Below are 56,769 nucleotides of genomic sequence, written 5' to 3'. Positions count from 1 at the left end.
CGCAGGGGTATGCTCTTGAGATTGTGTCAGGTGATACGCAGCCTTCTGTGGCAGAGTGTGCCGAAGCACTTGGAATTGAGAATTGGCAAGCCGCGATGACGCCTTCTGCGAAAATCGCCCGTCTGGAAGCCCTGCAGGCCGATGGCCGGAAAGTGCTGATGGTCGGTGACGGATTGAACGATGCGCCAGCGCTCGCCGGAGCGCATGTGTCGTTGTCTCCTGTCTCCGCTGTTCATCTTAGTCAGGCGGCAGCTGACGCCGTCTTTCTCGGCAAAAAACTTCAGCCAGTTTTTGATGCACTACGGCTGTCCATACGGGCGCGGCGCGCAATTGAACAAAACCTCTGGATTTCGACCGTTTATAATATCATTGCAGTGCCGATCGCAGTTGCCGGATACGTGACGCCCTTGATGGCGGCCGTCGCCATGTCCGCTTCGTCATTGGCGGTTACGGCCAATGCGCTGCGATTGAAATGGGGCAACCGGGTTGCAACTGATGTTGAGGCTACGGCCGCCTTCGGCCCGGCAGCAAGCACCAAGGGAGAGTGAAATGGATGTCTTGATTTTTCTAATCCCGATTGCCCTCGTACTCGGTGGCGTGGGCCTCGTAGCCTTTCTCTGGTCCTTAAAGACCGGGCAATATGATGATCTGGAAGGGGCGAAATGGCGCATTCTGGATGACGATGATCTCCCCGAACGCAAAAACACCCAGTGACCTGTGCAAGGGAGCTCCCGTACCGGCTATGTCAGGAAAGGATGTTCGATAGGACCATGCCGGTCGCAACGATCAGCAGCCCTATCCCTGAAAGCAGAAGCATGTTCGGGCGATACGCCCCGCTCACGTTTGATTGTAAATGATGCTCTTTGGAGCTAGGTGCGCTGTCCGGAGCGTTGTTTTCATCTTCGGTCATATATCGAACGATCACCCATAAGCCTGTTTGTCAATTTCCAGCGGGAAGACAGCCCATATTTTTGGGACCAGTCATCTGGAGAATGGCGCTGCAGTTTGAAAGTCCTGTTAATCGGATGGCCGCAAAAGTCTTAATTCTTCGCAACATTACTAAAACGTAAGGGCAGGGATTACGAATTAACCAGTTCTCCAATAAAATGGCTTAGCTTTACAACTTGAGAGCATGTTCAATGCCGGAACGCGACTAACGCATTGTTCAGAAATTCATGTCAGAGAAGACATGAACTTAGGAGGATTGGGTGAGCCTGGATCTGGCCTCGTTGACGTTTTTGCTGGTGGAAGACAGCGCGTATATGCGGACCATTCTGCGCACGATGCTGCAGGGGTTCGGAGCGCGGCGGATTGTCGAAGCCGAAGATGGCGCATCCGGGTTGGAGGCGATGGACCGTGCTAACCCGGATATCTTGATCCTTGATTGGGTCATGCCGATTCTTGACGGCGCGGACATGGTTCGGATGATCCGCAGCCCAAACAATCCTTTTGCCTACATTCCGATTATCATGGTGACCGCTCATACGGAGCGCAGCCGTATTGTCGAAGCGCGGCGGCTTGGTGTTCACGAACTGCTTTCCAAACCGATTTCCGCCAAGGCGCTTTATCAGCGGGTGTCGAGTGTGATCGTTCAGCCACGGGACTTTATCAAGACCGCGACCTATTTTGGTCCGGCCCCGCGCGAGATCCGCAATCGTCAGAAAATCTGGCAAGGTGGTCCTGGGGAACAGTCTGGTGGCGACCAAGGAAATGGCGGTGACGGCGCAGTCACAGCTATCGGTTAGGTCTGCTCAGACGCCCCTAAGCGGCTGACTGTTTCGGGTCTGCAGTATTCTCTGCGCCCAATCCATCTGTCTGGCTTAGTGAAGCGCTAGCGTCAGAGAATTGCGCCAGTAGATCCAAATCAACAGTGTAATTGTCGAGCAGGAATTGCGAAAGAACATCTATAGGGAGATGTTGATACCCTTCAACAGCTTCATTGAGGGCTTCTAGTGTATCTAGTCTTTCACGAATTTTTATCATGACATCCCAAGTCAATCACGAATCATGACCTTTGTTATGATGTAGGGTTAATAATAGGTAATTGTCTGGAGGGCAACAGCTGTCCGGAAAATAAGCTGTAATTGAAAACCAATTATATTTTGTTCACACCAATGCGCACTTGTTGCTAAACAAAACGCACCTTAGGTCTACAGGTGACAATAAAGGATCTCGCAATGGCTGCCGTCGTTTACGTTTTGAATGGCCCCAACCTCAATCTTCTGGGCAAGCGGCAGCCAGAGATTTACGGGGCGCAAACCCTGGCCGATGTTGAAGAGTTGTGCCGGTCCACCGCGGCGCGCTTGGGCATGATCGCCGATTGCCGGCAAAGCAACGCGGAACATGAACTGATTGATTGGATTCAGGAGGCACGGGATACAGCCGCCGCGATCGTTATCAATCCTGCGGCTTACTCGCACACGTCTGTCGCCATTCTTGATGCTCTGAACGCTTGTGAGTTTCCGGTTATCGAGGTGCATATCTCCAACATTCACAAGCGTGAAGAATTCCGTCATCACTCCTACGTTTCAAGCCGCGCAGATGCAGTTATCGCCGGATGTGGTGTCCAAGGCTATGAGTTGGCGCTCACCCACGCCGCAGCTTTAGTTACCGCTGACTAAATTCACGGCTTAAAAACGATGAATTGGAACAACTAGGCGCCGCTTCCTTTCAGGAATTCGCGGGCGATCGTGCGAACCACGATTTTAGCATCGAGCCACAAACTCACGTTCTCAATATATGCCAGATCATATTCGAGCCGCAGGCGGGCCGATTCAGCGTCGGAAGCATCCCCGCGGTATCCGTTAACCTGAGCAAGTCCGGTAATGCCCGGTAAAACCTGAAGCCGGTCATAGTAGCGGTAGTCGAGGCACTCATAGGGAACACCGCCTGCCTGCATTCCAGGCACATAAGGCCGTGGTCCAACCAAGGACATGTGCCCCTGCAGGACGTTCCAAAGCTGGGGGAGTTCATCGAAGCTGCTTTGGCGCAAGAAGCGCCCAACCCATGTGACACGCTGATCCCCGACAATTGTATGCTGCAAGCCTGTGTGGTCACATTGATCTACAAACATCGTCCGGTACTTCAGGATCGAGAACGGCTGTCCGTTGATCCCAAGTCGAGTCTGACGGAAAAATACGGGCCCGCGGCTTGTCAATTTGATTGTGAGGGCAATTCCAGCCAGAAGTGGAAACAGGAGTATCAGTCCAGCGACTGCTCCGACGATGTCGAAGCCCCGTTTCAATGCACACTGCAATGGCCGTGCTTCATATACTGGCCGCTTCACTTCGGCGTACGGTGACACTGCTTTTCGCAGCTGACGGGCGGTCAATATCCGTTTTGCCGTTCCACCGCGGATTTTCTGCACCCGGTGTGATCTGGTGCCTCTGAACAAGCCCGTAGACGCCGTTGCGAAGGAAAAGCGGTGATGCTTTCGAGCCTTCTTACCATCGTCTGTAAGCGTCTCATCCGCCATTCGTTTTCAACACCCACTATGCCAATGAATCTGACTTGCCAAGCGGACCATAAATCAGAACATTTTCAGGTTCCAATTAAATATTAGTAAAGCGTTAACGTTGTGATCCAAATCACGAAGTGTATGAGATAAAATACCTATTTGCGTTTTTCGAAAAAGCGACGTCCCTATTTTTCCTTGCGCGGGCCTCCTGGCAGAGGGACGTGCAAGCCTGGAAATGCCGCGAAAGACACCGTAAACCCCGAGGTTTGCAACCTCTCTACAACCATTTATCAGTACGTGCGGCCAACGCTCGTATAGTCGAAACCAGCTTCTGCCATGTATGCAGGTGTGTAGATGTTCCGAAGGTCTGCAACCTTTGGGGTTTTGACCAGCGATTTCACGCGCTCCAGATCCAGCGCCCGGAATTGGTCCCACTCGGTCACGATCACGATCGCATCAGCACCTTCGATCGCGTGGTAAGGACCGTCACAGAACATGACGTCCTGCATAAGTTTGGCGGCCTCTTCCATGCTCGCCGGGTCAAAGGCGCGAATCTTGGCACCGGCTGCTTGCAGTTTTTGAACGATGTCGATACTGGGCGCTTCGCGCATGTCATCGGTGTTCGGTTTGAAGGCGAGGCCGAGTAGGGCGATTGTTTTGCCGTTGACATCCCCACCCATGAAATCAATGACCTTGTCGGCCATCTTCTTCTTCCGCGCTGCGTTCACCTCGATCACCGAGTCGACGATTTTCAGCCCGGATTCCGCGTTGGCTGCGATCTTGGACAGTGCAAGCGTATCTTTCGGGAAGCAGGAGCCGCCGTAGCCAGGCCCCGCGTGCAAGAACTTGGAGCCAATCCGGTTGTCCAGACCAATGCCGCGGGAGACTTCCTGAACATTGCCGCCGACCTTCTCGCAAAGGTCCGCAATTTCGTTGATGAAGGTGATCTTCACGGCAAGGAAGGCGTTGGCAGCATATTTGATGAGTTCAGACGTGCGGCGCTTGGTGACCAGGATCGGCGTCTCATTGAGATAGAGCGGCCGGTAGAGCTCCCGCATGACATCCACAGCCTTGGCGCTGTCTGTGCCGACTACAACACGGTCTGGACGTTTGAAATCTTCGATCGCAGCACCTTCCCGCAAGAACTCCGGGTTTGAGACGACTGCAAAGTCCGCATCGGGACGGGTCTTGCGGATAATCGCTTCCACTTCGTCCCCTGTGCCGACCGGAACGGTTGATTTCGTCACCACTACCGTGAACCCGTCAATGAGCGTGGCGATTTCTTCGGCTGCTGCATACACATATGTCAGGTCCGCATGTCCGTCGCCCCGGCGGGTCGGGGTTCCAACCGCGATGAAGACAGCGTCAGCGCCTTTGACAGCTTCTTCTGCATCGGTCGAAAAGAAAAGCCGCTCTTCCGAAACGTTCTTGGCGACCAGTTCTTGCAGGCCAGGCTCATAGATCGGGATCTCACCCTTGTTCAGGGCATCGATCTTGGCAGCATCCTTGTCAATGCAGGTTACAATGTGGCCGAAGTCGGCAAAACAGGTTCCAGATACCAGACCGACATACCCGGTCCCAATCATCGCAACGCGCATCGTCTATCCCAGTTTTTCCAGACAGGATCGTTTATCCCGTCAAAGGCGCGGCTGGGGCACGCAATACCCTTAGCCGAAGAAGAAAACTCAGCGCGTTGGTACCGGCTTTCTGACAGGTGTCAATCCACTAAGGGCTGCACTGGAACCAATTGCGCCAAGTTGCGGCCCTTATGCCGCAGTTTTCGGCACACTATTATGACGGCAATATTTCTTGCCTTGGTTTTCCAGGCAAGTTTGGACCATCAGACCGTCAGAAAGCGCCTGACGTCCGTCTCAGACATGTCGTCGCCACGTCCGGATAAAACCACTTCGCCGCGGTCCATCACCGCGTAATCATCTGCAAGATCCCGGGCGAACTCGAAATACTGTTCAACCAGGACAATTGCCATTGTTCCTTGATCCCTAAGCCATGAGATGGCCCGGCCAATGTCCTTTATGATCGATGGCTGAATTCCTTCGGTCGGTTCATCAAGAACCAGCAGTTTTGGGCGAGTCACTAAGGCTCTGGCGATCGCAAGCTGCTGCTGTTGCCCGCCGGATAGATCGCCGCCACGGCGATGCAGCATGTCTTTCAACACTGGAAAAAGCTCAAAGATCGTATCTGGGATAAACCGTTCCTTGCGCGGGATCGGCGCATAACCGGTTTCCAAGTTCTCTTTGACGGACAAAAGCGGAAACACTTCGCGCCCTTGTGGAACAATGGCGATGCCCTTCTTGGCCCTTGCATGCGGCGGCAGGTTGGAAATGTCCTCTCCGTTCCAAATGATATGCCCGGAACTAATGGGCTGCTGGCCAGCGACTGCGCGCAACGTCGACGTCTTGCCAACCCCGTTACGGCCCATAAGGCAGGTCACCTTGCCAGTTTCAGCACTCAAAGAGACACCTTTCAGTGCTTGAGCGGCGCCATAGTGGAGATTTATGTTTTCGACTTTGAGCATGTCTCACCGCCCCAGATAGACTTCAACAACCCGCTCGTCGGCGGAGACGTGATCAAGAGAGCCCTCGGCCAGAACAGATCCTTCGTGCAGGACCGTGACTTTCACACCGAGGGAGCGGACGAAATCCATGTCGTGTTCGACAACAACGACGGAGTGGTCCTTGGCGATCTCTTTCAACAGTTCAGCTGTTTCCGCCGTTTCCGCGTCGGTCATACCGGCGGCCGGTTCATCCACGAGCAAGAGCTTTGGATCCTGGGCGAGCAGCATCCCGATTTCCAGCCATTGTTTTTGGCCGTGGGAGAGATTTGCTGCCAGCTCATCGCGTTTTTCGCCAAGCCGGATCAGCTCAAGCAGCTCCTCAATCCGCTTTTTTTCAGCGCCTGTAACGACGTGAAACAGGGTTGCGAACGGTCCCCGGGGTGCTTTGAGCGACAATTCGAGATTGTCCCAGACCGTGTGACTTTCAAACACGGTCGGCTTTTGAAACTTGCGGCCAATGCCAAGCTCGGCGATGGAGGCTTCGTCTTCTCCAGTTAGGTCGATGACCCCATTAAAGAAAACCTCTCCCGTATCAGGCCGGGTCTTGCCGGTGATGATGTCCATCATCGTGGTTTTGCCGGCACCATTCGGGCCGATGATTGCCCGCATTTCGCCTGGATCGATTGTGAGCGACAGATCGTTGATTGCCTTGAAGCCGTCGAAGGAGACTGAGACACCGTCCAGATAAAGCTGGCTTGTTGATCTGGCCATGAGTTACTCCGCGGGCTGAGGTTCTGATGAGAGGGGTTTGCCTTTTCCTGGCCCGGCAAGATTGGCGGGCGCAGCCGGGCTTTGAGGCGGTGCTGTCGGCGGCGTACCAGACCCGCTTTCCGCGCTTGCCGACACTTTGCGCTGCTTCAGTGCCGTCCACCCTTGTGAGACTGTCCCGACAATTCCTTTGGGCAGGAACAGGGTAACCACCACGAACAGGCCGCCGAGAGCGAAAAGCCAGATGTCCGGGAGGACGGCGGTGAACCACGTCTTGGCGAAGTTCACAAGAACTGCTCCGAGGACGGCGCCGACCAGTGTCCCACGCCCGCCAACTGCGACCCAGATCACCACTTCAATGGAATTGGCTGGCGCGAACTCGCCCGGGTTGATGATGCCAACTTGAGGAACATAAAGTGCACCTGCAATCCCGGCCATCATCGCTGATATGGTCCAGACAAAGAGCTTATAGTGTTCGACCCTGTAGCCGAGGAACCGTGTCCGGCTTTCCGCATCGCGCACGGCGACCAGCACCTTGCCCAGTTTGGACCGCGTGATCGCCCGGCAGATGATGTAACAAAGGCCGAGGGCAATCCCGGAGGCTGCGAAGAGCGCCGCCCGTGTCGTGTCCGCCTGGATGTCGAACCCAAGGATGTCTTTGAAATCGGTTAGGCCGTTGTTGCCGCCGAACCCCATGTCATTGCGGAAGAAGGCCAGCAACAGCGCGTAGGTAAGGGCCTGCGTGATGATGGAGAGGTAAACGCCAGTAACGCGCGAGCGGAAAGCGAACCAGCCGAACACGAAGGCTAGAGCGCCTGGAACCAACACCACCATCAGTGCCGCAAACCAGAACATGTCAAAGCCGTACCAGAACCACGGTAGGGCATCCCAGTTCAAAAATACCATGAAGTCGGGAAGGATCGGGTCGCCATAAACACCCCGGCTGCCGATCTGGCGCATCAGGTACATGCCCATTGCATAACCGCCGAGCGCAAAGAAGGCGGCATGGCCGAGCGACAAGATTCCGCAGAAGCCCCAGACGAGATCGACAGACAGGGCCAACAGCGCGTAGGTCAGGTACTTGCCCATCAGCGCAACCGCATAGGTCGGAACATGGAAAGGGGAATCTTCCGGGACCAGGAGATTGCCGGCCGGGACCAGCAAGATTACAGCGGTGAGCAGCGCTAGGAAGATACCCGCACGGGCGTCCATGGCGCGGAAAAGAAAGGACGTCATCATGCTTCAACTGCCCGGCCCTTGAGGGCAAACAGACCCCGTGGACGCTTTTGAATGAATAGAATGATGAAGACGAGCACCAGGATCTTCGCGAGAACCGCTCCTGCGTAAGGCTCGAGGAACTTGTTGACCACGCCAAGGGTCATGGCGCCAACCAGCGTGCCCCAAAGGTTTCCGACCCCGCCAAAGACGACGACCATGAAGCTGTCGATGATGTAGCCTTGTCCAAGGTTCGGGGAAACGTTGTCGATCTGGGAGAGAGCTACGCCAGCAATCCCCGCGATCCCTGAACCGAGGCCAAAGGTCAGAGCGTCGATCCAGGGCGTGCGGATCCCCATGGACGCGGCCATACGCCGGTTCTGGGTAACAGCACGTGTATAGAGACCAAAGGGGGTTTTCTTCAGAACCAGGATCAGCCCGGCGAAGACCAGCAGGGCAAACAGGATGATCCACATCCGATTGTAGGTGACCGTCATCTGACCGATCTCGAAGGCGCCGGACATCCAGTCAGGATTGCCGACTTCGCGGTTTGTCGGGCCAAAAATCGACCGGACGGCTTGTTGGAGGATGAGCGAAATGCCCCAGGTGGCGAGAAGAGTTTCCAAGGGGCGGCCATAGAGCCAGCGGATGACGCCGCGCTCAATCCCAATGCCGATGAGGCCAGAGGTCGCAAAAGCAAGCGGAAGAGCAATGAACAGGGAATAGTCGAAAAGGCCCGGCGCGGAGGTGCGGATCAGCTCCTGCACCACAAAGGTCACATAGGCCCCGATCATGACCATTTCACCGTGGGCCATGTTAATGACACCCATGACGCCGAAGGTGATGGCAAGGCCAATTGCGGCAAGCAGCAAAACAGAGCCGAGCGACAGGCCGTACCAGATGTTCTGAGCGGCGTCCCAGGTGGCGATGGACTTCTCGATCTTGGCAACTGCGTTTGCGGCAGCTTCTTGAACCGCGCCCGTGGAGGCGGATTGAGTAGCAATCAGAAGGGAGAGCGCATCCCGGTTGCCCATGTCGGACAACGTTTGAACTGCCCCAAGCTTTTCACTCTCATCCAGATCGGAATTCAGGACGGCCGCCGCGCGCGCCTGCTCCATGACTGTGCGGACGTTGTCGTCGGTTTCGGCGGCGAGCGCTTCATCCAGCGCTTCAATCTTCTCCGGATCTTGGGCTTTGAAAATCGCTTCGGCGGCTGTCATGCGGACAGCCGGATCGGGTGCCTGCAGGGTCAGTGATCCAAGTGCAGCTCGTATGACGCGGCGGAGCCGGTTATTGACCTTGATCTTTTTGACCTCTCGGCGTCCCGCCGTACCAGCGTCCTCTCCTGTGAGCGGGTCGGTGAGATTGTAGGATTTCCCCTCCCTTTGAGCGATGAAGACCATTCCGTCGGATTTGCGGAAGTAAAGATCGCCCGCGCTGAGCGCTTCAAGGGCTGGCGCAACAGCCGGATCGCCGGTTGCCTTGAGCGCTTCAACCTGGCGCTGGGTTTCGTCGAATTTGCCTTTGGCAAGTTCATTGACCAGCGGCCGGAACGCTTCGCTGCTGACTTGTGCGGAAACTGATCCGATTGACAGCACTGCAAGGCATAGGAGAACGAGGAATGATTTCAAAAAGGACATTGGTCCACCGCGGTTGGAAGATATCCGCCAATCATCCTGCGGATCCGCTGTCACGGCGTCTCGAAGGATGAAGTTCCTTTAGAGGGGGCAACAGGGGATCACCTGTTCTTGGCGACTGGGAAGAAAACGGGACGGGCCCCCATCAACGCCCGTCCCGCATATTCCAGCTCTTAACTTAGGAGCCGGATCCACCGCATTTGCCGGTTACGGTGTTGAAGTTGCCGCAGGACAGCGGAGCGCGCCAATCCGCGATCAGGTCCTTGGAGCCTTCCAGATAATCCGACCAGGCATCGCCGACAACGAGGCCGGAGGTTTCCCAAACGGTTTCAAATTGGCCGTCGTCCTGGATCTCACCAATCAGCACCGGCTTGGTGATGTGGTGGTTCGGCATCATGGCAGAGTAGCCGCCGGTCAGGTTCGGAACGGACACGCCAACGATCGCGTCAATGACAGCGTCCGGATCTGTGGTGCCGGCCTTGTTGACAGCCTCAACCCACATGTTGAAGCCAATGTAATGGGCTTCCATCGGGTCGTTGGTCACACGCTCTTCGTCACCGACAAAGGCTTGCCAGGTTTCGATGAACTCTGCGTTTGCATCAGTGTCGGCGGACTGGAAGTAGTTCCAGGCTGCCAAGTGGCCGACGAGCGGGGCGGTGTCGAGGCCGGCGAGTTCTTCTTCACCTACGGAGAAGGCAACAACCGGGATGTCTTCAGCTTTGATACCGGCGTTGCCGAGTTCTTTGTAGAACGGAACGTTGGCATCACCGTTGATGGTGGAGACCACGGCGGTCTTTTTGCCAGCTGACCCGAAGGCTTTGATGTCCGACACGATCGTCTGCCAATCGGAATGACCGAACGGCGTGTAGTTGATCATGATGTCTTCTTCGGCAACACCCTTGGACTTGAGGTATGCTTCAAGGATCTTGTTGGTCGTACGCGGATAGACGTAGTCGGTACCTGCCAGAACCCAGCGCTCGACGCCTTCTTCGTTCATCAGGTAATCAACAGCCGGAATGGCTTGCTGGTTCGGCGCAGCACCGGTGTAGAAGACGTTGCGCTGGGATTCTTCGCCTTCGTATTGAACCGGGTAGAACAGAAGAGAATTCAGCTCTTCAAAGACCGGAAGAACGGATTTGCGGGAGACGGACGTCCAGCAGCCAAAGACCGCATCAACACCGTTCACTTCGATGAGCTCACGCGCCTTTTCGGCAAACAGCGGCCAGTCGGAAGCCGGGTCTACGACAACGGCTTCGAGTTTCTTGCCGAGAAGGCCACCCTTCTTGTTCTGCTCTTCGATGAGCATCAGCATGGCGTCTTTCAACGTGGTTTCGGAAATCGCCATCGTGCCGGAGAGCGAGTGCAGAATACCAACCTTGATGGTTTCCTCAGCTGCGGCACCGCCGATCATGGTGGACGCCATCAGGCCGCCCAGCATCAGTTGCTTGAATGTCTTGGTCATTGACTTTCCCCTCTTGAGTGACGTCACCAGCCCCCATGCCGGTGCGAGGCGGCTGGAAGGAGTGCCGCTGTCGGAGAAAGATCGTGCGGTGGTTTGCTGCGGTGCGGTATACGTCAATTGACGTAAGTTGCCGGTCGCTGTCGTCTAAGATTCTGAATTTATGAGTGAAATTTTGCGAGTTGTCGCGTGGACTGCTCAGGCAGGGAAGGTAACCCGACAAAATCACTTCTATCACCCTATCTGCAGATTGGCGGTGGCTGCTTCCTCTCAAAGGGCTGGCGCAAAACTTGCTCTGCTTCATCAAAACGAAAAAATGCGGAGCGCAAGTGGGGAATGGAGGCTCGGATCTGCCTGCAGAAAGGGCGACTGCCTATTATTGAGGCGGCTCAGTGACGGCGCGCCAACGCATCGTGCCGATCCGGCGCCAGTATAACAAATGGGTCAACAATCAGACCCTTGAGGATTATGCGCTCCGGTTCACCGCTAAGGGCGCACGGAAATTCTCATCTCGTGCCATCTCCCAAACGGCCATTGGGGCCATCTCTTTCCTTGCTCTGGAAGCGATCGGTGGAGCGATCACGCTCTCCCACGGCACGGCGAATGCCTTTATCGCTATTTTCGTCGGAAGCCTGGTCCTTTTGATCGTCGGCCTGCCGATAAGCCGGTATGCGGTCCGTTATGGCGTGGACATAGATCTTCTGACCCGCGGGGCAGGGTTTGGCTATATCGGATCAACAATTACATCGCTGATCTACGCCAGTTTCACCTTTATTCTCTTCGCGATCGAAGCCTCGATCATGTCGGGAGCCTTGGAGTTTGCCTTCGGAATTCCGCTTTGGCTCGGCTACATCATCAGCGCGGTTGCGGTCATTCCGCTTGTCACCCATGGAATCACCTGGATCAGCCGGTTTCAGTTGGCGACCCAGCCCTTCTGGATCATCCTGAACATTCTGCCCTTCGTCTTCATTCTGTTCACGGACTGGCAGGCGCTGGGCACCTGGCTGAGTTTTTCCGGCATTGATCCGGCAACTGGTGCGCCAAAAGCCGCACAAAGCGGCTGGGACAGCATCAGTCTGATCAGCTTTGGCGCAGCATCCGCCGTGATCCTCGCTTTAATGGCACAGATCGGAGAGCAGGTTGATTTTCTGCGGTTTTTGCCGGCCACTGACCATGGCAGGAAACGTCACAGGCTGGCAGTATTCCTCGCTGGGCCCGGTTGGGTCATTCTCGGTGCACCGAAGATGATCGCCGGGTCGTTCCTCGCGGTTCTTGTCTTGTCCCACGGTGTTCCGGTCGAGCATGCGGACGACCCATCGAGAATGTACACCGTGGCGTTCGGATATATGATTCCGAACGAAACCGTTGTGCTGTTGTTGATGGCGGCCTTTGTTGTTGTAGCGCAGCTCAAAATCAACGTGATGAATGCCTATGCAGGCTCGCTTGCCTGGTCGAACTTCTTCTCCCGTCTGACCCATTCGCATCCGGGCCGGGTTGTTTGGCTGGTGTTCAATGTGGTTATCGCGCTTCTTTTGATGGAGCTGGGCATCTACCGGATGCTGGAGGAAACGCTTGGCGTTTTCTCAATCATCGCAATGGCCTGGCTTTCAGCCATCTCGGCTGATCTCTTCATCAACAAACCTCTCGGTCTTTCCCCGCCCGGGATCGAATTCAAGCGAGCGCATCTTTATGACATCAACCCTGTCGGCACCGGTGCGATGCTGCTTGCCGCGGGTTTGGCGCTCGCCGCCCAGTTCGGCTATTTCGGTGAGGTGGCTGCAGCTCTCTCGACCTTCCTTGCCATGGTTATTGCGTTTGTTGCCGCGCCTCTCATCGCCTGGGCGACCAAGGGCCAATACTACCTTGCGCGCAAGCCGCGCAAAAGTTGGCAGGCGCGAGATCACATAGCCTGTTCCATTTGCGAGAATCCTTTTGAGCCGGAAGATATGGCGTACTGTCCCGCCTATCAGGCACCGATCTGCTCCCTGTGTTGCTCGCTGGATGCCAGATGTCATGATTCCTGCAAACCCAAGGCGCGCCTGAATTATCAGCTCGGGTCGGTGGCCGGTGCAGTGCTGCCTGTGCCGGTCATGGAGATGTTTCAGACACGGCTTGGCCGGTATGCCCTGACGGCCGTCTTCGGTATCGCTGCAATTGGAGCTGTGCTCTGGATCATCTATGCCCAAGCCGTCAGCCGCCTTGGAGATCCAACCGGGATTTTGGGCGAAATCGTCGCCTTGATCTTCTTCGTCTTCGCAATCGCGGCTGGTATCGCGTCCTGGTTCCTGGTGCTTGCGCATGACACCCGCCATGTGGCTGAAGAAGAATCCGCTCGCCAGAACGCTCTGTTGCAGAAGGAAATTGACGCTCACAGTGTCACCGATGCCGCGCTTCAAAAGGCCAAGGAAGACGCGGAAGCTGCCAATCTTGCGAAAAGCCGCTATGTGGTCGGCCTCAGCCATGAGCTGCGAACGCCTCTCAACGCAGTTCTCGGTTATGCGCAGGTTTTGGAACGGGATGAAGCGCTGCCGACAGCCCGCAAACCGGCGGTGACGACCATTCGGCGAAGCGCCGAGCACTTGTCCGGCTTGATAGACGGATTGCTGGATATTTCACGGATTGAGGCCGGCCGATTGCAGGTCTATTCGAATGAGATCAATTGCCACGAGTTCCTTGATCAAATCGTTGACATGTTCCGAATGCAGGCGAAAGCAAAGGGACTGGACTTTCATTTCGAACGGGCTGACAACCTGCCGGTGATCGTGCGCACCGACGAAAAGCGTCTGCGTCAAATCCTGGTCAACCTGTTGTCGAACGCCATCAAGTTTACGAACGCTGGGCACGTGTCCTTCGCCGTGACCTATAGGTCGCAAGTTGCGAGCTTTGTGGTTGAGGACAGCGGCCCCGGCATCCCCCTCAATGAACAGGCAAAAATCTTCGAACCCTTCGCGCGCAGTGCAACTCAGGAGACCGACAGAATCCCGGGCTTGGGGTTGGGGCTCACGATTACAAAGCTGCTGACCGAAACGCTGGGCGGGGCCGTTGCCCTATCCAGCACAGAGGGGCAAGGCTCTAGGTTTGAAGTCCGGCTGATGCTGGCTGCAGTCGATAAGCCTGTGACCGCTGTCCGCCGCGAAAAACGGATCAGCGGCTATGTCGGCCCACGCAAGACGATTGCGGTGATCGACGACAACCCGGATCATCGGGCACTGGTACGCGATATCCTCGATCCAATTGGCTTTGTTGTTCTCGAGGCGGCGAGTGCCAACCAGTGTGTTGAAGTTGTCTTACCCCTCAAACCGGACCTCTATTTTGTAGACATCCTTATGCCCGTGACAAACGGCTGGGAGCTGGTCAAGGATTTGCGGATGAAAGGGGAAACAGCCCCGATCATTATGCTGTCGGCCAATATCGGCGATCAGGCGCTGAAACCGGAAGGGCCAACCAATCACACTGCGTCGCTCGCCAAGCCGTTTGATATTCACCAGCTGCTCGATCTCATCCAACAACATACGGGTGTCGAATGGAGCGAACATGCGCAGGTGGAATCAGAGTTGGCACTTTCTCAAAGCTCTGGATTGACGTCGCCGGGAGGGCGCCACGTTGCCGATCTCATCAATCTCGCTGAAATTGGCTATGTTGAGGGGATTGAGGCGAAGTTGACGGAGCTGACCGAAGACCCGGTCAACGAGCCGCTGGTTCGCGCGCTGCAGGAGCACCTGAGCCGGTTCGATTTTGAAGGGTACAAGGATGTGTTGAACGGATTGGAGAGGCAGGATGGATAACCGCCGCGACACCGTTCTTGTGGTTGACGACAGCCCGGACTCCCTCGGCTTTGTGACAGAAGCTCTGAAAAAGACCGGCATCGCTGTCCTGGTTGCGACCAGTGGTGAAGCAGCTCTCTCCATTTGCGAGCGGGTAACCCCGGACACAATCCTCATGGATGCAGTGATGCCGGGGCTCGACGGGTTCGAAACCTGCCGGAAACTGAAGGAAAACCAGGGCCTTCAACATGTTCCTGTGATCTTCATGACGGGGCTTTCGGAGACCGAGCACATCGTAAAGGCACTGGATTGCGGCGGGGTCGATTTTCTCACCAAGCCCATTGATGTTGATGAACTGAAGGCCCGGATCAAGGTGCATTTGCGCAATGCCCGATCCGTTCAGAGTGCGCATGTTGCAATGGATGCCGCCGGGCGCCACCTGGTTGCCGTCTCCTCTGAAGGGGCGATCCTTTGGACCACGCCCCAGATTCACACCCTTTTGGCGCGGACCGGCGCTGCAGATGCAACGCTTTTTCAGCTGGGCCGTGCGCTTGGCGAATGGCTTGAGAGCAGTGCAGATGCGCCACGGCGCGGCAGCTTTATGTTGGGACTGTCTGAAGAATTGGCCGTCCAGCTCTATCCTCTCGGCCGCGTTGGGCCGGATGAGAATCTCTTTCGCGTGACGGCGGAAGACGAGGAGGGGCAAGTACGGGCGCTGCAGGTCGAGTTTCAGCTGACCCAGCGCGAAGCAGAAGTCCTGATCTGGATTGCCAAAGGCAAGTCCAACAAAGATATTGGCGAAATCCTGAACCTGAGCCCACGGACAGTGAACAAGCACCTTGAGCAGATTTTTGTAAAGCTCGGGGTCGAGAACCGCGCCTCCGCCGCTGTCCGGGCTGCAGAGGTCATGTTCGCGCTCTAAGTTTCCAGATCCGAAAACCACGCTTGACCCGCCAGTTGGGGCAGCGGGATGGACATTTATGGCTGTTTCTGGCACGCAAGGTAATCGTAATTGACATAAACTTACAAATCGCGGGTTATGACAACTGCATATTCAGGTCTGGTGAGCAATCTTCTGCAAGGCTATGCCGAGGCTGGTTACAGTCAGGCTGATGCACTCACCGCGGCCAAGCTTGAGTGTTTGTCGGATGCGCCGACAGCGCAGGATTTTATCCGCCTCAGCCGCGCAATCTCCCTTCAGATGAACGACGAGTTCGCCGGGCAGCTGGAGCGGCCGCAGCGCATTGGCACGCTGGCACTGATGGCAGAACACGCTTCCCGCGGACAGACGGTCGGTGGCGCGTTCTCGCGGCTGGCGGAATTCATGAACATGCTGGACAACACGTTCACTGTGACATTTTCCACTGCCGGTTCAGAGTGCCGGTTTCAGCTCGAGCGCACGACCCCAGCCTTTCCGAAGTCGGAATTTGGTATTGAGGCTATATTGGTGTTGATGCACCGGCTGACGGGCTGGCTCGCCGGTAAATGGGTGCCGCTGTCGTCGGTCTGGTTCGACTATCCACGACCGGCCTGGGCGTCAGGCTGCGGCGAACTCTTCCCCGGCGCACGTTCTTCGTTTTCCTCTGAAAACAGCGGCTTTTCTATGCCGGTTGATGTTCAGGCATGGCCTTTACACCGGAGTGAGGAGGCCGCCGTTGCCTGGGCCCGGCGCACGCCGATGGATGCCTTCATGCCCGTGGCTTTGCTTCAAGATGTGTCGCAAGAAGTGGCGGGGCTGATTGAAGCGGCGATCGTTGAAAACAGGCCATTGCCGTCCATGGATGAACTTGCCAGCCTACTTGAGGTGCCGGTCTACACGCTGCGACGACGTTTGAAAAAAGAAGGTGTCTCACTTCCAGATATCCGACTTCAGGTCAAGCGGGACCATGCCCGTGCGATGCTGGCGGAAACAGACGAGAGTATCGAAGCCATCGCGCTGCGCCTCGGATTCAGTGAGACCAGCGCTTTCATTCGTGCCTTCAAGGAGTGGACTGGCGTGACGCCACGAACATACCGGCAATCCGGACGTCTTCAGGTTCCTGTGCCGGGTCATCGCACATTCAGATAGAAATTGACAAAAAGTAACAAGTGCGCCACCTTTCCGTAAACGTAAGAATTGGACCCTTGGGAGGTTATCGTGTCTGTTTTTGCCGCCACCGCATCCTGGCCTCAGGAAGAGCACCACATGTTTTACGATTCAGCGTCTCGTTTGCTGGATGATGAAATGGTGCCGAATATCGAAAAGTGGAACGATCAGGGTGTCGTTGACCGCGAGTTTTGGACCAAAACCGGTGAGGCCGGAATTCTGGGCGCTGCGCTTCCCGAAGAGTTTGGTGGCGCCGGAGCCCCGATCAGCTTTGATGCGGTGACGGCCTACCTCCAGGGGCGCAAGGGCGAGAGCAGCTGGGGTTTTTCCATCCAGTCGATCGTCAATCACTATGTTGCAGCTTATGGCACGGACAGCCAGAAAGAGCGCTGGCTGCCGAAGCTTGCCTCCGGCGAATATGTCGGTGCGATTGCCATGACCGAACCCGGCACCGGGTCCGATCTACAGAGCGTCAAGACGTCAGCCGAGCTTGTCGGCAATGAGTACGTGCTGAACGGGTCGAAGATTTTCATCACCAATGGCCAGACTGCAGACCTGATCATTGTTGTTGCCAAGACCGATAAGACCAAGGGCTCCAAGGGCGTCTCCCTCCTTGTTCTAGAAACTGAGGGCGCAGATGGGTTCACGCGGGGCCGAAACCTGAAAAAACTCGGCTGCAAGGCGAACGACACATCCGAGTTGTTCTTCGAAGACGTGCGGGTCCCCCCAGAGAACCTTTTGGGCGGCGAAGAAGGGCAGGGCTTTTATCAGCTGATGAAGCAGCTGCCCTGGGAACGGCTGATCATTGCATGTCTGGCGCTGGGCGTGATCGACTTCGCGATCGATGAGACGGTTCGCTACGTTCAGGACCGCAAAGCCTTTGGTCAGCGCGTCATGGACTTTCAGAACACGCGGTTCAAGCTGGCCGAGTGCAAGACCAAGGCGGAAGTGCTGCGCAGTTTCGTGAATGACTGTATTGCGCGGATGGACGAGGGCACGCTGGATGCGGCAACGGCATCCATGGCGAAATACTGGGGTACGCAAGTTCAGAACGAGATCGCCAACGAATGCCTGCAGCTGCATGGCGGCTATGGCTATATGATGGAGTATCCGATTGCCCGCATCTATGCCGATTCACGGGTGCAGATGATTTATGGCGGCAGCAATGAGATCATGAAAGAGCTGATCGCCCGGTCCATAGACGTCTGATCGGCTGCAGCGGCACCAAGTAATACAGTTAGCGGCCGGAGGGATCTTTCCTCCGGCCGTTTTTCAGTGCGTTAGAGCCCAAGGCTGCGAAGGGCCACGACACTGAAGATCCCGGCCGAAACGCTGATGATCAGGGAAAAACGCAAAGTCAGAACGCCTGCCAGGATGATCGCGATGGCCTCCGCGGGGCCCTCCGTCGTTGCGGCGGGGGCTACCAGCGCGGTGAGGACGGCCACCGGGACGGCATCGAGCGCAGCTTCCGCGCGGTGATGAAGCGCACCAAACCGCGACAGAATCAGATGCCCGCCGGTTCTTGTGAGGTAAGTGGCCAGGGCACACAGGCAGATGATCAGAACAGTGTTATCCATGGGACGCCTCTCCTTTCGGACGGCTGAGTAGGGCGGCTGCGGCAAGGCCGCAAAGGCCGCCAATCGTGATGTGCCAGGGACTGCCGATCGTGTGGAAGGCGAGGGTTGAGGCGGCTGCACTGACCACCAGGATCATTCCGAACCCGCGGCGGGTGTGAAAACCGGCGACAAGACCAGCGAAATAGATCGGAAGCATCACATCGAGACCGAAGGCGGCCGGATCTTCAATCAGCGACCCGAAGGCAGCGCCAAGGCAGTTGGACGTGATCCAGACGACATAAATTGCAGCTGCGAACGAAAAGTAATAGGCGGGCCGGAGGCCATCCCGCCCCGCGCGCCGCTCGGCTGCTGCATATTGCGGATCAACCAGAACGAAAAAAGCCAGTGCCTTCTGCAAGGTCGTAAACTTGCTCAAATGCCGGCCGACGGCGGCCGAATAAAGCACATGCCGGAAGTTCACCGCAAAGACCGTTAAAACGATGGACCAGGCAGGCACGCCCTGGCCGAGCAAATCCAGCATAACGAACTGACTTGCCCCAGCGTAAATGGACATCGATGTCAGCAGAAGCTCGCCAAAGGTCAGTCCGTTCTCCAGCGCAATAGCGCCGAATACGGCTGCAAACGGGGCAACGGCAAACAAGATGGGCAGGGCATCCCGGATACCGTCCGAAACATCGGATCGGAAGGTACTGGTTGGTTCGCCTGCGAAGTCGGGCATTCCGCCGTCATTGCGTGTCATGCTCATAAGTGTCGCCTGAGAGGTGCTAATTCGAAAATGATCGTTCGATATAAGGAACGCAGTTTGAATAAATGAACGATTGGATGGCGTTTGTCAAATCGAACACATGAGTGTTAAAACGAACGAATAACAAGAGACCACGCGACATGACACCGATCACCCTCATTGCAAAAGCCATTCAACGGGAAAGATTGAAAGCCGACATGAGCCTGTCTGCGCTCGCAAAGACCGCCGGGCTCGCAAAGTCGACCTTGTCCCAGTTGGAGGCGGGGCAGGGCAACCCGAGTGTTGAAACGCTTTGGGCGATCGCGAGTGCACTCAATATCCCGTTCAGCTTCCTGTTTGAGACGGGTACGACGGATAAAACACTCATCCGGGCCGGGGAGGGGGATCCGGTCGCCTCGGAAGCGGCCGGATTTACCGCTGTCCTGCTGGCAAATTGCCCGCCTGGCCGCCGCCGCGATCTTTACCGGACCAGCCTTTCCGGCGGTGCGTTGCGGGCAGCTGAGCCGCATCCCGCAGGTACGATCGAACATGTATTCGTTGCAAAAGGCGAGATCCGCATTGGCCCCGCAAACGAACCGGAAACCCTCTCAGAAGGGGACTATTTCCGGTTCCCCGGCGACATCGCTCACAGTTATGAAGTCCTCTCCGAAGAGGCTGTCATTCTTCTGGTGATGGAAAGCCCGGTGTAAGGGTGCTGATATGGTTGGTTTTTGTAGAAGTCTGTCAGTTTTGAGAGGGCGATTGAGTGAAGCCTGCTTGGCAGTAATCCCACTTCAGATACGGATCTGTTCATTCACTAAGGTGGAAGGAAATCGGCTATAAAATTGATTTCTCGATGATTTAATTATAAATGACAATATGTATTCAGAAATTATTTATACCTATGAGGGAATTATCTGTATTCAGATGCGATAAAGCAAGCTAGTTTTGTTTAATCTTTGCGTTTTCGAGAGGTTCTCTTTTCATGCGAATGGATCAGTTTTTGAGGTCCAGATTCTCAGTATCATTTAAGAAATTTAGATTTTTTGATAAGTTATTGATAATATTGAGAATTATTACAAATAAAGAGTGTTTTGGTAAGGTTAGATTTTTGGTTTATCTATCCTTTTTCACAAGTTGCTTTTTGATTGAATTAATAAGTCAATTGCGTGGAATAGAGATAGTCTATGGATCATTTTATCCATTTTGGAAATTGGCGTTATTGTTTTACTTTGCGTCAATTACTTTGTTTGTATTCGGAAAACAAATACCTGCAATGCTATGTGAGTGTATTGCGCTCGTTGTTGCATTTATCACACCTGTCTTCGTGTCCACGTTTCTCGCAATTTCAATGGGTTATCCGATAGTTGATGACTGGTTGATGGCCGCAGATGCAAGGTTAGGATTCGATTGGGTCGCATATATATATGAAATTGACAAACATCCACTTTTGATTGATTTCCTCAAAATCATGTATGATATTTTTTATCTCCTGATCCTGTTAGTGCCGTTATTGCTTGTTGTTAATCGGGATGTTGGTCGAGCCTACGGATTTATTTTCGGATTTGGATTTCTTTGCTTTTTATCTAGTGTAATATCGATTTGGTTTCCGGCGAAGGCTGCATTTTATTCATACGGTGTACTTCCGGAGGACCTGGAGAACATGGTTCCGTTAGTCGGTTACGGGTTTCTGGAGCAATTTAATATTGCATATTATGGTAATCTCACCCAGATCTCTATCGATAATTTGTCAGGAATACTGACGTTTCCGTCCGTGCATGCAGGCGTGGCATTTTGGGTTATCTGGTCCGCAAGACGGCTTCCGTTCCTTGGTGTGCCTATTGGCTCGATTTCATTCTGTATGGCTGTTTCCGCGATTTCCCACGGAGGTCATTACTTGATAGATATAGTGGCTGGTTTTGGGGTGGCATGTCTGACTGCAATAGTTGTGTGGACACTATTTTTGCGAGAACGGCCGACTCTTGATGAGTATCATGAACCGAGCTGGAAAACTCCCCAAAGCGTTCTGCTTCGGACGAACGCTCAAACCCGGTAGCGGACCAGTAGGCTTTGAGACGATACAACAGTATTTTTGATGCAGACGAACGGGAAACCCGCTCAGAAGGGATTATTTCCGCTTCCCCGGCGATATCGCCCACAGCTATGAAGTCCTCTCCGAAGAGGCCGTCATACTTCTGGTGATGGAAAATCCGGTGTGAGGCTCCTGATGGCTCCAAACCCACATTCAGGTTCCGGTCTGGGCGAAGCCGACTAAAGCAGTCCCCAGTCCCGGCCTTCTGCAAGACCAAACATCAGCATATGGCTGAGCGGATCGATCCCGGCATTGGCCACATCCGGGTTTGCGTTCAAATAACGATCCCCGTTGAAGTATTCTGAGGGGCTTCTTCCCTCGCGCCATCCGTGATCCAGGTAGTGCGTAAGCGGGTTGATGTCCGCCGCGGCGACATCCGTGTTCTGTGCCAAATACCAGTCCGTATCGAACCAGCCATTGGGGTCACGGTTCTCCCGCCAGCCAAAGGTGTTGTAATGCGCCGATCCGTCCAGCTGGGCGGCGGCCACATCATCGTTTTCTCGAAGGTAAAACACCTCATCAACACCGGCATCCAGAACAGCGGATGCCCTGATCCCTGATCCCTCAACCAGCCCCGTCTCTTCGCAGTGATTTGTGCCTTCGGGATTGGTGAAATTGAACCCTGTGAAGCCAAGGCATTTCAGTTCAAGTTCAGCCTCTTCAAGATATTGCAGCACCGGGTTGCCATCGGTGGGGCCTGTAGCGACATAATCAAACACCTCGCCACTTGCCAGCAGCGATGTGCTGGAGGTTGTTGCGCCCAAGGTTTTGAGACCATTTAGAGTCAAGACGGCAGTCAGGAACTCCCATTCTGCACGGGTTGTCTGATCGTATTGATAGAGGATCGCGTCACGGATCGGTGCCATGATCGCGAGGGTGCGAGCGTATTCAATGGTGTTAGGATCTGTGATTGGCGTATCCGACAGCACAAGTCGCTCGCCTCCCGAGAAGGGAGCTGCGGCAGCGGACTTCACATTGCCGCTGCTGTCGGTGACCTGATTGTATCCGTAAGAGATGAGGCTGGTATCAAGTTGGTGTTCGCCGCCTTCAAAGATCAGCGGCTCGCCCGTACGGGCGCTGATCAGGCCAAAGGCCCAAAGCCCGGAAAGATCTGTCGCGGAGAGGAGGGAAGCTTTCGGTTCCAACAAACTCATCTCGCGGCACTCCCAAATGATCATCCTTCTTGGGAACGTTGAACAACGCTGCCCTCGGTCAGGATCCTACATCATTGACCACGTAAAGCCCATGAGATCCAAAAAAGACGCTTTATGGACCTGCGTGGAGACTTTTTCGCAGAGGTGATCGTGCGCAGTTGAACGTTCCTGAAGCCGCTTCGATCACTATGCGCGTTGGTATGTAGATCGCTAGAAAATGGTGCTGCCGGAGAGATTTGAACTCTCGACCTCTCCCTTACCAAGGGAGTGCTCTACCCCTGAGCTACGGCAGCATCGTTTGGGGACCAATTTCTGGTCAACCCAGCGTCGGCAAAACAAGTGTTTTGGGACGTAAGTGCTGGCCCCGAGCAGCGTGGCCGCCCGGAATGAGGGGGCTTTTGCCATAAGCGGTCCGGGGACGCAAGCGCCGTTTGCGATTTTTTTCAGTCTATCTGGAAGAGCGGAGGATCCACGGTTTGGTTTTCATCGGCAATGCCGCCGATCCGTTCAGATTTCCTTGGTTGCGGGGCTGTGGATATTTTGCTGAATGGCCCTTTTTGTACCGGAGCCAGTCCGGTCAGGTGTCATTTGCGCGCAGCGTCTCGGCGGACATCTGGTCTATTGGCCTTTGACCCGGCGTGCGGACCCTTGATAGGTTACGATCCTCTTTCAATATACAAGCCAAGCCATGAGTGAAAAAGACAAGCCGAGCCAAGATGTTGCGGATGCAGTATCTGAGAAAGCCTCAACCGCGAAATCAAGCGGTGCGAAGACCGCACCTCAAAGCCGCGAGGACCGGCTTGCCGAAGCCCTGCGCGCAAATTTGCGGCGGCGGAAATCGGCTGCGCGCAAATCCAAGGCGGATTAAACCTGCCGTAACGTGCCAACAGCTTGCGCCATCGGCGAGACTGCGCCGATTGCCTGCCTTGCAAGGGCCATAAGTTGCGTGTAGATCGCACCTCTTAGATAAGAATTCTTGGGAACGCCGCGGATTTGCGGCTTGGGTTCGGGGAAAAACATGGACAGCATCAAAGTCACCGGCGGCGCGGAGCTGAACGGCATCATACCGATTTCCGGCGCCAAGAACGCCGCACTGCCCTTGATGATTGCGTCCCTGTTGACCGACGAAACCCTGACGCTGTCGAACGTGCCGCGCTTGCGCGACGTTGCCCAGCTGATGCAGATCCTCTCCAACCATGGCGTTGACTATTCGGTCAACGGCAAGCGCATCGGTCAGGACGATCTGGCTGGCCAGACCCTGAACCTGACAGCCCGTGAGATCGTGGACACGACGGCGCCTTATGAGCTTGTGTCCAAGATGCGCGCCAGCTTCTGGGTGGTCGGTCCTTTGGTTGCCCGGATGCACGAAGCCCGCGTTTCACTGCCGGGCGGCTGTGCGATCGGCACACGGCCGGTGGACTTCTTTATCCAGGGCCTTGAGGCTCTCGGTGCGGACATTGAAATCGAAGGCGGTTATGTTGTTGTGAAGGCACCGGGCGGTTTGACCGGCGGCCGGGTCGAATTCCCGCGTGTGTCTGTCGGCGCAACCCACACCATCATGATGGCCGCGACCTTGGCGAAAGGCGAAACCGAAATCGTCAATGCCGCCCGCGAACCGGAAGTGGTTGATTTGGCCCGCTGTCTGAAGGCGATGGGGGCCAAGATCGAAGGCGAGGGGACTTCGACCATCCGCATTCAGGGCGTCCCGCGCCTGCATGGCGCGCACCATGCCGTGGTCCCGGACCGGATCGAAACCGGCACCTATGCCATGGCTGTTGCCATGACGGGCGGTGATGTTCTGCTGCAGGGCGCGCGGACCGACCTGTTGGAAAGTGCTTTGGATACGCTTCGCCAGACCGGTGCTGAAATCACCGCGACTGATGACGGTTTGAAGGTCTATCGCAACGGCAACGGAATTCAGCCGGCCGATGTCACCACAGAACCGTTCCCGGGCTTCCCGACCGATCTTCAGGCCCAGTTTATGGCCCTGATGACCAAGGCCGGCGGCAAAAGCCGGATCACGGAAACGATTTTCGAAAACCGCTTCATGCACGTTCAGGAGCTGGCCCGTCTTGGCGCCCAAATCGCGATTGATGGCCGCACGGCCACAGTCGAAGGCGTCTCTACCCTGCGCGGCGCGCCGGTGATGGCAACGGACCTTCGCGCGTCCGTGTCGCTTGTGATTGCCGGACTGGCAGCGGAAGGCGAAACCACCGTCAGCCGCGTCTATCACCTAGATCGCGGCTTTGAGCGCCTTGAAGACAAACTCACCCGCTGCGGCGCCCAGATCCAACGGATTTCCGGGTAGGACGTACCGGAACAGGCGGACAGTCCGGCTGCGCCGCCGCCCCGGCCGGGAGCAGGCCGCGCCACCTTTGGCAAACGCGGGAGGGCATGAGGCATGGCTTATTGTTTTGACTTCAAGTCCAACGACTTTCTCCAAGTACTCTTTGACATGGAAGCATTCAGGAAAGAATGCGCAGAAGTTCGGTCCCTCTCACCACTTCCAGATTTCTTTCAAGGCGAGAAAATCGATCCGGCGATCGCTCCCAAACGCATCATTCAAACTTCGAAACACAAGAGTTGGACCTGTTTTCATTCACCGGCAGGCGTCATGATGGTCTGCCAAGCCTTCAAGGACATTGTCGATCAACTGGAACCGGATGTGCATCAGTTTTTCCCGGTTGAAGCCGTGAAAAAAGATGGGTCACCAGCCGTTGACAGTCAGTTTTACTTCTTGAATGTCCGTCAGCGGTTTGAAGCGATCCTGTTTGAGAAATCAACGCTCAAATGGAAGACTTTGCAGTCCGGTGGACGTACCTTAACCATGCCGTACGAGACCGGCGGCCACAAGCGTATTTATACTTTGAGCAAGCCTGAAGTGGCTGGGCGGCATATGTGGCGCTCCTCCTATATCAGACATACGCGGGTCTTCTATTCAGATGAGTTAACAGAAGCGGTTAGAGCTGCGAAGCTGGATTCCGTCTTGCAGTGGCATCATGCACCGGAGGTCGATGAGCCCTGGATCCCGGAAGACAACCTTAAAGCAGAAATGCTCGAAAGATACCGGGTCCTCGGACCCTGGGGCGGAATTTGGCCAAAGCCCGCAGATTAGAATTTGAACTTGTAAGGACTGATTTGAGATGAGCGGTATTTTTATGAGCACTGTCGTCCCGGACGCAGCGGAGCGGAGATCCGGGATCCACTCGTTCCAGGAGTTTTGCGCGTGAAACTGACCCGTTGCGGCGAGCGGACATGTGAGTGGATCCCGGCGCAAGGCCGGGACGACACCTTGGGACGTCAGCCAAGGTGTGCGTGCCCACGGCACACAGGCCGCGCCACCTTTGGCAAACGCGGGAGGGCATGAGGCATGGCTTGGCTTGTGGCTATGGTGAATGAAGAATTCGGTTTGGAAGAAAAATGGGGGCCCGAAGGGCCGCGTCGTATAGGAAACCTATCTCACTCTGATCCAAGGTTCACAGATCGTGATGTTCCTGGTCGAGTAACGCTTGACAGAGATGTTTCCGATTGCGCCCGGTTTGTACTGTCTCTAGGCGGCGGTGAGTGGATCGTGTCCCAACGGTTCAAGGATCTCGTCGAAAGCCTTGAGCCAGGGGTTCATAATTTCCTTCCTACTGAGTTGATCTTTTCCAAAGGGGCTCCGGCAAGGGAGCCCTACTATTTCCTGCAACACGGGCAGGATTTTGATTCCGTTATGCTGAATAGATCTCGTTACAAGGAGATCGAGAAATACGATGGTGGCAAAGCATTCATTCTAAAACGCGCTAATCATTCCATTGTAATGGACAGATCTCACACACAGAGCATCCACTTATGGAAAGAAAAAAAGCGAGTTATCGCGACTTTTTTCTATCGGATGAGCTTTTCGGAAAAATCACTGAATTGGGCTATCGCGACTGTTTTCAGCCGCTGATTTGCGACGAGGTATTTTTATGAGCCCTGTTGTTCTTGCGCCTGTTTGAGGAAGCGGTTCGGGTTGCGGCTCGCTGAAGGCCAAACTCAGCGCCTAGCTTTTCCTACTCAGCCACCGTCCGGCTGATGACGCGCCCGCGGGAGGTGAAGGATGGCCCAGGGGTTCCGGGTCCCGTCACCATGATCGCTTCGGTGAGTGGGCTTAAGGCGCCCTGGTCGGCCGACCATTCCACGAGGAAGTTTGCGCCGACACCGCCGGTGGTGTCGTTGCTGGGCACGAGGAAACTGGCAGAGCCCAGCGGTTCCAGGCGCAGCGGCGCGTCCAGGATGCTTTTCAGGAGCTTGCCGTCTTCACCGTGATAATCGACTTTTGTCACGGTTAGTGGGGTCTGCGGATCGACATTGTGTACGGTCAGCGTTGCCGCCAGGAGTTCCGACCGGTTCGGGAAGGAAAAGATCCTGGAGTAGGCCGGCACATAAATCGTTTCTGCGAAGGCTTTTGTCAGATCATCGGCCCAAGCTGGTGGCGCTGGTGCAGCGTTCATCAACACGGCGAGGGCGAAAAGTCTTGCAGTGAGTCGCATGGTCCGTCTGTTCCTGTCTGTCTTCTGAATATGTTGCAGGAATGGTCAAGAATGAGAAGAGCTGATCTTGTTGCTGGTTCCATCTGAAGTGCCCATTCGAGTAGATCGACGGCTAATTCCCACCTGTCCGTGACTGAAACGACTGTTCCTTTGTTGCCATTCTAAAAAATCCCGGCTAGGTCATCAGCCTTGGAGTTGGCGCGGGGAACCCTACATTTGAGCCGCGACACCACGACAAACGGACACTTGTTTGAGCACCATGGATCAATTGAAACTTGCCGCTTTGGATGAGGAAGACCTGCAGGTTCTTTCCGCCCATGTTCAGGACGCTGTGATCACAATTGCGGATATCCGGTATTTGCCCAAGGAAAAAAGGGCCGTGTTCGTCATGAACCGGTTCGTCTGGGACAAGAAGGCCGACAAGCGAAGCAAGGAACATGAGCGCCGCCGGTCCGCATTTGCGGTCTCGCGTGTTACCGGCATGAAATCCCAGAAAATTCAGCAGGAGGCCAAGGACGTGGTGCTGGAGCTGCTGGCGGTCACGTTCAAAGCGGGCGGCGAAGCTCCGGCCGGTCAGATTGAGCTCGCCTTTTCCGGTGGATCCAGCATCCAGCTGGACGTCGAGTGCATCGAGGCCCAATTGTCTGATCTGGGGGCTGCCTGGTCGACACCAAACCTGCCGCAGCACGACCTTACCTGAATATACAAGATTTGCTGGCACCTTGAGTGCCAATCGAGATGGAGAGTTGCGTGGTTCAACGCCTCACGAATACCAGCGCTGATTTTGAAGCCCGTTTCGTCGATCTTCTGGCCGGCAAGCGGGAAGCGTCGGAAGATGTCGATCAGATCGTCCGGGATATTCTTGAAGATGTTCGAAAGCGCGGCGATCAGGCTGTTCTGGAATACACCGCGAAATTCGACCGCCTGAATGCCGTTAAAATGACGGACCTCAGGGTCACGCAAGTGCAGATCGACGCGGCGGTTGCTGAAGTGCCGGCAGAAACGCTGGACGCTCTGCAGTTGGCGCATGACAGGATTTTTTCGCACCACAAACGTCAGCTCCCGGCAGATGATCGCTACACCGATCCGATCGGGGTTGAGCTTGGCTCCCGCTGGACGGCGGTCGAGGCAGTTGGGGTGTATGTGCCCGGTGGATTGGCAAGTTACCCAAGTTCTGTCCTGATGAATGTCGTTCCGGCCAAGGTTGCCGGCGTTGAGCGCATCGTCATGGTCGTGCCGAGTCCGGATGATGTATTGAACCCGCTTGTTCTTGCAGCGGCCAAGATCGCTGGTGTTTCCGAAATCTACCGCATCGGCGGCGCGCAGGCTGTGGCCGCCCTGGCCTTCGGTACGGAAACCATCCAGCCGGTTGCCAAGATTGTCGGGCCGGGCAATGCGTTTGTCGCCGCCGCCAAGCGCCGCGTGTTCGGCACGGTTGGCATCGACATGATCGCCGGTCCGTCCGAAGTTCTGGTGATTGCCGACAAGGACAGCAACCCGGACTGGATTGCTGCCGACTTGCTGGCCCAGGCTGAACACGATCCAGTCGCACAATCCATTCTGATCACGGACGATGCAGAGCTCGCAGATCATGTTGCCGGCGCGGTTGAGCGTCAGCTGAAGACATTGCCGCGCGAAGAGGTGGCCCGTGCCAGCTGGCAGGATTTTGGCGCGATCATCTTGGTCGACAGCCTCGACAATGCGATGCCGCTCGCGAATCGCCTGGCGCCGGAACATCTGGAACTTGCCGTCGAAGACCCGGAGCAGCTTCTGGACAAGGTCCGCAATGCGGGCGCCGTGTTCATGGGCCATCACACGCCGGAAGCGATCGGTGATTATGTCGGCGGGTCCAATCACGTGTTGCCAACAGCAAGATCGGCCCGGTTTTCCTCTGGTTTGTCGGTACTGGAGTTTGTCAAACGCACGTCAATTCTCAAGTGCAACGCAGAAAACTTGCGTGCGCTTGGTCCTGCCGCTATCGCTCTAGGTGAAGCGGAGGGCTTGTCGGCGCATGCGCGGTCTGTTTCCATCAGACTGAACATGTAGGCAGGGTGTTCTGAGAAAGGCTTTGACAGCATGAGCGATGCACAATCGGAAAGTTCTGCGGAAACAGCGGGCGGCCGTTTGGTGGACGTGGTGCTGGACGAAGCCTCGATTGCACGCTCCACACCGGAAGTGGAGCATGACCGCGCCGTCGCCATCTACGATTTGATCGAGGAAAACTGTTTTCAGCCGGTCGGACATCCAGTTGCGAAATTCGTTCTGAACCTGTCGGTCATTGAGAAAAAGCTCGTCTTTCAGATCCAGACCGAAGACGACCAGCCGGTGGTCACCCACGTTCTCTCACTCACCCCCTTGCGAAAGATCGTCAAGGACTACGATCTCATCTGCGAGAGCTATTATGAGGCGATCCGCCACGCGACTCCCAGCCAGATCGAGGCTATCGATATGGGCCGCCGCGGCGTGCACAATGAAGGCTCCACGATCCTGATGGAGCGTCTTCAGGGAAAAATCGAGGTGGATATGGCGACCGCCCGGCGGTTGTTCACCCTCGTCTACGCCTTGCACTGGAAGGGCTAAGGTCTGTGGCCGGGCCGGACCTGCGTCCGACTGCGGTTTTGTTTGCGTGCGGAATGAACTCCGTGCGCTCCCCCATGGCCGAAGCGTTGACGCAAAAGCTGTTCCCTGGACAGATCTATGTAAAGTCGGCCGGGGTGCGTGCCGGTAAACTCGATCCCTTTGTGGATGCAGTGATGGCGGAGATCGGCGTCGACATGAGTGCACACCGCCCCAAGAGCTATCTCGAGCTCGAAGAGAGCGGCTTTGATCTCATTGTGACGCTTGCTCCAGAGGCGCACCACTGGGCTCTCGATCTGACCCGGACCGATGCAGTTGATGTCGAATATTGGCCCACCATGGATCCGACTTTGGCAACCGGTTCGCGGGAGCAGATCCTCAATGAATACCGTGCAGTGCGGGACATGCTGATGATGCGGATCAAGAAACGGTTGAACTGGACACCCCCGCCGAGCGGATGATAAAGCGGCGTCTAACATCGCTTTGGGACCGATGCGAAAGAATGGTTCACATTCTGAGCCTAATCGGCTAGGTTCCGCGGCACCTGCGGGCAAGGCCCGCCATAATCAGGATATCAAATGGCCAAAGAAGAAGCTCTGGAGTTCCCGGGCGTCGTGACAGAACTGTTGCCGAACGCGACGTTCCGCGTAAAACTTGAAAACGATCATGAGATCATCGCACATACGGCTGGACGTATGCGCAAGAACCGTATCCGCGTTCTGGCGGGCGACAAGGTTCTTGTCGAAATGACCCCCTATGACTTGACCAAGGGTCGGATTACCTACCGCTTCAAGTAAGCGGCAGGTCGCCTTGCGCCGGCAGGAAAGCACGTGCATCCATGACGAATGCCCCTCAGTTGATCCTGGCGTCCGCCTCCCCGCGCCGTCTTGCGCTGCTGCAGCAGGTCGGGCTGGAACCGGATCATCTGCTGCCCGCTGATATCGACGAGACCCCGAAGAAGTTCGAAACGCCGCGGGCGTTGGCCTTGCGTCTTGCGCGAGCCAAAGCTGAAGCTGTGCTTGAGGTCGCCAAGAACACCGATGCCATGAAAAGCGGCGTTGTGCTTGCCGCAGATACGGTGGTCGGTGTCGGACGGCGGATCTTGCCCAAGGCCGAACTCACCGATCAGGCCGTGATGTGCCTGTCTCTGCTGTCCGGCAGGGGGCATCGGGTGTTCACCGGCGTTGCCGTTGCAGAACCGACCGGGAAAATGCGGACGAAGCTTGTCGAAACGCGTGTCCGGTTCAAACGGTTGTCCCGCCAGGACATGGATGACTACATTTCCTCAGGAGAATGGCGCGGCAAAGCAGGCGGGTACGCGATCCAGGGGCTTGCAGGCAGCTTCGTGGTCAAGCTTGTCGGGTCCTACCCGGCGGTTGTTGGATTGCCGCTGGCGGAGACCGTGAATCTTTTGCAAGCAGCAGGCTACCCTGTCCATGCAAACTGGACGACTGCAGGAGCGTAGTGCTGGGCGACGTTTCGTCGACGATGGATGCGCTTCAGGAGGGGACCACATTGACTGAAGAAAACGGCAATAAACCGCAGCGCCGGATGCGTCCGTGCCCGATATGCTCAAAGCTATCCACTCCGGAAGACTACCCGTTCTGCTCTGATCGCTGCGCCAAGATTGATCTGAACCGGTGGTTCTCCGAAGGGTATTCCATCCCGGTCGTGGAAACCGATGATCTGGACGACGAGGAGTTTCCGGATCGCGGCTAAGGCCGGGGAGCGTTTCGGTCTGAATACCTAACGGTCTAATCTGCAAAAATATTTATCTGGCAAAATTTTTTTCACATTCCGTCACGTCCTCTATTGCTCCTGTCATAAAACTGCACCAAGATTTCCAGACACCGGCGATCCGGCTCTCGGGAAAGCGCTCCGGCGTCTGCTCATTCATGAGTGGGAAAGTACGAATGCTCATCCTGGGAAGGCACGGCAGGTGAAGGTCCGGCAGAAAGCCTGACCTCAAGAACAATCTATCCAAGGGCGAGTATCAAATGAACAACCATCTTCTGAGCGCCGCAGTGTTGTCGCTGACGACCGCATTGTCGACTGCGGCATTCGCCGATTATTCCCTGACCATCCTTCACACCAACGATGTTCATTCACGCATTGAATCGATCAACAAGTACGATTCCACCTGTGATGCTGAATCCGAAGCTGAGGGAAAGTGCTTTGGGGGCGTCGCCCGCATTAAGTCCATGGTGGATGAGCGCCGCGATGCGTTGTCAGACGAAGGCAAGAACTTCGTCGTAGTTGACGCAGGCGATCAGTTCCAAGGCTCGCTCTTCTATACGACGTACAAAGGAGCAGCAGCGGCCGATTTCATGAACGGTATCGGCTATGATGTGATGGCGGTCGGCAACCATGAATTTGATGATGGTCCGTCTGCACTGGCTGCTTTCCTGGACAAGGTCGAGTTCCCGATTATCTCCGGCAATCTTGATCTTGAAAATGAACCCCTGCTCAAGGGCCGCATCCCTGCCACATTGGTGCTGGAGCGCGGCGGCGAGAAAATCGGCTTCGTCTCGAGCCTTGCCGAAGATACGGCAGAAACCTCTTCGCCAGGCGCCGGCGTTAAATTTCTGAACTCAATTGAGTCCCTGAAAGCCCAGGTCGCAGAGCTGGAAGCTGCCGGGGTCAACAAGATCATCGCGCTGACCCATGAGGGCCTGTCGATGGATGCGAAAATTGCTGCCGCGGTTCCGGGCATCGACGTCATCGTTGGCGGTCATTCGCATACTCTCCTTTCCAACACCCAGGACAGGGCCTCCGGTCCTTATCCGGTCATGGTCAAGAACCCGGACGGTCAGGATGTGCCGATCGTTCAGGCCTATGCCTACAGCAAGTTCCTGGGCGACCTTGTTGTGACCTGGGACGACGATGGCAACGTGATCAAGGCTGAAGGGGAGCCGATCCTTCTAGACGCGTCTGTGGAACCCGATGCAGAGTTTATTGCGCGCATTGGAGAGCTGGCGCAGCCGCTGGATGAAATCCGCAACGAAGTTGTCGCCGAAGCGACCGCGGCGATCGGCGGTGAGCGCAGCGTCTGCCGGGCTGACGTCTGCGAAATGGGCGTTCTTGTGACCGAGGCCATGCTGGACCGTGTGAAGGATCAGGGTGTTCAAATCGCAATCCAGAATGGCGGTGGTTTGCGCGCATCGATTGACGCCGGTGAAGTCACCATGGGCGAGGTCCTGACGGTTCTACCTTTTCAGAACACGCTAGCAACCTTCCAGCTCAAAGGGACGGATGTGGTGTCGGCTCTTGAAAATGGAGCCAGTCAGATTGAAGAAGGCGCAGGCCGGTTTGCCCAGGTTGCAGGCCTGAAATACACGATCGACAAATCGCAACCGGCCGGTCAGCGTGTCTCAGACGTCATGGTGCTTGAAAATTATGCCTTTGTGCCGATTGATCCGGAAAAGGTCTATGGTGTCGTGTCGAACAACTACATGCGCGGCGGCGGCGATGGGTATGCGATTTTCGAAACCAACGGCATGAATGCTTACGATTTCGGTCCCGATCTTGCCGATGTGGTGGCCGCTTACCTCGGAAAGCAGAAAAGCTACAACGCCTATACGGATGACCGCATCACTGTGAAGTAAAGTCAAACGATCTGAGGCCCTTTTCGCGCCGGCTCTTCTGGGGAAACTCAGGGCCGGCGTTTTTGTTGTTGAGTTCGGGGAGTGAGGTGCCGCTGCGTTCAACAGGTTAATTGGACTTGTGGTCCGGACTCATATACGTGTGGTAACGTACTGTTAAGAATTTGAAATCGGTGATGGAAAACCAGAACGTGGTTCCCAGGCATGCGTTTGACGTCTGATACGATACTTTGTCTGGTGATAACGGCCGGTCTTCTGTTTTCCTCTGCAGTTGCCGAGGCGCAGGAAGCCGACATTAGCAGCCAGCCGGAAATGTCTGCAGATGCATTGCTTGCGCGGCAAACCGTGCTTCTGGCAAAGATGCTTGAGCGCCCGGCCGACCTCGATATTGCCTTCGAATATGCCACGGTTTCCGTGATGGTCGGTGACTACGAGGCTGCGATCTCCACCTTTGAACGCATGCTCATCTTTGCGCCGAACCTGCCACGCGTGAAGCTGGAACTGGGTGTCCTCTACTACCGGCTGGGATCGTTTGAAACGGCGCGCTACTATTTTCAGTCGACGCTGGAGACCCCGAATGTGCCGGAAGAAGTCCGGCAGCGGGTCGAAACATATCTGTCCGCAATCGCGTCGAAACAACAGCCCACCCAGTTCCGCGCCGATGTCATCATTGGTGCCCGCTATCAGTCTAATGCCAACGCCGCCCCTGGCGGGCGCCGCGTCACTTTGAACGGCAGGGACTTTATCCTCGACGATACCGCGACGGGTCAGCCTGATATAAATGCGTTTGTCGCTGGCCGCGCCTATGGGTCCTATGATCTTGGAACCCAAGGAGACCTCATCGAAACTGATGTGGTGTTTTATGCCGCGCGATTTGCTGATCAAGTGCGGCTCGACACTGGTCTTGCAGAAATCACTCTCGGTCCCTCCTTCAACATGGCGCGCTTCAACTTTGATGATGTGCAACTTGGCATTTACGGCGTTGCTTCCGGCGTCCGGCTGAACCACGCGAACTACAATGGCGCGCTGGGCGTTGGAACCCGGCTGGTCGCCCGGCCGGACATTCAAACGGAAATCAATGCGAAGCTGGAGTGGCGTCAGCGCTGGTTCAACGACACGTCCGAGTACCCGACGGTGTCCGACCGGAACGGATACTTCGTGCAATTCGCCTCCAAGATCTCACGCCAATTGACCAAGGGCTTGCAGATGCGGGTTCTGGCGCTTGCGGATTTTGAGGAAACCCGTATCAAATCGCAACAAAGCTGGGAGGCCGGCGGCGGGATAGGGGCGACCTACCAGTTCGCATCCCCCGTCAAACAACTGCCGCATCTATGGTCGATTGATCTGGAAGCGGGATACATTTACCGCGCCTATGACGAACCGGACCCGTTGGTGAATGCCGCGGTCAAACAACGGGACCATGAGGGATGGCTGCGCGCGGCGCTGAATGTTCCGCTTAAATACAACGTGTCGGCGGGGCTCGTCGGCGAGGTCCGGAGGCAAAACTCCAACTATGACCTCAGCAGTTACTCAAACGTCTCCGCAATGTTTTCGTTGCGAAAAGCATTCTGACAGGGAGGGAAGCGCATGATGCCAACATCAAAATTCACTCCTTCCGTGCGTAGGCGTTTGAGCGCTGTTGGTGCGACAGCGCTTTTGTCGTTGTTCTTCAATGAAACAGTGCAAGCAACGACCGTTGGAACGGCGGCTGCAGTCAATACAGATGCATTCGGAACGCCGCCCGGTGCTGTCCGCCAGGTGAAGCTGCTCGGCGACAACGTCCTCTACAATGAGCGTATAGAAACGTCCGGCTCCGGCCTCGTTCAAGTGCTGTTGAATGATGGGTCCACCTTCACGGTCGGGGCAAACTCCGATCTTGTGATCGACGAATTTGTTTACGACCCAAATGCGGGAACCGGAAAGCTTGTCGCGTCCTTCGGCAAGGGGGTCGTCCGGTTTGTCGGCGGGAAGGTCAGCAAGCAGAAGGGTGGCGTATCCGTCAAGACACCGGTTGGCACAATTGGCATTCGCGGCGGCATGGCCAATCTCAACTTGAATGGCGACAACCCGGTCTTTTCGCTCCTCTTTGGCGATGAGTTGACCTTCACAGGGACAGATGGAACGAACCGGCGCATTTACACCGCCGGTTATTCCCTGCAGGTTGGAACAGGCGGGCAGCGCGGCGGTGTTCGCCGGACAACGCCAGCTGATCTTGCTGCGGCGCAAAGCGGACTGACTGCAAGACCTGGTCAGTCCGGCGGGACACGCACACCGCCGACGGCACGGCAAATCGCGCGCTCTGGTGTTCCGAATGTAAATTCACGTCTCGGCCACATCCGCACGGCGCCCGTGCCCAAGCCCAGAAGTGTGCAGCCGAGGTCGCCGGCGCGGGCAGAACCCAATTTGCTGCAGGTTCAAAAGAACACCCAGCAACGCACACTCAATCGGCTCGCCGAGGAGATTATCGGTGGGAATGACCCTACCGGGGGCGGAGATAATGTCGATGGTGGAGACACAACCGGCGGAACGGGAGACACCGGTGGGGAGACTGTCGAAACAACGGACGTAGCACGGATCCTGACTGCCGGCGTTGAATTCACACCATCCTGGGACACAACTCGCACCGTCTTGGCGCCAGGTGCGCAAGGACTGATTGGTGGCAGCCGCGGCACCGACATGCCGGTCACCTTTACAGTTGGCGAAATTATGTCCGGCACCGCGACAGCCCTCTACAAAGCGGAGGTCGAAGGCAACAAGATCTATCAGTTCGCTTTCGAGGGTGATGGGCAATATTACTACGCCCAGACCTATACGGATCAAGATGTTGTTGCTCAGCTGGGTGAGTCAGACTTCATTCCGGTGGCACCGACAGTCGACCCGGAAACGGAAGGCAACGTCACCTCCTATGCCTGGGGCGTGCAATATTACCACGAAGACTTTGCCGCCTTTGCGCATCTGCCAAATGTCACGCCCGGTGGAGCGACCAAATTCGACATTGAAGACATGGTGGTCGGCGTTCATGGAGTGGGCACTGATTTTTCAAGCTTCGGCGATGCAAGCGGAACACCATCCATCCGGATTTTTGATCTTGCAACCGACCCGACCCTGGCCTTTTCGCTTGGCACGGCGGGGGATGGCAGAACCTTTACGCCACTCATCACCGAAGCGCTCTTCGTCAATCCGCTGGCCGCCGCAGAACTCGGTGAGAGCTTCCTTCAAGATGTCACTTCGACCGGGTTACTGATGATCGAAAGCGACCCTGTAACCTTGGAGAGCGCACATTATCTGGCCGGGTCGTTCCACATTGACGGGACTAGTGAAAACCAAAAGTCGTTTATCTCACTGGCGGTTGGAGATGTAGCAGCGGATGCCGCCAGTGGCCTCCTTTCGATGGAAACAGATCGGCGCGGAGGCCACCGGATTGCCAGCAGCCAGAGCGCCGGGCTTTACAGCGGTCCGGTCGGAACAATCGCCGGGCCGGATGATGGACACTTCTTTGGCAGCAATGCTCAAAGCTTTGTTTTCGGCAACGCCCTGGCAGACGGCGGTATCGATGATGCTTATGACGACAGCTATGTCAGTCAGCCTGACATCTTTCCAGCACCGGCGACAGTCTCGTCGAGCCTTCATGTTGCGCGGCTGAGTGGCACCGTCGATGCCACCATCTTGACCCGCAGTGATCGGACACTGTCCGGTTATGCCGCCGGCGTTTTGGAGAGCAGCATCAACCTCTCGGGACAAGGCGTTGGTCCGGTTGTGTTTGCCAGCGAGAGCGCTGCGGATCTTTCCGTAACATTCAAGGGTGCTGAGTATTCGCTCGGCGGCAGTTTGACCGTCCGTGACAGTCAGGACCTGGATCCGGATGTTGCAGCTTACACCGTGCGATTTGGCTCCAACAGCGACGGATCCGGCACGGATCGCGCAACCTTCATCGGCAACGACATTTATGCTGCACGCGATGCGTCCGATGCCTCAGAAACCTACCTGACCCTCGATACCGTCACACCCGTTGTGCCGGATCCCGGTCCGGACCCAAATCCTGACCCTGACCCGGCAGGAGGCGGAGGGTCGGGGCCATTCACCGGCCTGACTGAGGAACGCAACGAAGGTCTTGGAGAAACGATTCGGGCCGCCAGCAGTGTCGCGTCGGCCCTTGCCAGTGACGCGGGGCAGACCCTGCAGCAGGATCCGTCCCAAGATGCCAACACTTATTTTGTGCCGAACACACTGATCGGGACTGCAGATGATGCGATCATGGCCGGAACCACAGAGTGTACCTGTGCCTTTCTGGAGTGGGGCTATTGGGGCACAAAACTCTCCTATGATGACACGGGCGGTGTTTTGGACGGTGCCAATAGCCGGAAAGACGCTTTTCATCTCGGGACCTGGGTTGCCGGTGACGTGACCAATGCCGCCGATCTGCCGACCAGCGGCAGCGCAAGCTACGTTGGGCACGCTGCCGGCAGCGTCGTGAAAAATGGTGCGCAGTATCTTGCGGCCGGTGACTTCCAGATGACGGTTGATTTCGCCCGCCGCACCGGATCTGCCAACATCGCCAATTTCGACGGTCGCACATTTGGCGCGGATCTGACCGAACACGCCGTTGATATCGGAAACCAGTTTTCCGGAAACTTGGTCGGCAGTGTTGGATCAGGTTCCATCAACACCTCAATCGTCAGCGGCCCGTCATCCAATTATGAGGGCGTGATCGGGAACTTCAATGCGGTCGACGGAACTTGGTCGGCGAGCGGTATCGTTGCTGGCGAGATGAACTGACCGCTGCAGACAGAAGCGTCTCTATCACCGACGGGCGAGGGGCTGCTCACAATGTCAAATGGTCAGCCCTCATGCAGCATTTTACAAAAGCGGGTCGCCGTATCCCTAGGCCTGCAACGATCCTTAAGTGACTGAAAATCTTTGTTTTCCGTTGGGTTTGGGAAGTGGCGCGCAGTTTTCCGACAGGTATTTTTCCAAGTTGTGAAAAAACTTTGCCGGGGTGCTGGACAACGATCAAACGAGCTTCTATAAGGACCGGGCTTTCGGCGGACGGGTCACCCCTCCCGCCACATCAAAGCACGCCCAGATAGCTCAGTTGGTAGAGCAGCGGATTGAAAATCCGCGTGTCGGTGGTTCGATTCCGCCTCTGGGCACCACTCTTTCTATCGGAATTTGAATGTTTTTGGATCGTACGCCCACGTTCTTTTTGGGTGCGATACTTTTGGCGTTTTGTAGCGCGCAGTTTCGTTCGGCAAATCGCGCAACTTCATTTGGCCGCCATTTGTCGGTCTTTGGTGCGACCGTATCCCGGTTTGACCGCTGGGTCTCACTCCATGGTCAAAGGTTACGCACATGCGGGTCAGACATCCGGCATTTTGTTGAAAGACTCTCTTATTGCAGGATTGAGGGGTGGCAGGTCCGAAACATCTTTTCGTTTCTCGGATTTGAGTTCCCGGCGAATATCTGTAGCGCGACGGCGGACAACATCCCAAGCGGTTCGTCCAGAGTTGTTGTCCGGTCGTGAACGATGCCCGTATTTGGCGATCCCCAATTGGGAAATCGAAACGCCAAACGAAGTCCAGCCGCGCGCTTGTCCCTTGGGGTCGATCTTGTCACGCCAGATCAGTGCGGTCTGCATGGCTTGGCTGTAATCGCGGGTACGCAGAGCTTTCTGGAATTGCCGGAAGGCATACCATTCTGAAGCTTTTAATCGTTTCTGGAGGTTGGAAAAGGCCGCCAACACGCGTGGCCCATAGCGGCGGACGGCGAAAAAGAACACTGCCCCCAAAACAGCCAAGGCACCGGCACCGGCAGCCAGCGTTCGCCAATCAGTCGGGGCTTCACTTTGTGCTTGGGGCCGTGACGCTCCGGAAACAGCGAGATCGAGTGCGGGCACGGTGGCGCTCTCGACGGCCTTCTTCTCCAGATCGTACCAGGACAGAGTAACTTGCGGTATCTGATAGGTGCCCGCGTTTTCGGCAACTATGGTGACCGTTTCAGTGCGTGTTCCCGACACAAGTCCCCGGTTTTCGCTTTCCTCTAGCCCAGGTGATTGCGCGTAAAAGGACAATCCCGGAAGACTGAGGTCCGGCGTGACAGGCGGAACGAACATCGGCGGAACGCCGCGGACGGTGACGGTCGTTTTTACGATCAAGGCATCACCCGCCTTGAGGTTTGCAGGATCCCCTTCGACGGTGCGCTTCAGATCCAGGGATTGAGCCGCCAGGAACGGTTGAAGATCTTCCGCACCGGACGGCACCACACCGTGAATGTCAAAGGCGTTGGTCGTAAGCTCCGTCTCGATCGGGTCCCGGGTTTGAGGGTCCGCGTAGGTAACCTTTATGGTGCCGGCCGGGATCCGGATCGTGCCAGGCACCATCGGATAGAGCCTGTAGGCGCGGCTCACCCCTGACCAGGTTTCCCCATCAATGCGCTCGCTCGCCGGCTGGCTTGCCCGGGAGGGAAGGCGTACGAGGACATTGGGCACCTCAAAGCTCGGAAAAACCGGCGGTTTCGGCATCCAGGTGGGGGCAAGAACAGTTACCCGGTAGATCAGCGGCTGACCTGGGATCGCGCTGTCTTCTTCCAGCGATGTCTTGAGGATCGGTTCCGCTGCCGTTTGCGCCCATACCGGGCTGGCCATGCAGATGACCAGCAAAAGGAGGAGCCGCCGGATCATTTCGGGCTCCTTGCAGCTTCAAGAGCAAAACGCGTCTTGAGAAAATCTCCGGTCCGTGTATCGACCGTGCGCATCCATTGTTCTGCCGTCTCCGGCATGGCATCCGTCGCCTGGGCAGCTGTTTGCTCGCTGTCCGCGCCGCGTTCGGTCTCGTTGTCATAGATCGTCTCATCGGCACCGATCCCGGCTTCCTCTCCGGTATCGGACTGTTCACGGGCGGTTTCGATATAGTTCAGAATGTAGCGGGAGAGGTCCAGATTTTGCTGTGCGGCCTCATTGCCGGGGTCCCGCGCCACCGCCTTTTCGAAGGCGGCAATCGCCGGTCTGTAGGACCGGGACTTGATGAGGGACAGACCTTCTCCCATGGCCGCATCAGCGCTTTCCTGCCAGCTGTAGAGTTCGGCAGCCTCCTCATACCGTCCGGAACGATACAGCGCATAGGCCTTCCACACCGGATCTTCAAAAAGGTCCGCCGCTTTTGAAAATTCCTTGTTGTTGAAGGCCAGTTGGCCCTGCTGATCAGGTGTCAGGAACCAGTCCCGCCACCCCTCCGCCCGGGCGTCCGGTGCCCCGAACGACATGCCAAGTCCCAGAGCCAAAACGGCCCAGTGCATCGTCCATCCGCGCCGGAACCAGAACAGCAGAAGAAACGCTGCCGGCCAGGCAAAGATCCAGCCTTCATCCTTCCAGTCCTGCCGTTCGTCCTGTGCCAGAGCGGCCTGATAGGCTGTATCGATGGTGCGCATGACGCTGGTAACGTCGCTCTTGTCCGGCGTGACGTCGATGACAGTCACACCGGGAAGGGCGTTGATCCTTGATCGTGCGGTGTCGTCCCGGCCGAAGAACCAGAACAGTACCGGCGCGCCGCCGTTCTGGACATGCTCGGCAAAGGCAGGCGCATCCGCGTCGGTGACCCCATCCGCCAGAAACAGAATTGAACCCGGCGTGTCCTGGGCCTCCAGAACACCTTCAGCTAATTGAAGTGCTGCTCGCGACGCTTCACCTTCGCGGGGCATGACGCTGGGGTCAAGGCCCTCCAGAAAGGGGATTAGGACATCCGGGTCTTCGGTGGGCGGAACAACCTGATGCGCGGTGCCGGCATAAGCAATCAATGCGGTTTTGGCCCCGGCTCGCTCGGCCAGCAGATCCCGGGTCTTCTGTTTGGCCCGCTCCAGCCGGTTTGGCGGAACATCCGTGTTCTCCATTGACGGAGTGACCTTGAGAACCACCGAAAGCGGTGCGATGTCTGCCACAAGCGGGTTGGGAATGCGCGACCATGTCGGACCGGAAGCCCCCAGAACCAGCAGGGCAAGCAGCAAGGCGACGCCATCGATGGGCTGGAAACGCTTCTTGTCCTTTGCCCCGACGGTCAGCGCGGCGGCCAGATGCGGCGCAATCGTCTCCGGAAGATCAGCACCGCGCATTGCCCGTGAGCGGACCCGCCACCACAAAAGGCCGGTCAGAGGCAACAGCAGCAGTCCCCAGGGACGGATGAAATGAAAGGCTGAAAGGGCGGTCCCCAGATGGTCGAGGGTCATGCGGGTGTCCTCCGCAAGCTGGAGACGTGGAGGACGGTCAGCGCCAGGAGGCCGATCAGCGCGGCAAGCGCAAGCAAGATGTAGCCGAGTTGTTCTCGCGGCCGGTAGGTGGTGGTTTTGACCTCCCTCGGTTTTTGCGCATCAATGCGTGCGTAGATATCGCCCAGCGCCGCTTCGTCTCCAGCAAAGAAGTAGCTGCCGCCTGATGCGCGCGCAATTTCGGTCAAGGTGCGTTCATCGAGCCGTTGATCCCCGGTCCCGTCCGGATCCCCAACGCCGATGGTGATGATTTCTATGTCGTCACGGGCTGCGATGGCGGCCGCATTGACAGGTGTCATGCGGCTGCCCGTATCCGCCCCGTCACTGAGCACAATCAGCAGCCGGTCCTCGATGTCGCTCGCCTGAAAGGTCTTGATGGCAAGACCTATGGCGTCTCCAAGCACCGTATGCGGTCCGGCCATGCCGACTTCTGTCTGGTCCAGCAACGCGCGGACCGAGTTCAGATCTTCGGTGAAGGGCGCTTGCACGAACGCCCGCGCACCGAACACGATCAGCGCCACCCGGTCGCCGTCGCGCTCGGTGATGAACTCGCCGACCACCCGCTTGACCGCATCCAGCCGTTGCACCCGTTCGCCTTCGGTCGACGGGAAGTCCCGCTGGTCCATCGAGCCGGATATGTCGATGGCCAGCATGACATCGCGCGCCGCCTTTTCCTGAACGATCGGCTCGCCAACATGCTCCGGCTGTGCCAGGGCCGCGACCACAAGCACCCAGACGAGCACAGCCGCGATGTTTTGCAAGAGTGTCCGCCTGAAAACGACGGAACCTTCCTTTGGACCCTGCCCAACCACGTCCGCAAGCCGCCTGAAGAACGGAAAGCGCAGGGCCGAAACCCGTTGCTGGAACGGCGGTACGGCAAAATAAATCAGCAGCGGCAGCGGCAACAACAGGAAGGCGAGGGGATGGCCGAACTCGATCATGCGGCCTCCTTGCGATGGGTCTTGATCCAGATCCGAACAGCCTCTTTGGCACCGGTGGTCGAAATCTCTTTCCGGTAGGGGCCGTCGGCCAGGCATTGGCCGGGACCGTTTAAAAACGCGCTTCCGTCATAAGTGCTGTCCAGGAAGGAGAGCCAGTCTCGACCGTGAAGGGAGGCGATCTCCGCCCTTGGATAGGCGGACAGGGCTGTGCGCCGGACAAGGCTTGCCAGTTGGGTCGGGTCGTCGGAAGAGGTCTCCAGCTCCTTGAGGGCTGCGCGGCGGTAGGCGGTTTTTTTGCGCCAGAGGGCCACCCGCCACACGGCAATGCCGATGCCAATCAAAACGAACAGGCCGAGCCAGATCCAGCCTGCGGTTTGCGGGAGCATTGAAACGGTGTCCGGTTGCGGCACCGGCTCCAAAAGGTCGATCAGCTGGGGAAGGTTGAGGCCCTTCCAGTCTTCGTTCATCGCCCGCCTCCCGATTGTCGAGGAGACAGTCCGGTCAGTCGGCGCATTTGCGTAACCGTGTCTTCTCCGGCGCTCAGCGGCAAAACGGGCAGACCAAAGCGCCTTTGCCACTCGAAAACCTTTGCAAGACGGCCTGTGGTGTAATCAGACAGGCGCTGGCGGACCTCCCCGGATCTCGTATCCAGCTCGACCTGCAGGGTGCCGTCCGAAATCACAACCTTCATGTTGTCGGGGACTTCATGCGATAGCGGATCCGTGACCGGACACAGCACAACGTCGTTTTTGTGGGCGAGGTTGCGAATGATGCTTTCCGTCCGCTCGTCAATGCCGTCAAAATCGGAGATGATCAGGATGAGGTGATCCCGCCGGGCGATCTGAACGACCTTCGACAAGGGCACATTCAGCCCCATCGGCGTTTCGGTCGTTGGCGCTCGGGCAGACAGTGACTGATTGGCCCGCACCAGTGCCATCAAGAACCGGTCGCGCGCGGCCCGGCCGGCCTTGGGCTTCAGGTCAGCTGCATAGTCATCGCCAAAGATGATGCCGCCGACCCGGTCGCCCTGATCGAGAATGCGGAACGCGGCAAGGGCCGCAGCCTCCGCAGCAGTCACCGACTTCATGGCATGCTGTGTCCCGAAGAACATGGACATGCGCTGATCGACCACCAGAAGGACCGGGCGGTCACGCTCTTCGCTGTAGACCCGGATATGCGGTTCCCCGGTTCGCGCGGTGACTTTCCAGTCGATGGTCCGTGGATCATCTCCGGGCAGATAGCCCCGCAGTTCCTCAAAATTCAGTCCGCGTCCGCGGAGCCGGGAAGCATGGCGGCCATTCAAAACGCTTGCGGCCGGTTGTCTTGGCAAGAACCTTAAGGACCGCGCCTTGCCCTCCAAAGAGCGCAGTTGGGGAAGGGTGACATGAACGCGCGGATCCACTTCGCCGTCCGGCACCGTGTTGCGGTCCTTGAGGCCGGTTCGTTGTCTGGCGGCGCGATCCTGCATGTCTGTCTCCGCAAGGCTTCCGGGGTTACGTCAACGCGACGTTCCTGACGATTTCGTCGACCACTTGGTCCGGTGTGCGGCCGTCGCCTTCCGCTTCAAAGCTCAAGGTGAGCCGATGGCGGAAGACATCATGCACGATGGCCTGGACATCCAGTGGATCCACATAGTCTCGGCCCGACAACCAGGCATGGGTCCGCCCGCATTTGTCGAGCGCAATGGAGGCACGCGGACTGGCGCCGATCTCGATCCAGCGCTCAAGATCTTCCGTGTAGGCGCCGGGTGTCCGGGTTGCCTGAACAAGGTCTGCCATGTACCGGGCAATCGCATCGGAAACATGAATGCCGGCAATCTCGGCGCGGGCCTCAAAAACGGCCGTCTTTGAAATGGGATCGGGTTGGGAGGTCTCCGGATCGGACGCATCTCCGCTTTCGGGTTTCGTGCGTTCAAGGGCTGCCTTTTCTTCGCCGCGCACGAGTTCGATCACCTTCACCTCGTCCTCCACGGGGGGGTAGGTGATCAGCACATGCATCAGAAACCGGTCCATCTGGGCTTCGGGGAGGGGATAGGTTCCCTCTTGCTCCACCGGGTTTTGCGTCGCCATCACCATGAACAGCGGTTCCATCTTGTGGGTCGTCCCGGACACCGTCACCTGCCGCTCTTCCATGGCCTCCAGAAGTGCTGCCTGCACCTTGGCCGGGGCCCGGTTGATCTCGTCGGCAAGGACGATGTTGGAGAAGATCGGCCCTTGTTCGAACCGGAACGTGCCTTCACCTCCTGCCTGATGGTAGACCTCGGTGCCGGTGACGTCCGAGGGCAGGAGATCGGGCGTAAATTGGATGCGGCTGAAATCGGCTTCCAGGTTCTTCGCCATCGCCTTGATTGCTCGGGTCTTTGCCAGTCCCGGCAGGCCTTCCACAAGCAGGTTGCCGTTGGCGAGCAGTCCAATGATCAACCGGTCAATTACGCCCTCTTGGCCGATGATGGATTGCTGCATGCGGGCCTTGAGGTCCTTGATCCTGGAAAGCGCATTCGACATTGACGGGGTCCAATCAGCTGACTTCAAGAAATGGTTTTCAGGTTTTTTGTCGTTTGAGCTCTTCAAGTTCTGCCCGCAGTGCCTGGATTTCAGCCGGCACGGTGCTCTTTTCCGGCCGATCGGGCGGGGCCTCTGCAAGATCTGCAATCGCAGGCTTGTCGGCAAACCCGCCAGCCTGAAGATACTCTTCCAGAACGCTCCAGATGGTGATGAAAAGGCCGGCGATCACAGGCCCGATAACAAGACCGACCGCGCCAAAACTGGCAAGGCCGCCGAAGGTGCTGACCAGAACCAGTAAATCCGGCATCTTGGTATCGCGACCAACCAGAAGCGGGCGCAGCAGATTGTCCACGGTGGTCACAGCCAAGCTGGTCCAGGCCGCGAGCCCTATGGCCGCGACATACTGCTCGTTCACCGCCAGCACGATGACACCCGGAATGAGGACAAGCGTCGGGCCGATGCCGGGTATGACAGACAGCACGGCCATCACACAGCCCCAGAAGGCCGCGCCCGGAAGACCGGCTGCCCAAAAACCGAGACCACCGAGAAATCCTTGCGCAACGCCGATCAGAAAGGTGCCCTTGATCGTGGCGCGGCTGATAGAGATCACACGATCGCTCAAGGTTTTCTGGACATCGCTCGGGAGCCCGGTATGGGCAAGAAGCTGATGGATCATGTTGGCGTTCTGCGGCAGAAAGAACACCATTGCGTAGATCATGATGAAGAGATGTAGAAAAAACGCGACCGTCCCGCGGGTGGCCTGTGAGAGGGCGCCAACAAAGAAGTCTGCGATCTGGCCCGCCGCCTCGCCAACTTTGGTTGCAACGGTCCTGCTGAGTTCGGCAAAGTCGACCTTAAAGGGGATCCAAGCTGGCAGCTGGTTCTGAATGGCGTCCAAGTCGAGCGTTTCCACCCAGTCGCTGATGCTCTTGGCAACGCTCGCAGCTTGATCCGCGCCCAGAATAAAGATGGAAATCAGCGGGATCAAAACGCCGACGGTGAGGACCAAAAGCGTGAGGGTGACGGCAATGCCTGCTTTTGATCCAGTGTGCCGGTACAGCCAGCGGTAAAGTGGCGCCGACATCGCACTGAAAATGGCGGCCATGAAAAGGGCGACCAGGTAGTCCCAGACCAGACCCAGGAACGCGGCACCTATGGCCAATGCTGTCAGACTGATGAGAAACAGTTGAAACCGGTGTTTCTCGCTTGGAGCGCCGTCCGGTGCTGTAGTGGTGTTTTCCATCCGGATCGATCTCCACCCGTGATTTCCCGGTTTCAGGTTAGGACCGAACACGACACCCGGACAAGGCAAATATTCTTCCGCTAAGTCTTTAATATGTCAGGGCAACAAGCTAGCATTGAACTCCTGTCTCAAGGAATTGGCTCCATGGGTACCTCGAGTGATCTTCAAAAAGAGATTTTGCAGCTGAAGTCTGATGCCGGTGGAAGACGGTCCCGGCGTCGGCGGGATCGAACATCGGCTGCCAAGGCGAAGCTTGAAACGCAGTCTGGAGAATCGGACGCGGGTGACACGCAGACGGATGCGGCTTCTGCCTGGGAGAATTCGATCGCCAAAGGCGATCTTGATGACTTGGCAGACAAACTATCTGGTCTGGTGGATGACGCTGAGACCGAAATCCGGGAACGACCTGTCACCATGGTTCTTGGCGCCTTCGCCTTAGGAATTGTTGTTGGTGCGCTGCTTCGCCGTTAGGAGGTATCCATGGATAGCATAGTAAGGACGATGCGCATCGTCTGGCGCGCGGAACTGCTCATCATCGAAGCCAAACTCAGTGTGGCTGCCAAGAAGATTGGAGCGACAGCCTTTGCCGGCCTGATCTTTGTTTTTGGTCTCGGAATGCTCAATGTGGCAGGCTTCTTCGCTCTGGAGGAGATTTGGGGACCGGTCTATGCGGCCCTGGGTGTGGCTACAGCCGATTTCTTGATCGCAGCTCTTCTTATGGTCTGGGGATCCCGGCTGACCACCGGTCCAGAGCTCGATCTGGCGCGGGAAGTGCGTGATTCCGGACTAGAGGAGCTCGAGGCCAAGGCGGAAGATATTCAGGACGAATTCGAGGAATTGCGAAGTGAACTCTACGCCCTGAAAGCAAACCTCGTCTCATTTTCAAAGAACCCGCTGGACGGTGCAATTACCGCTCTGCTGACACCGATTTTGACGCTCTTGATCAAATCATTATCAAATAAAAAGAATTGATCGTACTTCGGATCAATTTCTTCTGAGAAGCTGATTTACTCGATTGGATTTTCAAAGGAGCGAAGGGCGGTAGGCTCGAAAAAATGAGAAGCCTGATCGTATTCTTAAACACGACAAACTACAGATCCTGATCTGTGAATGTCCTCTTCGCACAAATGAGGCTGAAAACTCAATCCTTGTCCGGATCAGGGATCCAACCGACAGCCACACGTGCCTCCGTTTCAAAGGGAGAGGCGACGGAACGCGCCGTGATCAACTCTTTAAGCTCCAGGGCGGTCAGGTCCGGGTCTTTTTCCAGAAGCCGGGCAGCAAGTGCGGCAAGGCGCGGGACGGCATAACTGGAGCCGGATGTGACGCCAGCAGCTCCGCGGAAATCGGTCACCGCAACGTTTTCTGCGGGGACCATCAGGTCGACGCTGGCTCTGCCCCAGTTTGACCCCGGCGCCAATCTGCCAAAGCCATCTGCCGAGGTGACGGTCAGAATGTTGTCCAGATCGAGCGCCGCGGGATAGACCGGTTGTGCATCGATATCGCGGCCATTATTGCCAGCTGACACGATGGCCAAGATGTTCTGGTCTTTGAGCGCTTCCGCGAAGTCGGTCCAGTCTTTCTCTGAATTGCTTCCGAGTGGCATCGCAAGGATCCGGATATCGTCGTCGAGTGTACGGGCAACAATATCGGCCATCCGGCTCATATCCGGGCGCGGATAACGGAATGGTACCAGAGCCGCACTTGGGGCTTCGCGGGCGAATACGGAGGCGACCGCTGTGCCGTGGCGCACCGGGAGAAACGCACCCCTGGAGGTGTCGCCATCATAAGGCCAGGGGTCCATATCCCAAAAGTCGTATCCAATCGGAGCGCCGCCATCGTCGCGCGCCAGCCGATCACGAAACAGGGGGAGGTCATAGGCAAGTCCAGAATCAACAAAAGCCACCCGTGCGCCGCCGGGATCTGTGCCATGAGGCCATGGGGCTTGAAGAGTCTCAGTCCAGCGAAGGGTTTCCATGTCGCCCTCGAGCTGATCCATAAGAACCCACGGCTCATCTTCGAAGCGGATCTTGCGGGCGGATCGCACCACGCAGCTGCCATCTGCTATCGCAAGAAGGCTGGGACGAAGCGCATTATCCTTGTTCCGATAGTAGGTGGCTCTGATTTGGCGGGGAGATCCTCCTGCGAGGCGGATTTCAACGGTCAGCTCATCACTACCGGGCAGAACCAGGCGGATGTCTTGCCGGACCGGCGGGCCGGAGGCTGGGAGACTCGTTTCGTTGAGCAGCCAGCTTTGCGGAACTGCGTTTTGAACTGAAAAACCGGTTGGAGCCGTGTCAGCACAGACGGATGATATCGCGCGTTCCAAGACCGTCTTCGCAGGCTGACCAGACAGTTCTTCGGCTTTGGTCTCCGGACTGCCAAGCAGTAAGCTTGCAAGGAAAAAAAGGATGGTTCCGGACCAGCTTGTCTTGGTGATGTAAGGACTCATGCAAACCTCGTCCGATCACAGGTCCTGCGGATCTTGACCGCCGTTCGGTGTCTACTTGTCCTTGCTCACACTCCGCCAAGCGGCAAAGGCGATGAGAACAAAGACCAGTGACAACAGCAAATGACCAATTTCCGGTCCGGTCAAGCCGAGCATGTTTGTCTCTGTGCCTCCATCATCGGCTGGGTTGTCACAAATCCATTTCTGGTGTCTGACGAGTCCGGCGTACATGTCGTTCGCCGGATCAGCCAAATAGCATTTACGACAGCTATATGGAGCGCATGATGGACTCCGCCAGTGCCGCTTGGGCGACCCGTATCTGAATAGCGAAACCCGGCCTTAAGCGAGTGGCGCCTGTCCGGCGAGCCGGCCGAGGACTACGGCACTCAAGAGTCCGTTGCCGGACAGATACCCGCTGTCACCGCGGCCCGAAACGCCGCACGCTGCGCCGCCGCAAGCATGAAGATTGGGTATCGGTGTTCCGTCTGTCTTTAGGACACGTGCATATTCGCCGGTTCGCAGGCCGCCCTGTGTGTGAAACAGGGCGCCCGTTACCCGGACACCGAAATAGGGCGGGGCTAGCTGTGTGTCGCCAAACTTGCGGCCAAAGCCGTCTGTCTCATTCATTGGCAGGCTTGAGATTGTAGCGGTCAAATTTCCCGCCGGGAGGCCAAGCTGGTCCGCAAGGCCATCAAGTGTCTCGCTGACCTTGATCGCGCCCGCCGCTTCAGCATTTTTGAAGTCCTCAAACTGGCGGGCGATCTTCGCAATCTGGCCGTCAAAAATCGTAAAGGCTTCCCCGCCTGATTGGGCCAGCACCGCACGGGCAGCTTCCGAGTAACCTTGAGATTCATCCCAGAAGCGCTCTGCTTCCCGGTTCACCTGAACGCCGCCGCTTGTGATCACCGCCCATGTGATCAGGATCCCGTGCGGATGCGCAACGTTGCCGTGGCCCTGGTAGGCGCCAAGATGCGCCATATCCGCGCCGATGTCTTTTCCCCAGACGATGGCTTCCCCGCGATTGCCGTCGTGACCAAACCAAAGGCCGTCGGCTATGTCCGGCATGAACTGGCTAACAAGATCGCGGTTACCGCCGAAACCGTTGCAGGCCAGGATCAGCTTTTCACATCCGAGGGTCTCCAGTCCGCCATCGGGGCGCTGAACGGTCACACCGGCAATCCGGCCCTGATCCGTATGAAGCTGCACTGCGCGCCGTTCACAGATGATGTCGATGGCTCGGATCTCGCAGGTTGAGCGCAGGCTGTCGATGAGTTCAATGCCGGACCGGGTGGGCAGACCATGCATTCTGTGCCTGGAATGACCGGGGTAATCGAAGTTGGTTATGACCGAAAACGGCAGGCCGTGTGTTTCACTCAGCCAGTCTATGGTCGGACCAGACTGCCGGGTCATGAGGTCTACCAGCGCCGGATCATTTTCCTGCTTTGCCTTAGCCTGAATATCTTGTGCAAAAAGGTCTGCAGTGTCCTCAACACCCGCTGCCTTTTGAATGCTGGTGCCAGCTGCCGGTATAAGCCCTGCGGAGAGCGCCGTTGATCCGCGCGGGATGGGATCCGCCTCCACCACAAGAACAGATTGGCCGGCCTCTTGAGCGGAAAGTGCCGCTACGAGACCGGCTGCACCGGCCCCAATGATCAGGGTCTCACAGTCCAGATCATACGCGGCCGGTGCCGGTGAAACCTCAACGGTCACTTGGGTCATAGCTTGAACCCTTTGCCAGCATATCAACGGTTCCGATCACGCCATTCAAACCGTCGAAATCGAACATCCGGTCTTTGAACGGTCGGTTGCTGCCATTGGCATGTAAGCTGGCGTAATAGTCTTGTGCTGTCTTGGCCAAGGCTCGCACGATGCCGCCAGGAAAAATCACGATGGAAAAGCCTTGAGCTTCCAAATCGGAAGCGCCGGAAATAGGGGTTGCGCCGCCTTCCACCATGTTTGCCAGAAGCGGCACACGGCCTGAGAATTGAGTTGCGACTTCGGTCAGTTGTTCGCGCGATTGGGGCGCTTCGATGAAGAGAATGTCTGCGCCTGCTTCCAGATAGGCTCCAGCTCGGTCGATGGCCGCTTGAAATCCCTCCACCGCAATGGCGTCCGTCCGGGCAATAATCAGGGTTTCCTCTGAGGCTCGTGCGTCCGCCATGGCCCGAACCTTCCCAGCCATCTCAGCAGCAGAGATCAGGGATTTGTCGGCAAGATGCCCGCAGCGCTTCGGATAGGTCTGGTCTTCGACCTGGAGCGCAGTTGCCCCGGCGCGCTCATAAAGCCGCATGGTTCTTTGAGCGTTCAGCGCGTTCCCGAACCCGGTATCGGCATCGATAATCACCGGTAGGTCGGTCCGATCGGCAATCAGCGCCATCGTGTCCGCCATTTCTGTAAAGGAAGAGAGGCCGATGTCCGGGCGGCCCAAACGGGTGTAGGCAACCGCAGCACCGCTCAAATAGAGCGCTTCAAACCCGGCGGCTTCGGCAAGCGAAGCCGTGAGGCCGTCATAAACACCGGGGGCGATGACAATCTCGTTCTGCTGCAGACGTTTCTTGAGGCTCATGCCGCCACCTCCGGCCAATCGGTTGTCATGGTGTCCAGCAGGTCGGCACACGCCATCTGATGGGTCACGGTCGCCAGAGACAGCAAGGTTGCCTCGTGCACATCGTTCTTGAAGGCAGCAGAGCCGTCCGTCAAAAGCACGGTTTCAATGTCGCGCAGATGAGCGTCGCGTAGTGTGGATGCGACACCTCCATTGGTGACGATCCCGCCAACGATCAGCCTGTCGATGCCAACAGCGCGCATGATGTATTCCAGTCGTGTCTGGTAAAAAGCGGAATAGGCTACCTTTTCAACGACAAAATCAGCTGGAAAGAGTTCATCGACCAGCGTATGGCCGAAGCTGCCCGGCGCAAAATCACCTTTGCCGAGGAAGGGCCGCAGGACTTGCAGATGTGGTGAAATCAAAGGCTCGCCCGACGCATTCGGGACCAGTGTGAATTGCGCCGAAATGTAGTGTCCTCCAAGTGCCCGTAAGGCCTTCACCAATGGCGCAATGCGGTCTGGCAACGCCGCGATGCTGTCAGCCGATTGCCCGGCGCGCCCATACGCTCCCTCGGGATGTAGAAAGTCGTTCTGCAGATCAATGGTCAGGATCGCCGTTCGCTTTGGATCCCACGTTTTCAGATCAATCATGACGTGCTCTCCAAGGGCTCGAGAATGGTGTTGCCAAAGGCGTCCACACGCGCTTGCAAATTGGGCTCAACCAGAACGGTTGTATCCGGCTGGACCAGGATCGCGGGCCCATTGATAAGCGTGCCTGCGGGCAAGGAAAGACGGTCGTAGATCGCTGTCTTGTACCAGGAATCCCCAAAATGCACCTTGCGGGTCGATTTGGGTTCCGCAGTTCCGCCAGCTGAAGGGGCAAGCGTTTTCAAATCGAATTTCGGACGTTTCCCGGTGACAGCGGTGCGCAAGTTCAAGATCCGGCGCACGCCATTGTTCAAGAGGCGGCCGAAGGCGGATTTGTAAGCTGCATCGAAGGCGGCTTCGATATCTGCCTTGCTCGGAGCTGTCACCTGGCCGTCACGCACGGTCACGGCAATCGGCACGGAGACCGTGTGCGTCTGACCGATATAGGCCATGTCCAGCTCAAAACTGATGTCGCGGGCTTCGAAGGTTGTGCGTGCAGCATCCAGAAGAGCCATACCGCTGTCGACATGGGTTTGCATGTGGTCCGCCAGCGCATTTTCGTCGAGGGCATCAACCAGCGAGTTGATGGTCTGAACGAAGTCCTGGCGCATATCCGCAATGACGCAGCCCATGGCCGAGGTGACGCCTGGATACCTTGGCACGATGGCCTTGGCGATGCCGACCTCTGCAAGCATCGCTCCGGCATGCAGCGCGCCGCCACCGCCAAAAGGCATGAAGGCAAAGTTCTTCGGATCAAAGCCGCGCTCGATGCTGACCAGGCGAATGGCTCCAGCCATACGGGAATTGGCAACCCGCATGATGGCCTCTGCCGCCTGTAACGTGTCGAGGCCAAGCGGCTCTCCGACATGAATGTCGATCGCCTTGGCGGCCGCTTCGACGTCCAGCCGGTCCAGCTTTCCTCCGATGGGGCTCTCCGGATCAATGCGGCCAAGAACAACGTTTGCATCTGTGACGGTCGGCCGATCATTTCCAAGCCCATAGGCAACGGGACCAGGGTTGGAGCCTGCGCTTTCCGGCCCAATGTTCAAAAGACCACCCTTGTCGACCCAGGCAATGGACCCGCCTCCAGCGCCGATCGTGGTAATTTCGATCATCGGCGTGCGGACCACCATCCCGAAGTCAATTGATGTCTGAGGAGACAACATCGATTGGCCGTCCGAAATCAGGGACACATCAAAACTGGTGCCGCCCATATCCCCGGTGATGACATTGTCGAACCCGGCGGACGAGGCAATGTAGCCTGCGGCGATCACACCCGCGGCCGGTCCGGAGAGCGCTGTGCGCACCGGAAGCTTGCAGGCCGTATCAACGGCCATGACCCCGCCGTTCGACTGAACAATCATGAATTCGCCGTCGAACCCGCCGGTTTTGAGCGCTTGTTCCAGGCGGCCAAGATATCCGGACACTTCCGGCTGCAGGTAAGCGTTCAGCGCCGTTGTCGAAAACCGCTCAAACTCACGGATTTCGGGCAAGATTTCCGAGGACGCGGACACATGGGCGTTCGGCCAGATCTCCCGGACAGCAGCAACAGCCGCCTTTTCATTGTCTGGATTTGCATAGGAGTTAGCAAACAGGATCGCCACGGCCTCGCAGCCTTGCGCCTGGAGCTGCTGTGCGGCAGCGCGGACGGCATCAAGATCCACTGGGGTGCGAATGGTTCCATCTGCGAGGGTTCGTTCGGGCACTTCAAGACGATTGCGCCGGTCGACAACCGGTTCAAAGTCTCCGCGAAGTCCCCAAGTGCGTGGCCGGTCTCGGCGGCGCATCTCCAAAACGTCCCGCAGACCTTCCGTGCAGATCACCCCGGTCGGTGCGCCTTTGCGCTCAAGAAGTGCATTGGTTCCAGCCGTGGTGCCATGAACAACCACTGAAATCGTTGACAAGTCATCGACCTGCTTGCCGATGCCATCCAGGAAACCACCGGATTGGTCCGGGCGGGTCGTCGGAACCTTTGCAACGGCGGCCGTGCCATTGGCTTCATTGAGAACAAAGACGTCCGTGAACGTTCCGCCGACATCAACACCAATCATCCGTCCGCTCATTGGGACACCTCCCGCCAAGCCGTACCGTAATTCTTATCGGCCGCGTCTGAGCTGATCAGACCACGTGCCACGTCACGGGCGATGTCGCCCGGCTGACGGTTTTCTGCCTTGCCGTATCCGCCGCCACCGGGTGTTTCCAAGCGGACAGCCTGGCCCTGGCGCAACTTGATGCCGCGCATTTTTGAGGCAAGCGGAGGTGTTTTCCAACCATCGTCCTGTTCATAGGTGAATTGGTTGAGCTCTCCGTCGTGTCCATCCGCAATGCCTTTTGGCGCAAACCGGCCACGTTCTCCGAAAAGGAAGGCCTCCGCCCCATTTTCTTCCAGGACTTCGATCTCGTAGATTGCGCCCATGCCACCCCGATGAGCTCCTGCACCGGCGCTGTCTGGACGCAGGGCCCACTGGCGGAACATGACCGGATAGGCGGCCTCGAGAATTTCCATTGGCGGAATGGTCGCCGTTGAAATTGGCGCATTGCCGTGGTTCAGGCCGTCGCTTTCCAGCGAACCGCCATGACCGCCGCCATAAAAGCTGAACATGACCCAGGGCTTGCCGTCGCTTTTCTTGCCTGCAATCGACAGGGCGTTGATCGTGCCATAGGCGTTCGCGACAACCCGGTCTGGTGCGGCCTTCGCAAAGGCTGAGAAGATCACATCGATCATGCGGAGAATGGTTTCGGTATAGCCACCGGTTGGGGCCGGAAATTCAGCCGACAACAACGACCCCTCCGGCACATTGACCGTGATTGGGCGCATCACGCCGGCGTTTGCGGGCAAGGCGGGGAAGATGTGTTTGATCGCAACATACGCAGTGGCGACGGTGGTCGGCAGCGCAATGTTGACCGGGCCGGCGCATTGCGGCGCGGAACCGGCGAAATCCAGGGTCAGTTCATCGCCCTTGATTTCCAGCGCGACGCGGATTGCCAGCGGCTCATCCGTGATGCCGTCATTGTCGAGAAAGTCTTCCGCTTCCCAGCGCCCATCAGGTAAGTCAGTCAATTCGGAGCGCATCAGCGCCTCTGCGCGGTGTCCGAGGGCGTCCAGAGCGCCGCTTACGGTCGTTGCGCCATATTCATCGAGCAATTCGTCCATGCGTTTGACGCCAAGATCGAGGGCGCCCAGCTGGCCATTGAGATCGCCCATGGCCGATTGGGGCAGGCGTGTGTTGCGCAGGAGAATGTCGATGATGTCCTGATTGACCACGCCACCACGCGCCAAACGCACCGGGGGCAGGACAAACGCTTCCTGAAAGACTTCCGTTGCCGCCGGATTGTAGTTGCCCGGAACGGCCCCGCCAACATCATGCCAGTGACCGACAGAAGCAAGGTAGCAAAACAGTTTGCCATCGCGGAAATAAGGGCGGACCAGCCGCATGTCCGACAGGTGCGTGCCGCCGATATGTGCGTCATTGAAGATGAAGATGTCGCCGTCTTTCAAATCCCCATCGGCGGCGGCTTTTTCGATCACGGCCTTGACCGCAAAGGACATCACGCCGACAAAAATCGGAAGCCCGGATTTCCCTTGGACCAGCGTGTCCCCGGTTTCCGCGTGATAAAGGCCGTGGCTGGCATCATGCGCTTCGGCAATAATGGGATTGAACGCTGCGCGGAAGAGCGTTGCGTCCATTTCGTCCGCAATCTGTTCCATGCGGCCGGCTAGAACCGACAAGGTTATCGGGTCGATCTCGCTCATGCGGTGGCCTTTACTTCTGCAATATCGTTCCAAACGTCCTGGCGGGCAATTTTGCCGGCGACGACTTCGAACCGATCGATGAAACGAATGCCGCTAAAACTGGTCCCATCCGGCCATTCGCCGGAAAGGGTGCCGCGGCAATAAACAACTGTGGCCGCTTCGCGGCTTTGCATGACATCGAAGCCGTCATAGGTTTTTTTCACGAAACGGTAGCGAGGCTTTGCCCAAGCGATCAGCTCGTCAATCGTCCGGAGTGGACCGGTGCCCGGGAACTCCATTACGAAGTCTGTGCTGAGCATCGATTGCGCCCGCTCCAGGTCCCTCGCCTCCATGGCGCTCAAGTACGCCCGGACAAGATCGCCCGCGTCAGGCAAAGCCGGTGCGCCTTTCCGGTGAACGCCGCCGCGGGAGTAGTCCTCGCCCTTTAATTCGTGGATCAGGACGGTAATTGCTTCGGGTGGAGCCGGCACGACGAGGCGTATGGCATCGGTCAAAGCCTCATGAAGCCGTAATTTTTCTTGCGGCTCGTAGCCTTGCAATACGTGCAATTCGACAATCGGCATACTGCCTCCCTACAGCAATTTGTATTACACATAATACAGCTTAAAAAAATTTCTAATACAAAAAATGAAAAAAATATCGGACCGGCAACTTGATATTTTGGTATCCAGCGATACCATTGAGCTTTACCCACGGAGGCTTGCGTACGTGAACAAGCATGCGAAATCGGTGTTGCCGGAAGGCGCAAAGGCGCGGCAGGTCTACCTGTCTCTCCGTGATCAGATTTCCGATGGCAGGTTTCAGGACGGACAAACCCTCCCGGGCGAACAGAAACTCTCCGAGGTCTTTGGCGTATCGCGCGTGACAGTACGTCGGGCGCTTGATGCGTTGGCCGCCTCAGGCCTCATCATCCGGCGTGCTGGCAGCGGGACAACGGTCTCGACAGCGGGTCAACTGGACAAACCGGTCGCCATGAACCTTGCGACTCTGATGCCGCAACTTGTTGAAATGGGTCAAAGCACAACGGCGCGCCTTCTGTCCTTTTCATACGATGCTGCGCCGGATTTCGTGGCATCCGCTCTCGGGCTGCCGGGCGATGAACAAGTCCAGATCGCAACCCGTGTCCGGAGCACGAACCAGACACCTTTTTCACACCTGACAACCTATGTCCCGGCTGAAATCGCTCGCAACTATTCAGAAAATGATCTGGCGACGACCCCGCTTTTCAAATTGCTGGAGCGTGGCGGTGTCCAGATCAAGGATGCTCATCAGTCGGTTTCCGCAAC

At 56.9% G+C, this 56,769-nt stretch carries 52 protein-coding genes and 2 tRNA genes (2 of these 54 running past the window's edge); 28 read left to right on the top strand and 26 right to left on the bottom strand.

The window, feature by feature from the left end; genetic code table 11:
• The 4 genes from ACQY4Z_RS06035 to aroQ form a co-directional block, all read left to right on the top strand.
• Positions 1-548, top strand: partial view of a heavy metal translocating P-type ATPase gene (locus tag ACQY4Z_RS06035; RefSeq protein WP_428527571.1) — the 3' portion only. The gene continues 1,705 nt to the left of window position 1, outside the view; the window shows 548 of its 2,253 coding nt (coding positions 1,706-2,253); the start codon falls outside the window, past its left edge; it ends in the stop codon at positions 546-548.
• A 1-nt stretch (position 549) separates the two neighbouring features.
• Positions 550-714, top strand: coding sequence for a cbb3-type cytochrome oxidase assembly protein CcoS (gene ccoS / locus ACQY4Z_RS06030; protein ID WP_008193235.1), 165 nt, complete (start codon positions 550-552; stop codon positions 712-714).
• Positions 715-1,208: 494 nt separating this feature from the next.
• A complete protein-coding gene (locus tag ACQY4Z_RS06025) occupies positions 1,209-1,745 on the top strand; it encodes a response regulator (RefSeq protein ID WP_428527568.1) in 537 nt (178 codons plus the stop codon).
• Between the two features lie 432 nt (positions 1,746-2,177).
• Positions 2,178-2,621 (top strand): type II 3-dehydroquinate dehydratase, encoded by a 444-nt coding sequence (gene aroQ / locus ACQY4Z_RS06020; protein ID WP_428527566.1) that lies wholly within the window; start codon positions 2,178-2,180, stop codon positions 2,619-2,621.
• A gap of 32 nt (positions 2,622-2,653) precedes the next feature.
• Here aroQ and ACQY4Z_RS06015 read toward each other — a convergent pair whose 3' ends face one another.
• From ACQY4Z_RS06015 to urtA, 7 genes are all read right to left on the bottom strand, one after another.
• Positions 2,654-3,475, bottom strand: a complete 822-nt coding sequence (locus ACQY4Z_RS06015) for a sugar transferase (protein ID WP_428527564.1) — start codon at positions 3,473-3,475, stop codon at positions 2,654-2,656.
• A 272-nt stretch (positions 3,476-3,747) separates the two neighbouring features.
• Positions 3,748-5,055 carry a UDP-glucose dehydrogenase family protein gene (locus ACQY4Z_RS06010; protein WP_428527562.1) on the bottom strand — a complete coding sequence of 436 codons (1,308 nt, stop codon included), beginning with the start codon at positions 5,053-5,055 and terminating at the stop codon, positions 3,748-3,750.
• A gap of 242 nt (positions 5,056-5,297) precedes the next feature.
• A complete protein-coding gene (urtE, locus tag ACQY4Z_RS06005) occupies positions 5,298-5,993 on the bottom strand; it encodes an urea ABC transporter ATP-binding subunit UrtE (protein ID WP_428527560.1) in 696 nt (231 codons plus the stop codon).
• Positions 5,994-5,996: 3 nt separating this feature from the next.
• On the bottom strand, positions 5,997-6,743 hold the full coding sequence (gene urtD, locus ACQY4Z_RS06000; protein ID WP_209177128.1) for an urea ABC transporter ATP-binding protein UrtD: 747 nt from the start codon (positions 6,741-6,743) through the stop codon (positions 5,997-5,999).
• A 3-nt stretch (positions 6,744-6,746) separates the two neighbouring features.
• On the bottom strand, positions 6,747-7,979 hold the full coding sequence (gene urtC / locus ACQY4Z_RS05995) for an urea ABC transporter permease subunit UrtC (RefSeq protein ID WP_209172985.1): 1,233 nt from the start codon (positions 7,977-7,979) through the stop codon (positions 6,747-6,749).
• Positions 7,976-9,595 carry an urea ABC transporter permease subunit UrtB gene (urtB, locus tag ACQY4Z_RS05990; protein ID WP_428527557.1) on the bottom strand — a complete coding sequence of 540 codons (1,620 nt, stop codon included), beginning with the start codon at positions 9,593-9,595 and terminating at the stop codon, positions 7,976-7,978. Before urtB ends, urtC begins: the two co-directional genes overlap by 4 nt.
• Positions 9,596-9,770: 175 nt before the next feature.
• The gene (gene urtA / locus ACQY4Z_RS05985; RefSeq protein WP_209002270.1) at positions 9,771-11,054 is read right to left on the bottom strand and encodes an urea ABC transporter substrate-binding protein; all 1,284 of its coding nucleotides are present in this window, start codon (positions 11,052-11,054) and stop codon (positions 9,771-9,773) included.
• Positions 11,055-11,443: 389 nt separating this feature from the next.
• Here urtA and ACQY4Z_RS05980 point away from each other — a divergent pair, with 389 nt between their 5' ends.
• The 4 genes from ACQY4Z_RS05980 to ACQY4Z_RS05965 all read left to right on the top strand — a co-directional run bounded on the left by ACQY4Z_RS05980 (position 11,444) and on the right by ACQY4Z_RS05965 (position 18,110).
• Positions 11,444-14,836: a hybrid sensor histidine kinase/response regulator gene (locus ACQY4Z_RS05980; protein WP_428527554.1), complete on the top strand. Its 3,393-nt coding sequence runs from the start codon at positions 11,444-11,446 to the stop codon at positions 14,834-14,836.
• Positions 14,829-15,737, top strand: coding sequence for a response regulator (locus tag ACQY4Z_RS05975; RefSeq protein WP_133947826.1), 909 nt, complete (start codon positions 14,829-14,831; stop codon positions 15,735-15,737). The genes ACQY4Z_RS05980 and ACQY4Z_RS05975 overlap by 8 nt, the downstream gene beginning before the upstream one ends.
• A gap of 117 nt (positions 15,738-15,854) precedes the next feature.
• Complete coding sequence (locus tag ACQY4Z_RS05970) at positions 15,855-16,883, top strand: AraC family transcriptional regulator ligand-binding domain-containing protein (protein ID WP_428527552.1); 1,029 nt, start codon at positions 15,855-15,857, stop codon at positions 16,881-16,883.
• Between the two features lie 117 nt (positions 16,884-17,000).
• Positions 17,001-18,110 (top strand): acyl-CoA dehydrogenase family protein, encoded by a 1,110-nt coding sequence (locus ACQY4Z_RS05965; RefSeq protein ID WP_428529726.1) that lies wholly within the window; start codon positions 17,001-17,003, stop codon positions 18,108-18,110.
• Between the two features lie 71 nt (positions 18,111-18,181).
• Here the strand turns inward: ACQY4Z_RS05965 and ACQY4Z_RS05960 are convergent, their stop codons facing one another.
• Positions 18,182-18,478, bottom strand: coding sequence for an AzlD family protein (locus tag ACQY4Z_RS05960; protein WP_209172991.1), 297 nt, complete (start codon positions 18,476-18,478; stop codon positions 18,182-18,184).
• Positions 18,471-19,223, bottom strand: coding sequence for an AzlC family ABC transporter permease (locus tag ACQY4Z_RS05955; protein ID WP_428527549.1), 753 nt, complete (start codon positions 19,221-19,223; stop codon positions 18,471-18,473). The genes ACQY4Z_RS05960 and ACQY4Z_RS05955 overlap by 8 nt, the downstream gene beginning before the upstream one ends.
• 140 nt (positions 19,224-19,363) lie before the next feature.
• Here ACQY4Z_RS05955 and ACQY4Z_RS05950 point away from each other — a divergent pair, with 140 nt between their 5' ends.
• Together ACQY4Z_RS05950 and ACQY4Z_RS05945 are read left to right on the top strand one after the other, a co-directional pair.
• Entirely contained in the window at positions 19,364-19,912 is a 549-nt protein-coding gene (locus tag ACQY4Z_RS05950) for a helix-turn-helix domain-containing protein (protein ID WP_428527547.1), read from the top strand.
• 401 nt (positions 19,913-20,313) lie between these two features.
• Positions 20,314-21,258, top strand: coding sequence for a phosphatase PAP2 family protein (locus tag ACQY4Z_RS05945; RefSeq protein WP_428527545.1), 945 nt, complete (start codon positions 20,314-20,316; stop codon positions 21,256-21,258).
• 215 nt (positions 21,259-21,473) lie between these two features.
• Here the strand turns inward: ACQY4Z_RS05945 and ACQY4Z_RS05940 are convergent, their stop codons facing one another.
• Positions 21,474-22,448, bottom strand: a complete 975-nt coding sequence (locus ACQY4Z_RS05940) for a hypothetical protein (RefSeq protein ID WP_428527543.1) — start codon at positions 22,446-22,448, stop codon at positions 21,474-21,476.
• Between the two features lie 218 nt (positions 22,449-22,666).
• Positions 22,667-22,741: transfer RNA gene (locus ACQY4Z_RS05935), tRNA-Thr, on the bottom strand.
• A gap of 395 nt (positions 22,742-23,136) precedes the next feature.
• On the opposite strand from ACQY4Z_RS05935, the gene ACQY4Z_RS05930 reads away from it, so the two are divergent.
• From ACQY4Z_RS05930 to ACQY4Z_RS05915, 4 genes are all read left to right on the top strand, one after another.
• Complete coding sequence (locus ACQY4Z_RS05930) at positions 23,137-23,316, top strand: hypothetical protein (RefSeq protein ID WP_428527541.1); 180 nt, start codon at positions 23,137-23,139, stop codon at positions 23,314-23,316.
• Positions 23,317-23,466: 150 nt separating this feature from the next.
• Entirely contained in the window at positions 23,467-24,756 is a 1,290-nt protein-coding gene (gene murA / locus ACQY4Z_RS05925) for a UDP-N-acetylglucosamine 1-carboxyvinyltransferase (protein ID WP_428527539.1), read from the top strand.
• 93 nt (positions 24,757-24,849) lie between these two features.
• The gene (locus ACQY4Z_RS05920) at positions 24,850-25,563 is read left to right on the top strand and encodes an imm11 family protein (RefSeq protein ID WP_428527537.1); all 714 of its coding nucleotides are present in this window, start codon (positions 24,850-24,852) and stop codon (positions 25,561-25,563) included.
• A 255-nt stretch (positions 25,564-25,818) separates the two neighbouring features.
• Positions 25,819-26,382 (top strand): imm11 family protein, encoded by a 564-nt coding sequence (locus ACQY4Z_RS05915; protein WP_428527535.1) that lies wholly within the window; start codon positions 25,819-25,821, stop codon positions 26,380-26,382.
• A gap of 103 nt (positions 26,383-26,485) precedes the next feature.
• On the opposite strand, the gene ACQY4Z_RS05910 is transcribed toward ACQY4Z_RS05915, so the two are convergent.
• On the bottom strand, positions 26,486-26,965 hold the full coding sequence (locus ACQY4Z_RS05910; protein ID WP_428527533.1) for a DUF3124 domain-containing protein: 480 nt from the start codon (positions 26,963-26,965) through the stop codon (positions 26,486-26,488).
• A 259-nt stretch (positions 26,966-27,224) separates the two neighbouring features.
• Between ACQY4Z_RS05910 and ACQY4Z_RS05905 the strand changes: the two genes are divergently transcribed.
• From ACQY4Z_RS05905 to ACQY4Z_RS05855, 11 genes are all read left to right on the top strand, one after another.
• Entirely contained in the window at positions 27,225-27,665 is a 441-nt protein-coding gene (locus ACQY4Z_RS05905; RefSeq protein WP_428527531.1) for a DUF2948 family protein, read from the top strand.
• A gap of 50 nt (positions 27,666-27,715) precedes the next feature.
• Positions 27,716-29,011: a histidinol dehydrogenase gene (gene hisD / locus ACQY4Z_RS05900; protein ID WP_428527529.1), complete on the top strand. Its 1,296-nt coding sequence runs from the start codon at positions 27,716-27,718 to the stop codon at positions 29,009-29,011.
• Positions 29,012-29,041: 30 nt separating this feature from the next.
• The gene (locus ACQY4Z_RS05895; RefSeq protein ID WP_133953037.1) at positions 29,042-29,545 is read left to right on the top strand and encodes a UPF0262 family protein; all 504 of its coding nucleotides are present in this window, start codon (positions 29,042-29,044) and stop codon (positions 29,543-29,545) included.
• 53 nt (positions 29,546-29,598) lie between these two features.
• A complete protein-coding gene (locus tag ACQY4Z_RS05890; RefSeq protein ID WP_235812932.1) occupies positions 29,599-30,003 on the top strand; it encodes an arsenate reductase ArsC in 405 nt (134 codons plus the stop codon).
• A 117-nt stretch (positions 30,004-30,120) separates the two neighbouring features.
• A complete protein-coding gene (gene infA / locus ACQY4Z_RS05885) occupies positions 30,121-30,339 on the top strand; it encodes a translation initiation factor IF-1 (protein WP_006939340.1) in 219 nt (72 codons plus the stop codon).
• A gap of 41 nt (positions 30,340-30,380) precedes the next feature.
• Positions 30,381-31,007 (top strand): Maf-like protein, encoded by a 627-nt coding sequence (locus ACQY4Z_RS05880; RefSeq protein ID WP_428527525.1) that lies wholly within the window; start codon positions 30,381-30,383, stop codon positions 31,005-31,007.
• The gene (yacG, locus tag ACQY4Z_RS05875; RefSeq protein ID WP_420338455.1) at positions 31,007-31,261 is read left to right on the top strand and encodes a DNA gyrase inhibitor YacG; all 255 of its coding nucleotides are present in this window, start codon (positions 31,007-31,009) and stop codon (positions 31,259-31,261) included. Before ACQY4Z_RS05880 ends, yacG begins: the two co-directional genes overlap by 1 nt.
• Positions 31,262-31,539: 278 nt before the next feature.
• Positions 31,540-33,147 carry a bifunctional metallophosphatase/5'-nucleotidase gene (locus ACQY4Z_RS05870; RefSeq protein ID WP_428527523.1) on the top strand — a complete coding sequence of 536 codons (1,608 nt, stop codon included), beginning with the start codon at positions 31,540-31,542 and terminating at the stop codon, positions 33,145-33,147.
• 201 nt (positions 33,148-33,348) lie between these two features.
• A complete protein-coding gene (locus ACQY4Z_RS05865) occupies positions 33,349-34,716 on the top strand; it encodes a tetratricopeptide repeat protein (protein WP_428527521.1) in 1,368 nt (455 codons plus the stop codon).
• 15 nt (positions 34,717-34,731) lie between these two features.
• Positions 34,732-37,920 (top strand): FecR domain-containing protein, encoded by a 3,189-nt coding sequence (locus tag ACQY4Z_RS05860; RefSeq protein ID WP_428527519.1) that lies wholly within the window; start codon positions 34,732-34,734, stop codon positions 37,918-37,920.
• 301 nt (positions 37,921-38,221) lie between these two features.
• Positions 38,222-38,297, top strand: a tRNA-Phe gene (locus ACQY4Z_RS05855).
• Positions 38,298-38,500: 203 nt separating this feature from the next.
• Here ACQY4Z_RS05855 and ACQY4Z_RS05850 read toward each other — a convergent pair.
• From ACQY4Z_RS05850 to ACQY4Z_RS05820, 7 genes are read right to left on the bottom strand one after another with little or no spacing between them, the layout of a single operon-like run.
• The gene (locus ACQY4Z_RS05850) at positions 38,501-39,820 is read right to left on the bottom strand and encodes a BatD family protein (protein ID WP_428527517.1); all 1,320 of its coding nucleotides are present in this window, start codon (positions 39,818-39,820) and stop codon (positions 38,501-38,503) included.
• Entirely contained in the window at positions 39,817-41,358 is a 1,542-nt protein-coding gene (locus tag ACQY4Z_RS05845; protein WP_428527515.1) for a VWA domain-containing protein, read from the bottom strand. Before ACQY4Z_RS05845 ends, ACQY4Z_RS05850 begins: the two co-directional genes overlap by 4 nt.
• Positions 41,355-42,338 (bottom strand): VWA domain-containing protein, encoded by a 984-nt coding sequence (locus ACQY4Z_RS05840; protein WP_428527513.1) that lies wholly within the window; start codon positions 42,336-42,338, stop codon positions 41,355-41,357. The genes ACQY4Z_RS05845 and ACQY4Z_RS05840 overlap by 4 nt, the downstream gene beginning before the upstream one ends.
• Positions 42,335-42,805: a DUF4381 domain-containing protein gene (locus ACQY4Z_RS05835; protein ID WP_428527511.1), complete on the bottom strand. Its 471-nt coding sequence runs from the start codon at positions 42,803-42,805 to the stop codon at positions 42,335-42,337. Before ACQY4Z_RS05835 ends, ACQY4Z_RS05840 begins: the two co-directional genes overlap by 4 nt.
• Positions 42,802-43,806: a DUF58 domain-containing protein gene (locus tag ACQY4Z_RS05830; protein WP_428527509.1), complete on the bottom strand. Its 1,005-nt coding sequence runs from the start codon at positions 43,804-43,806 to the stop codon at positions 42,802-42,804. Before ACQY4Z_RS05830 ends, ACQY4Z_RS05835 begins: the two co-directional genes overlap by 4 nt.
• Positions 43,807-43,831: 25 nt before the next feature.
• A complete protein-coding gene (locus ACQY4Z_RS05825) occupies positions 43,832-44,842 on the bottom strand; it encodes an AAA family ATPase (protein WP_428527507.1) in 1,011 nt (336 codons plus the stop codon).
• A 37-nt stretch (positions 44,843-44,879) separates the two neighbouring features.
• A complete protein-coding gene (locus ACQY4Z_RS05820; RefSeq protein WP_428527505.1) occupies positions 44,880-46,085 on the bottom strand; it encodes an AI-2E family transporter in 1,206 nt (401 codons plus the stop codon).
• A 144-nt stretch (positions 46,086-46,229) separates the two neighbouring features.
• Between ACQY4Z_RS05820 and ACQY4Z_RS05815 the strand changes: the two genes are divergently transcribed.
• Positions 46,230-46,556: a hypothetical protein gene (locus tag ACQY4Z_RS05815; RefSeq protein WP_428527503.1), complete on the top strand. Its 327-nt coding sequence runs from the start codon at positions 46,230-46,232 to the stop codon at positions 46,554-46,556.
• Between the two features lie 9 nt (positions 46,557-46,565).
• Positions 46,566-47,057, top strand: coding sequence for a phage holin family protein (locus tag ACQY4Z_RS05810; protein ID WP_428527501.1), 492 nt, complete (start codon positions 46,566-46,568; stop codon positions 47,055-47,057).
• 169 nt (positions 47,058-47,226) lie between these two features.
• On the opposite strand, the gene ACQY4Z_RS05805 is transcribed toward ACQY4Z_RS05810, so the two are convergent.
• From ACQY4Z_RS05805 to ACQY4Z_RS05775, 7 genes are all read right to left on the bottom strand, one after another.
• A complete protein-coding gene (locus ACQY4Z_RS05805; protein WP_428527499.1) occupies positions 47,227-48,537 on the bottom strand; it encodes a S8 family serine peptidase in 1,311 nt (436 codons plus the stop codon).
• A 336-nt stretch (positions 48,538-48,873) separates the two neighbouring features.
• Complete coding sequence (locus ACQY4Z_RS05800) at positions 48,874-50,253, bottom strand: FAD-dependent oxidoreductase (RefSeq protein WP_428527497.1); 1,380 nt, start codon at positions 50,251-50,253, stop codon at positions 48,874-48,876.
• Positions 50,234-51,100 carry an isocitrate lyase/PEP mutase family protein gene (locus ACQY4Z_RS05795; protein WP_428527495.1) on the bottom strand — a complete coding sequence of 289 codons (867 nt, stop codon included), beginning with the start codon at positions 51,098-51,100 and terminating at the stop codon, positions 50,234-50,236. The genes ACQY4Z_RS05800 and ACQY4Z_RS05795 overlap by 20 nt, the downstream gene beginning before the upstream one ends.
• Positions 51,097-51,732, bottom strand: a complete 636-nt coding sequence (locus ACQY4Z_RS05790) for a cysteine hydrolase family protein (protein WP_428527493.1) — start codon at positions 51,730-51,732, stop codon at positions 51,097-51,099. Before ACQY4Z_RS05790 ends, ACQY4Z_RS05795 begins: the two co-directional genes overlap by 4 nt.
• Positions 51,729-53,792 (bottom strand): hydantoinase/oxoprolinase family protein, encoded by a 2,064-nt coding sequence (locus tag ACQY4Z_RS05785; protein WP_428527491.1) that lies wholly within the window; start codon positions 53,790-53,792, stop codon positions 51,729-51,731. The genes ACQY4Z_RS05790 and ACQY4Z_RS05785 overlap by 4 nt, the downstream gene beginning before the upstream one ends.
• Positions 53,789-55,483, bottom strand: coding sequence for a hydantoinase B/oxoprolinase family protein (locus ACQY4Z_RS05780; RefSeq protein ID WP_428527489.1), 1,695 nt, complete (start codon positions 55,481-55,483; stop codon positions 53,789-53,791). Before ACQY4Z_RS05780 ends, ACQY4Z_RS05785 begins: the two co-directional genes overlap by 4 nt.
• Positions 55,480-56,046 (bottom strand): nuclear transport factor 2 family protein, encoded by a 567-nt coding sequence (locus ACQY4Z_RS05775; protein ID WP_428527487.1) that lies wholly within the window; start codon positions 56,044-56,046, stop codon positions 55,480-55,482. The genes ACQY4Z_RS05780 and ACQY4Z_RS05775 overlap by 4 nt, the downstream gene beginning before the upstream one ends.
• Positions 56,047-56,191: 145 nt before the next feature.
• Between ACQY4Z_RS05775 and ACQY4Z_RS05770 the strand changes: the two genes are divergently transcribed.
• Positions 56,192-56,769: the 5' portion of a GntR family transcriptional regulator gene (locus ACQY4Z_RS05770; protein ID WP_420339249.1), read on the top strand. Its footprint extends 226 nt past the window's final position; the window shows 578 of its 804 coding nt (coding positions 1-578); it begins with the start codon at positions 56,192-56,194; the stop codon falls past the right edge of the window.

Origin of the sequence: Roseibium sp. (assembly GCF_965276855.1) — a bacterium.
GTDB lineage: Bacteria > Pseudomonadota > Alphaproteobacteria > Rhizobiales > Stappiaceae > Roseibium.
Note: the sequence above shows the minus strand (reverse complement) of the source record. Positions and strands in the feature narration are given on the sequence as shown.

What these genes read in the sequence shown, in the direction of transcription:
- murA (WP_428527539.1), top strand. Translation starts at nt 23,467, where the DNA reads ATGGACAGCATCAAAGTCACCGGCGGCGCGGAGCTGAACGGCATCATA.
- ACQY4Z_RS05810 (WP_428527501.1), top strand. Translation starts at nt 46,566, where the DNA reads ATGGATAGCATAGTAAGGACGATGCGCATCGTCTGGCGCGCGGAACTG.
- ACQY4Z_RS05955 (WP_428527549.1), bottom strand. Translation starts at nt 19,223, where the DNA reads ATGAGCATGACACGCAATGACGGCGGAATGCCCGACTTCGCAGGCGAA.
- ccoS (WP_008193235.1), top strand. Translation starts at nt 550, where the DNA reads ATGGATGTCTTGATTTTTCTAATCCCGATTGCCCTCGTACTCGGTGGC.
- ACQY4Z_RS05940 (WP_428527543.1), bottom strand. Translation starts at nt 22,448, where the DNA reads ATGAGTTTGTTGGAACCGAAAGCTTCCCTCCTCTCCGCGACAGATCTT.
- ACQY4Z_RS05905 (WP_428527531.1), top strand. Translation starts at nt 27,225, where the DNA reads ATGGATCAATTGAAACTTGCCGCTTTGGATGAGGAAGACCTGCAGGTT.
- ACQY4Z_RS05840 (WP_428527513.1), bottom strand. Translation starts at nt 42,338, where the DNA reads ATGATCGAGTTCGGCCATCCCCTCGCCTTCCTGTTGTTGCCGCTGCCG.
- urtB (WP_428527557.1), bottom strand. Translation starts at nt 9,595, where the DNA reads ATGTCCTTTTTGAAATCATTCCTCGTTCTCCTATGCCTTGCAGTGCTG.
- ACQY4Z_RS05960 (WP_209172991.1), bottom strand. Translation starts at nt 18,478, where the DNA reads ATGGATAACACTGTTCTGATCATCTGCCTGTGTGCCCTGGCCACTTAC.
- ACQY4Z_RS05850 (WP_428527517.1), bottom strand. Translation starts at nt 39,820, where the DNA reads ATGATCCGGCGGCTCCTCCTTTTGCTGGTCATCTGCATGGCCAGCCCG.
- urtA (WP_209002270.1), bottom strand. Translation starts at nt 11,054, where the DNA reads ATGACCAAGACATTCAAGCAACTGATGCTGGGCGGCCTGATGGCGTCC.
- ACQY4Z_RS05800 (WP_428527497.1), bottom strand. Translation starts at nt 50,253, where the DNA reads ATGACCCAAGTGACCGTTGAGGTTTCACCGGCACCGGCCGCGTATGAT.
- ACQY4Z_RS05825 (WP_428527507.1), bottom strand. Translation starts at nt 44,842, where the DNA reads ATGTCGAATGCGCTTTCCAGGATCAAGGACCTCAAGGCCCGCATGCAG.
- ACQY4Z_RS05880 (WP_428527525.1), top strand. Translation starts at nt 30,381, where the DNA reads ATGACGAATGCCCCTCAGTTGATCCTGGCGTCCGCCTCCCCGCGCCGT.
- ACQY4Z_RS05950 (WP_428527547.1), top strand. Translation starts at nt 19,364, where the DNA reads ATGACACCGATCACCCTCATTGCAAAAGCCATTCAACGGGAAAGATTG.
- ACQY4Z_RS05860 (WP_428527519.1), top strand. Translation starts at nt 34,732, where the DNA reads ATGATGCCAACATCAAAATTCACTCCTTCCGTGCGTAGGCGTTTGAGC.
- ACQY4Z_RS05865 (WP_428527521.1), top strand. Translation starts at nt 33,349, where the DNA reads ATGCGTTTGACGTCTGATACGATACTTTGTCTGGTGATAACGGCCGGT.
- aroQ (WP_428527566.1), top strand. Translation starts at nt 2,178, where the DNA reads ATGGCTGCCGTCGTTTACGTTTTGAATGGCCCCAACCTCAATCTTCTG.
- infA (WP_006939340.1), top strand. Translation starts at nt 30,121, where the DNA reads ATGGCCAAAGAAGAAGCTCTGGAGTTCCCGGGCGTCGTGACAGAACTG.
- ACQY4Z_RS05815 (WP_428527503.1), top strand. Translation starts at nt 46,230, where the DNA reads ATGGGTACCTCGAGTGATCTTCAAAAAGAGATTTTGCAGCTGAAGTCT.
- ACQY4Z_RS05870 (WP_428527523.1), top strand. Translation starts at nt 31,540, where the DNA reads ATGAACAACCATCTTCTGAGCGCCGCAGTGTTGTCGCTGACGACCGCA.
- ACQY4Z_RS05890 (WP_235812932.1), top strand. Translation starts at nt 29,599, where the DNA reads ATGAACTCCGTGCGCTCCCCCATGGCCGAAGCGTTGACGCAAAAGCTG.
- ACQY4Z_RS05775 (WP_428527487.1), bottom strand. Translation starts at nt 56,046, where the DNA reads ATGCCGATTGTCGAATTGCACGTATTGCAAGGCTACGAGCCGCAAGAA.
- urtE (WP_428527560.1), bottom strand. Translation starts at nt 5,993, where the DNA reads ATGCTCAAAGTCGAAAACATAAATCTCCACTATGGCGCCGCTCAAGCA.
- ACQY4Z_RS05845 (WP_428527515.1), bottom strand. Translation starts at nt 41,358, where the DNA reads ATGACCCTCGACCATCTGGGGACCGCCCTTTCAGCCTTTCATTTCATC.
- urtC (WP_209172985.1), bottom strand. Translation starts at nt 7,979, where the DNA reads ATGATGACGTCCTTTCTTTTCCGCGCCATGGACGCCCGTGCGGGTATC.
- ACQY4Z_RS05795 (WP_428527495.1), bottom strand. Translation starts at nt 51,100, where the DNA reads ATGAGCCTCAAGAAACGTCTGCAGCAGAACGAGATTGTCATCGCCCCC.
- ACQY4Z_RS06010 (WP_428527562.1), bottom strand. Translation starts at nt 5,055, where the DNA reads ATGCGCGTTGCGATGATTGGGACCGGGTATGTCGGTCTGGTATCTGGA.
- ACQY4Z_RS05975 (WP_133947826.1), top strand. Translation starts at nt 14,829, where the DNA reads ATGGATAACCGCCGCGACACCGTTCTTGTGGTTGACGACAGCCCGGAC.
- ACQY4Z_RS05965 (WP_428529726.1), top strand. Translation starts at nt 17,001, where the DNA reads ATGTTTTACGATTCAGCGTCTCGTTTGCTGGATGATGAAATGGTGCCG.
- ACQY4Z_RS05790 (WP_428527493.1), bottom strand. Translation starts at nt 51,732, where the DNA reads ATGATTGATCTGAAAACGTGGGATCCAAAGCGAACGGCGATCCTGACC.
- ACQY4Z_RS05780 (WP_428527489.1), bottom strand. Translation starts at nt 55,483, where the DNA reads ATGAGCGAGATCGACCCGATAACCTTGTCGGTTCTAGCCGGCCGCATG.
- ACQY4Z_RS05820 (WP_428527505.1), bottom strand. Translation starts at nt 46,085, where the DNA reads ATGGAAAACACCACTACAGCACCGGACGGCGCTCCAAGCGAGAAACAC.
- ACQY4Z_RS05895 (WP_133953037.1), top strand. Translation starts at nt 29,042, where the DNA reads ATGAGCGATGCACAATCGGAAAGTTCTGCGGAAACAGCGGGCGGCCGT.
- ACQY4Z_RS05910 (WP_428527533.1), bottom strand. Translation starts at nt 26,965, where the DNA reads ATGCGACTCACTGCAAGACTTTTCGCCCTCGCCGTGTTGATGAACGCT.
- urtD (WP_209177128.1), bottom strand. Translation starts at nt 6,743, where the DNA reads ATGGCCAGATCAACAAGCCAGCTTTATCTGGACGGTGTCTCAGTCTCC.
- ACQY4Z_RS05835 (WP_428527511.1), bottom strand. Translation starts at nt 42,805, where the DNA reads ATGAACGAAGACTGGAAGGGCCTCAACCTTCCCCAGCTGATCGACCTT.
- ACQY4Z_RS05785 (WP_428527491.1), bottom strand. Translation starts at nt 53,792, where the DNA reads ATGAGCGGACGGATGATTGGTGTTGATGTCGGCGGAACGTTCACGGAC.
- ACQY4Z_RS06015 (WP_428527564.1), bottom strand. Translation starts at nt 3,475, where the DNA reads ATGGCGGATGAGACGCTTACAGACGATGGTAAGAAGGCTCGAAAGCAT.
- ACQY4Z_RS05930 (WP_428527541.1), top strand. Translation starts at nt 23,137, where the DNA reads ATGAGTGAAAAAGACAAGCCGAGCCAAGATGTTGCGGATGCAGTATCT.
- ACQY4Z_RS05970 (WP_428527552.1), top strand. Translation starts at nt 15,855, where the DNA reads ATGACAACTGCATATTCAGGTCTGGTGAGCAATCTTCTGCAAGGCTAT.
- ACQY4Z_RS05805 (WP_428527499.1), bottom strand. Translation starts at nt 48,537, where the DNA reads ATGAGTCCTTACATCACCAAGACAAGCTGGTCCGGAACCATCCTTTTT.
- ACQY4Z_RS05920 (WP_428527537.1), top strand. Translation starts at nt 24,850, where the DNA reads ATGGCTTATTGTTTTGACTTCAAGTCCAACGACTTTCTCCAAGTACTC.
- ACQY4Z_RS05915 (WP_428527535.1), top strand. Translation starts at nt 25,819, where the DNA reads ATGGCTTGGCTTGTGGCTATGGTGAATGAAGAATTCGGTTTGGAAGAA.
- ACQY4Z_RS05830 (WP_428527509.1), bottom strand. Translation starts at nt 43,806, where the DNA reads ATGCAGGATCGCGCCGCCAGACAACGAACCGGCCTCAAGGACCGCAAC.